Genomic DNA, 47838 nt, shown 5'->3' with positions numbered 1-47838 from the left:
ACCCCCAACCCCCCCCCCCCCGCCGCCCCCCCCCCCCGCCCCCCGCGGGGTGGGTAGGACACGCGGGTTCACCAGGTGGTTCGGCCGGAGCCGTAGGGGTAGAGGGGGTTGCCGTAGGTGGTGGGTACGGGGGCGCCCGAGTCGATCCGGGCGCGGATGTCGGCTCGTTCGGCGGCGGTGGCGCCCAGGTCGTACGGGACGTCCCAGTGCTCGGTGGCGTCGGCCGGGATGTCGGTGCCGCCGGGGCGCAGGACGTCGGTCAGGGCACGCGGCAGCTGCCACGGCAGCTTGCCGGTCGGGGTGTAGTCGCCGAACAGCAGCGACGCCAAGGCGGGGCCCATCTCCTCGCCGCCGCGGTACGTCACGACGATCGCGCTCGCCAGGTCGTGCCACTCGGTGATCACGTACGGGCGGGGCAGGACCAGGGCGACCACGACGGGGATGCCCTGGCGGTGGAAGTCCTGGATCACCGCGAGCTGGTCCGGGGGCAGGTAGGGCTGCTCCTTCGGCCAACTCGTCGCGTGGGTGTACGAGGTCTCGCCCACCGCGACGATCGCCAGCTTCGGCGACGGCCCGGTGTCCTTGTGGACGTTCACCCCCGCCTGCGCGGCACGCGTGCGGATCGCCTGCAACATCGTCTGCGACCCGTACTCCTGGTGGAAGTAGCTGGTCCAGATGCAGCACGCGGCCGTGTCGTCGGCACGCGGACCGGCCACCACGATGTTGTCACCGCGGTTGAGCCGCACCGGCAGCACGCCGTTGGTGTTCTTCAACAACGTCATCGCCTCGCGCGAGGCCTGGTTCGCCAGCGCCGCGTACTCCGGCTTGTGGAACCGGTACGGCCCGTTCACCGGGTCGCCGTACGGGTTCTCGAAGATCCCGAGCTTGAACTTCAACCGCAGCACCCGCCGCACCGCGTCGTCGATCCGCGCCGCCGGCACCGCCGAGGTGAACCCGCCGATGGTGAACCCGGGCGCACCGGGGTCCGCGCCGCCCATCACGTCCGACCCCGCGTTCGCCGCGCCGACCCACGACCCCGACGGCAACCAGTCGGTCGTGATCAGCCCGGTGTACCCGAGGTTCTGCCGCAGGTACGCGAGGATCTTCGCGCTGTCACCCGCGCCCGGACCACCGGGGTCCAGCAGCGAGCTGCCCGCGTACCCCGGCATGATGTTCACCGCGCCGGCCTCCATCGCCGCCCGGAACGGCGCGGTGTGGTACTTGATCGTCACGTTGTCGTACACGATCAACGCCTCACCGCCCGCGCCCTCGCCCGGCCAGTGCTTCACCGTCGCCAGCACCGAACCCGGGCTCAGCTCCGGCCCGCCCTGCAACCCGGCCACCAGTGCCCGGACCTGCGCCGACGCCACCTCGGAACTCTCGCCGTTGCCCTCCTGGATGCGCGGGTACAGCACCTTCGTGCCCACCTCGGCCAACGGCCCCAGCACACCGCGCGCGCCGACCTCCAGCTGCTCGCGCCGCTGCATGTCGCCGAGCTTGTACTGCAACGGGTAGTTCCGCGCCGCGGCCAACGCGCTCTGCAACGGGTACGTCGTCTTGTACCCGGCGATGGTGTCGCCCGCCGACACGAACGGGATGCCGAGCCGCGTGCCGCTCGACCCGAGCAGCGCGGTGTGCAGGTCCTGCGCCTCCGCCGGCCCGAAGTGCCAGCCCGAGCGCGGGAACACCTGGGCGTTGTAGAACATCTGGTAGGCCTTCTCCTCGATCGTCATCCGACCGAGCAGGTCGTTCACCCGCGCCTCCACGGGCTGCCGCCAGTCCTCGTACGGCTCGATCGCGCCGTTCTTGTTCAGGTCACGGCTGCCGCTCACCACCCGCACGCCGTCGTCCACCGAGGTCAGCGTCGGCACGTACACGCTGAACGTGCGGATGTTCGACGCGCTGGTGCCGCCGGAGCCGTCCACCGCGACCACGAACCACTTGTACGTCCACCGGTCGGTGATGTCCCACGACGGCGTGTAGCCGGTGCCGGTGGGCTCGGCGACCTTGGTGTAGAGGTCGATCAGGTTGCCCGATGCGGTGAAGTCGTAGTCCGTGCGGCTGACGTTGAGCCAGACCTGGTAGCGCACCGCGCCCGGCACCGCTGCCCACGAGAAGGCCGGCCGCCGGGTGGACGTGATCATCGCCTGGTCGGCCGGCGCGGACAGCGCGAACCGGCCCGTCACCGCGGGCGCCTTGGTCGGCGGCGACAGCAACGGCGGGGTGGCCGCGGAGGTGTCCACGGTGCCGAAGACCTGGAACTCCCAGAGCGAGACGCCGTAGCCGGTGGCCCGCGCGGTGGCGAACAACCGCAGGTAACGGCCCGTGCCGCCGACGGTGAGCCGTTCCACGCCGCCCGTGCCGGTGGTGGTCGCGTAGACCTGCGTCCAGTTCACCGCGTCGTTCGACAGCTCCAGCCGGTACCCCTTCGCGTACGCGCCCTCCCAGTTCAGCACGACCTGGTTGACCGAGGCGACGCCGCCGAAGTCGACCCGCAGCCACTGGTTGTCGGCGAACTGGCTGGACCAGCGGGTGTTCGGCCGGCCGTCCAGCGCCGCGGCGGGCGCGTTGCCGCCCTCCCACGTCGAGGCCGCGACCTGCTTGTACTCGGAGATCGGCGTGCCGGCGGCGGGCCCACCGGTCGTGCCGTAGACCTGGAACTCCCACAGCGAGTAGCCGTAGCCCGTGGCGCGGGCGGTGCCGAACAGCCGCACGTGCCGACCCGTGCCGGTCACCGGGATCGACTGCGTCCCGCCCGTGGCGTCGGCCGCGGTGTGGACCGTGGTCCACGTGGCGCCGTCGGCCGAGGTCTGGAGCTGGAACGCGGTCGCGTAGGCGGCCTCCCAGGTCAGCACCACGCGGTCCAGCGTCGCGGTGGCGCCGAGGTCGACGCTCAACCACTGCGGGTCGGCGAACGCGCTGGACCAGCGGGTGCCCGCGTTGCCGTCGGTGGCGGCGGACGCGGCGGTGCCCGCGTTCTCGGTGGACGAGGCGGTGGTCGGTTTGCCTTGGGAGAGCAGGACCCCGGCGGCTCTCGCTTCCCGTGACGCGGTGAGCTGCCCGGCGATCAGGGCGGCGAGGACGACGAGCAGGGGCAGGACCCGGCGGCGGTGCCGGGCGGGCGCTTCGGGCATGGCGACTCCAGGCAGGGGTGACCCGCGGCCGGTGTGCCGCCGGCCGCGGATCGTCGACAAACGCTCGGAGAGCGCTCTCCCACAGCGAACTTCACCCGCCGTGCCGCCGTCAAGAGACCGGCGGACCGGTTCTCCCGCGCCCGGTGGCCCGGTTCCGGTCGGGTCCGGGAGCGGCGCATAGGATCGCCCGGTGACGATCGCGATTCCCGGCTTCGGCGAACTGACCCCGGTGGACCACGCTCCCGAAGGCGTGGCGTGCTGGAACACGACCGCCGCCGGGACGTCGGTGAGCGTGCTGGTGGAGGAACCGGCCACCACCGACGACCTCGACCTGCCGTTCATCGGCTCGGTCCTGCGCGACCGCCAACGGCTGCTCGCCACCGCCCACGAGGCCGTGGCCGACCACCTGCGCGACCACCCGGGCTACGGGCCGGACGCCGTGGCCGACCCGGAGTTCACCTTCCACCCCGGTCGGGACTGGCTGGTCCGGTTCGCCGAGTGCCGCGTGCCCGGTTTCACCGAGCTTGGCCTGGTGGTGGTGTTCAACGGCGGTGACGTGGTCGGCGTGGACGACCTCGCCGACGTCGACCTCGCGGACGAGACCGAGGGCTGACCGGCGGCGGTCGCCGCGTGCGGCCGGCCGGTTCCGGGACTTCGGCGCGCGGTGAGCGCGGGTACGTGCGGCGCGTTGCCAGGCGTGCGGTGGCTGTGCTGTGATCGGGGCGCCGCCGTGTGGAAAGCGTTTTCCGCGAGAGGGAGAACCCCGATGCGAGCACTGCTCCTGGCGACCCTGCTGCTCCTTGGCGCCGGTACCGCCCAAGCCGCCCCTGCCCTGGCCGCACCTGCACTGGCCGAGCCCGCCCAAGCCGCGCCCGCGGCGATGGACTACTGGCAGTACATGGCCACCTTCGCGACCGAGGAGGAGTGCGAAGCGGAGGGCGCGAAGATCCCCGAGGGCGTCGACTACTACGTCTGCTGGCCGAACGGGGACGTCTGGGACTTCTACTGGGTCTTCCTGACCTGACCTCGCCTGATCGCCGCCGTCGAGCCCGGTGGCGCGGGGTGAGCCGGTCACCGCGCCGCCGCGGACGTCCCTCGGTCGTGCACGAACCGGTCGGGGCGCAGCACGACGACGTCGGTGCGGTGGCGGGCGAACCAGGCGGTGAGCGCGCCGGTGACGTCCACCAGGTCGTCCTCGGCGCAGGGCTGGCCGTCGGCCACCACCCGCAGGAACCGCGCGGGCGGACCGGACCAGTCCCGCGCCGTGCCCGCGTCCACGCCCGGCCCGATGACCGCGAAGTCGGGGCCGAGGACGTCGTCGAGCAGCAGCCTCGCCCCGCCGACGACCACCTCGGGCTGGGGGAACATGACGCGCCCGTCCGGCAGCGCGGGCAGCGGCTTGAACTCGAAGTGGCGCACCAGGCGGCGCACCCGCGGCACGGCCTGCGCCGCGCGCAGCACCACGTCCCGCAGTAAGGCCGCGAACCTGTTGCGCACCAGGAAGACCCGGCCGAGACGCACGCTGGTGAGGGCCATCGCCTCGGTGTGCGGGCGACGTTCGGCCTCGTAGCTGTCCAGCAGCGACTCGGCGTCGTCCGATCCGAGTGCCAGGGCGAGCTTCCAGGTGAGGTTGGCCGCGTCGCGCAGCCCGCTGCACAGGCCCTGGCCGAGGAACGGCGGCATCTGGTGCGCGGCGTCGCCGAGCAGGAACACCCGGCGGTCGCGCCAGCGCTCGGCGACGAGGTGGTGGAACGTGTAGACGATCGCGCGCGTGACGGTGAAGCGGTCCGGGTCGACGTAGGGCGCGACGAGCCGGGCGACCGTCGCGGCATCCGTCATGTCCGCGGGGTCCTCGTCCGGGCGCAGCATGAACTCCAACCGGTAGGTGTCGAACGCGCCGGGGGAGACGAACGCGGGCCGCCGCCAGTCGCACACGAACGTCGTGTGCGGCACCCGCACCGCGCCCGGCGCGACGTCACCGGAGACCGCCAGCCACGGTTCGGCGTAGGACGTGCCGGTGAGCGCGATGCCGGCCGCGACCCGGGTGGTGCTGCGCGCGCCGTCGCACCCGAGCACGTACTTCGCGCGCACCTCGGTCTCCGCGCCGGTGCCGAGGTCGCGCAGGACGACGGTGGCGGCCTCGTCGTCCTGGGTGAGCCGCATCAGCTCGACACCGGTGCGCAGGGTGACGTGCGGGAACCGGTCGAGCCCGGCGCGCAGGGCCGCTTCCAGGCGCGGCTGGTCGAAGAAGTGCAGGGGACGGCCGCCCAGGCCGAAGTCGACCTCGTCCAGGGCGATGGTGGCGAACACCCGGCCCTTGGCGTTGACGTACTCGGCCCGTCCCGGCGGGTGCATGTCGGCGGCCACCTCGGTCCGCAGGCCCGCCTGCTGGTAGATCCGCAACGCCTCGTCGTCGCAGGAGAACGCGCGCGGCTGCCGGTGCGGCGCGGTGTCCCGTTCGACGACCAGGGTGCGCACGCCCCGGCCGCCGAGCAGGTTGGCGGTGAGCGCGCCGACCGGCCCGCACCCGACCACTACGACGTCGAACTCCATGCGTCCTCCCTCTGGTGTCGGGTGACATGTCAGCGGAGGGCTGTTGGAGTTCTGTTGGATCAGCGTGGGAAGCGCGCTCGCACCAGGTCCGCGCCCTGTGCCTCGGCCAGTCGCGCGCCGGTGACCAGGTCGGCCCGGTCGTCGGTGGCCAGGCCGCGGACGCGGTGCAGCTCGGCGGCGAGGACCCGTTCGCCGGTCCGCTCGGCGAGGGCGAGGCCTTCGTCGGCCAACGCCGCCGCGGTGGCGTGGTGCCCGGTCGCCAGGTGCGCGTCCGCCATCGCGGCGAGGGTGATCGTGCGGGTCGAGCGCAGGCCGAGCCGGTGGATGCCGTCCCGGGCCGCCCGCATCGCGTCGCGGCGGCTGTCGTCCCCGCCGCGCACCGCGGCCCACTCGGTGAAGAAGTCGGCGGTCGTGACGAAGTGCGGCATGTGCTGACGTGCGCCGATCTCGCGGCACCGGCGGGCGGCGACGACGGCGGCGGTGACGTCGTGCTCCTGCATCGCGGTCCACGCGGCGAACAGCGCGGCGTTGGCCCGGCCGTACGGGTCGTCGGCGCGTTCGGCGAGGGCGTGCGCGGCGGCGAGGTCGGCGCGGGCCGCGTCCGCGTCACCGCGCAGGGAGCGCACCAGGGCGCGGAAGTCGTGGGTCGCGAGCGTGGGCGTGCGACCGGCCCGTCCGACCAGCTCCCGCGGGTCCAGCTCGTGCAGCCGGTCGATGGCGGCGGTGAGGTGGCGGTCGGCCTCGGCCAGGCGGCCGGTGAAGTAGCCGACCACGCCCAGCAGGTAGTGGCCCGCGGCGCCGATCACGCCGTCGTCCGCGGCGAGGCGGCCCGCGAGGTCGGCGGCGATGGCGAACTCGGCGCGGTTGCAGGCCAGTTCGCCCAGCGTCCACAGGGCGGTGCGCACGTCGGTTCCGGTGTCGACGCGCGCGAGCAGTTCGCGGGCGCGGGCGGCGGCCAGGTCGACGGCGTCGCTGCCGATGCCGACCGTGATCTGGAGCAACGACGTGCGGTGCAGCTGCACGGCCAGCTCCCGTTCCGGCGAGGTGAGCAGGGTGGCGGCCCGGTCGAGGTGCGCCAGGGCGTCCTCGTAGGCGAGGCGGCGGGTGGCGTCGTCGGCGGCTTCGAGGGTCCAGCGCAGGTGGTCGCCCTCCCGGCCGCGGGCCCGGCCGTAGTGGTGGGCCAGCTCGGCCGGGGTGAGGGCGTGCGCGCCGGCGTCGGCGAGCCGGGCGTGCAGGTCGGCACGGCGGGTCGGGGTGAGGTCGGCGTAGGCGGCCTCGGCGAACAGCGGGTGCCGGAAGCGCACCACGCCGGCGTCGGGCTCGGTGACCAGGTGGGTGACGTGCGGGGTGAGCCGGACCTCGGCGGCCGTGGCGGCTTCGAGCAGGTCGACGTCCAGGTCCCGGCCGGCGACGCTCAGCACGTCGAGCCAGTCGCGGGTGCGGTCGTCCAGGGCGTGCAGCCGGCGGCGGACGGTGTCGCGCACGCTCGGCGGCGGCGTGCCGGTCGGATCGGCTGAGGTGAGCAGTTCGGTGAGGAAGAACGGGTTGCCGCCGGTGCGGGTGAGGAGGTCGAGCACCAGGTCGGCCGGTGCGGGCGCGCCGGTGTGCGCGCGGACCAGGCCGGCGACCGCGTCCGCGTCGAGGCCGGCCGGTCTGAGCTGTCGGCAGCCGGGGCTGCGGGCCAGGTCGGCGAGGGTGGCGACCAGGGCGGGGGCGTGCTCGTAGGGGCGCAGGGTCGCGACGACCAGCGCGCGGGACGTGTGCACGGTGGTGGCCAGGTAGCGCAGCAGGAGCAGGGAGTCGGCGTCGGCGGCGTGCAGGTCGTCCAGCACGAGGACGAGGCCGGTGGCGCGGGCGGCGGCGTGCACGAGCGCCGAGACCGCGTCGTAGGTGCGGAAGCGGGCGGTGGGGTCGATGTCGGTGTCGGCGGTGGGGCCCGCGCGGAAGCCCGCCAGTGCCGGGTCGGCGCCCGCGTCGCCGGCCAGGGGCACGAGGGCGCGCACGACCTGGGTCCAGAGCCAGAACGGCGGCGCTTGACCGAGGTCCGGGCAGCGGCCCCACGCGACCGGGACGCCGGCGGCGGAGGCGCGGCGGGCGATGGCGTCGGCCAGGGTGGTCTTGCCGATGCCCGCCTCGCCGACGATCGCCGCGAACCGGCCACCGGTCCGGCCCGATGCCGCGAGGAGGTCGGCGAGGAGGGCGAGCTCGGCCGTCCGACCGACAAGTCGGTCCGGCGGCGGGAAACCGGTGGTGTCGGCGGGTGAGGTGTCGAGGCGGTCGGTCGGGCTGGTGGGCGCGGTGGCGTGGGGGAGATCAGGCGGGCTGGTGGGTGGTGCGGCGTGGTTGAGGTCGGGTGCGGCGTTGGGTGCCGTGGTGCGGCGGTGGTCGGGCGTGGCGGTGGGAGTCAGCGGGGAGGTGCCCGTACCGACCGGTGGCACGGAGTGGGCCAGGACCTGGCGGTGGAGGTCGCGCAGGGCCTCGCCCGGTTCGACGCCGTGCTCGTCGGCCAGCAGCCGGCGGCCCTCGTCGTACACCGCCAGCGCCTCGGTCTGCCGACCCGCCCGGTAGAGCGCGAGCATCAGCTGCGCCCGGGCGTTCTCCCGGTTCGGGTTGGCGGCCACGAACTGGCGCAGGTCCGGCAGCACGGCCTGGTGCCGACCGGCGGCGACGGCGGCGGTGAAGAGGCCTTCGCCGGCCGCGGTCCGCGCCTCCGTGAGGCGTGCCGCGTCCGGTCGCACGGCGGCGAGGTCGGCGGCGGCCACCTCGCCCCGCCAGAGGGCGAGCGCGTCGGTGTAGTGGCGTCCGGCCGCCTCCCACTCGCCGTCGGCGAGCGCCCGCGCGCCCTGCCCGGCCAGCGCGGTGAAGCGCACGGCGTCCACGGCGTCCGGTGGCACGCGCAGCTCGTAGCCACCGGTGTGGCCGCGCAACAGCTCCGCGGGCGCACGCCGTCCGCGCTCCGGTTCGAGCGCCCGGCGCAGCACCGCCACGTACGACCGCAAGGTGACCTGAGCGCCGGCCGGCGGCCGCCCGTCCCACAGCGCGTCGACCAGCCAGTCGGCGCTGACGAACCGGTTGGCGCGCAACACCAGCAGCGTCAACAGGTCACGCTGCCTCGGCCCGCCGAGCGCCGGCCGCCCGCCGTCGCGCTCCACCGTCAACGGCCCCAGGACCCCGAACCGCACCGCGCCGGACACCCGCAGAGGGTAACCGCGATGGGACGGCCGTCCGGGCGGGAACGACAATGTGGACATGACGACTCCTCAGGTCGCGAGGCCCTCGATCCTCACCGTGGACGACGACCCCGGCGTGTCCCGGTCCGTGGCGCGCGACCTGCGCCGCAAGTACGGCGAGCACTACCGGGTCGTGCGGGCGGAGTCCGGTGAGCAGGCGCTCGACGCGGTGCGCGAGATCAAGCTGCGCGGCGAGGAGGTGGCGGTGCTGCTGGCCGACTACCGGATGCCCGGCATGAGCGGCATCGAGTTCCTGGAGGCCGCGATGGACCTCTTCCCGGCCGCACGGCGGGTGCTGCTGACCGCGTACGCCGACACCGACGCGGCGATCCGCGCCATCAACGTCGTCGACCTCGACCACTACCTGCTCAAGCCGTGGGACCCGCCGGAGGAGAAGCTGTACCCCGTGCTGGACGAGCTGCTGCGCGCCTGGTCCGCGGCCGATCGCGGGCCCGCCCGGCAGGTCCGGGTCGTCGGGCACCGCTGGTCGTCGCGGTCCTACGAGGTGCGCGACTTCCTGGCCCGCAACTCCGTCCCGTTCCGCTGGCACGCCGTGGACGACGGCGACCCGGAGACCGGGCGGCTGCTCACCGCGTGCGGCGAGGACGGCGCGCGGCTGCCCGTGGTCGTCACCGCGGACGGCGAGGCGCTGGTGGAGCCGTCGGACGCGGAGCTGGCCGCCCGGGTCGGCCTGACCACCCGGCCGTCCACCGACTTCTACGACCTGATCGTGGTGGGCGGCGGTCCCGCCGGGCTGGGCGCGGCGGTCTACGGCGGCTCGGAGGGACTGCGCACGGTGCTGGTCGAGCGGCGTGCCACCGGCGGTCAGGCGGGCACCAGCAGCCGGATCGAGAACTACCTCGGCTTCCCCGACGGCGTGTCCGGCGAGCAGCTCACCGACCGCGCCCGCCGGCAGGCGCTGAAGTTCGACGTCGAGGTGCTGACCGCGTGCGACGTGGTCGGCCTGGAGGCCCGCGGCGCGGCACGCGTGGTGCGGCTGGGCGACGGCACGGAGCTGGCCGCGCACACCGTCATCCTCGCCACCGGCGTGTCCTACCGGATGCTGGACGCGCCCGGCCTCGGCGCGCTGACCGGCCGGGGCGTGTTCTACGGCGCGGCCACCACCGAGGGGCCGAGCTGCGCGGGCCAGGACGTCTACCTCGTCGGCGGCGCCAACTCGGCGGGCCAGGCGGCGCTCTACTTCGCCGCGCACGCCCGCCGCGTGGTGCTGGTCGTGCGCGGCGACTCGCTGGCCCGGTCCATGTCGCACTACCTCGTCGAGCAGCTCGCCCGGGTCGACAACGTCGAGGTGCGCACGTGCACCGAGGTCGTCGGCGGCACGGGGGAGGAGCACCTGGAGACGCTGACGTTGCGGCACAACAAGACCGGCGAGACGACGACCGTGCCCGCGTCCTGGCTCTTCGCGTTCATCGGCGCCGCACCTCACACCGACTGGCTCACCGGCACGCTGGCCCGTGACGAGCGCGGGTTCGTGCTCGCCGGACCGGACCTGGTCACCGACGGCCGCCTGCCCGAGGGCTGGGGCCTCGACCGGCCGCCCTACCACCTGGAGACCAGCCTGCCGGGCGTGTTCGTCGCCGGCGACGTGCGCGCGGAGTCGGTGAAGCGGGTCGCGTCGGCGGTCGGCGACGGCGCGATGGCCGTGTCGCTGGTCCACCGCTACCTGGAGAGGTCGTGATGGAGAACCTGACGGTCGACGACCTGCGCGGGCTGTTCCTGTTCGAGCACCTGTCGGAGGAGCAGCTGGCGTGGCTCGTCGCGCACGGCCAGGTGGAGACGCACGCGGCGGGCTCCCAGGTGCTGCGCGAAGGACAACCGGCGACGTGCTTCTTCGTGCTGCTGGACGGCACGGTGGCGCTCAGCCGCGTCATCGGCGGTCAGCGCGTGGAGACCAACCGCACCGACCACCGCGGCGCGTACTTCGGGGCCACCCAGGCCTACCTCGGCTCCGACGTGGAGGCCAGGACGGTCTACCAGATGACCGCCGACGCGGTGACCGACGTGCGGCTCTACCAGCTGCCCGCGCACGACTTCGGCGCGATGTTCCGGTCGTGGTTCCCGATGGCCATGCACCTGCTGGAGGGCCTGTTCTTCGGCATGCGCAACACCGAGCGGATCGTCAGCCAGCGGGAACGGCTGCTCGCGCTGGGTTCGCTGTCGGCCGGGCTGACGCACGAGCTGAACAACCCGGCCGCCGCGGCGGTGCGGGCCACCGGGGCGTTGCGCGAACGGGTCGCCGGGATGCGGCACAAGCTCGCGCTGCTGGCGAGCGGCTCGCTCGACCCGGCCACCCTGCCGGTGCTGGTGGAGCTGCAGGAGAGCGCGGTCGAGCAGGTGGCGAAGGCGCCGAAGCTCGGTCCGATGCAGACCGCCGACCTGGAGGACGAGGTCGCCGACTGGCTGGACGCGCACGGCGTGTCCGGCGGCTGGGACCTGGCGCCGGTGCTGGTCGCGGGCGGGCTGGACGTCGAGTGGCTCGACCGCGCGGCGGCGTTGTGCCCGCAGACCGCCACCGAGGCCGCCGTGCGCTGGCTGGCCTACACGGTCGAGACCGAGACGTTGATGAACGAGATCGAGGACGCCACCACCAGGGTGTCCGCGCTGGTCGGCGCGGCCAAGCAGTACTCGCAGGTCGACCGGGCGCCGTTCCAGGTCGTCGACGTGCACGAACTGCTCGACTCCACGCTCGTGATGCTCGGCGGCAAGCTCCGCGACGGGGTGCGCGTGGTCAAGGACTACGACCGCTCCCTGCCCCCGCTGCCCGCGTACCCGGCCGAGCTCAACCAGGTGTGGACGAACCTGGTCGACAACGCGGTGGCCGCCATGGCCGGCGGCGGCACGCTGACCGTGCGTACGTACCGCGCCGGCGAGGACGCGGTGGTGGAGGTCGGCGACACCGGCGTGGGCATCCCGGACGAGGTGAAGAGGCGCATCTTCGAGCCGTTCTTCACCACCAAGCCCGTGGGCGAGGGCACCGGGCTGGGTCTGGACATCTCGTGGCGGATCGTGGTCGACCGCCACCGCGGCGACATCCGGGTGGAGTCCGAGCCCGGCGACACCCGCTTCCGGGTCCACCTGCCGTTGACCGCGCCGTCGGCGGGCGATGCGGAGGACGTGGCCCGGCCGGGTGACTGAGCCGGGTTTCCGGTAAAAGGCGAAGGCGAGGAGATCGCGCCCTTCCGCCACTGTCAACTTATAGCTCATCGGGGGTCTTGCGGCAAGGCCCCCGTGGTGCCGCAGAATGTCCCGCCGAAGCCCTCAACCTGCGGAAATGAGTGTCGGTAAACGCTGTGACAACACATGGACGAGTTCAACGGCCGGCGGTGCGGACGAGGAGCGAGCAAGCTTTGACGGGGCGGACGGAAGGTGAACGGGTGGGCGACTACGTGCTCGATCTGCGGGAGGTCGACCGGACGCAGGTCGCCGTGGTCGGGGGCAAGGGCGCGCACCTGGGAGAGCTCGCGCGGATCGACGGCATCCGCGTGCCGGCCGGTTTCTGCGTCACGACGGACGCCTACCACCGGATCGTGCGGGAGGCGCCGTCGCTCGGCGACCTGCTGGACGGGCTGTCGCGCCTGAACCCGGACGACCGGGAGGCGATCCGCACGCGCAGCGCGGAGATCCGGCAGACCCTCGAAGGGATCGTCGTCCCGGACGACGTGGCGGCGGCGATCACCGGCGCGCTCGCCCGGCTCGGCGAGCGGGACGCCTACGCCGTGCGGTCGAGCGCGACGGCGGAGGACCTGCCGGGCGCGTCCTTCGCGGGCCAGCAGGACACCTACCTGAACGTCGTGGGGCCGGCGGAGGTCGTCCGGCACGTCAGCCGGTGCTGGGCCTCGCTGTTCACCGAACGGGCCGTCACCTACCGCCTGCGCAACGGCTTCGACCACCGCAAGGTCCACATGGCCGTGGTCGTGCAGCGGATGGTCTTCCCGCACGCGTCCGGCGTCCTGTTCACGGCCGATCCCGTCACGTCCAACCGGAAGGTCGCCACCGTGGAGGCCGTGTTCGGCCTCGGCGAGGCCCTGGTCTCCGGCCTGGTGAACGCGGACGCCTACCAGGTGCGCGACGACGAGGTCCTCGCCAAGTCGGTCGCCGCCAAGGAGCTCGCCGTCCTCGCCTCGCCCGACGGCGGGACGCGGGAGCAGGTCGTCGAGCCCGAGCGGAGCGAGCAGCCGGCGCTGACGGACGCCCAGGTCGTGCGGCTGGTGCGGCTCGGCCGGCGGCTCGAAGCGCACTTCGGCCATCCCCAGGACGTCGAGTGGTGCCTGGTCGACGACGACTTCCAGGTCGTGCAGAGCCGGCCGATCACCACGCTGTTCCCCATCCCGGAGACCGACGACGGGGAGAACCACGTCTACGTCTCCGTCGGTCATCAGCAGATGATGACCGACGCCATGAAGCCCTTGGGGTTGTCCGTGTGGCAGTTGACGACTCAGCGGCCCATGGCCGAGGCGGGCGGGAGGTTGTTCGCCGAGGCCACCCGGCTGCTCGCGTCGCCCGCGAGCCGCCCCGGCTTCCTCGAGGTGGTGGGGAAGTCCGATCCGCTGATCGAGGACGCGCTGCGGACCGTCGTCGAGCGCGACGGCTTCCTCCCGTCGGTCCCGCAGGACGGTCCCGTCCAGCCGATCCCCGGCGCCGAGCCGATCACGATCGAGGCCGACCCGGCCCTCGTGACGGAGCTGATCGGGCAGGGCGAGGCGTCCGTCGCCGCGCTGGAGCGCGAGATCAGGACGAAGTCCGGCTCCGAGCTGCTCGACTTCATCCTGGCGGACTTCCAGGAGCTGAGGCGGGTCCTGTTCGACCCGCGCGGCCTCAAGCCGATCATGGCGGCGATGCGGGCGACGTGGTGGCTCAACGAGCACCTGCACGAGTGGCTGGGCGAGAAGGACGCGGCCGACGCGCTCTCGCAGTCCGTGCCCCACAACGTCACGTCGGAGATGGGACTGGCGCTCCTCGACGTCGCGGACGTGATCCGCCCGCACCCCGAGGTCGTCGCCTTCCTGCGCGACGCGGCGGACGAGGACTTCCTCGACGAGCTGGCCGGGCTCGACGGCGGGCGGGAAGCGCGTGACGCCATCGTGGCCTACCTCGACCGGTACGGCATGCGGTGCGTCGGCGAGATCGACATCACCAGGCCGCGGTGGACCGAGCGGCCCACCACCCTGCTGCCCCTGCTCCTGTCCAACGTCAAGAACCTCGAGCCGGGCGCCGGCGCGCGACGCTTCGAGCAGGGGCGGCGGGAGGCGTGGCAGAAGGAGCAGGAGGTGCTGGAGCGCCTGCGGGCGCTGCCGGACGGGGAGCGCAAGGCCGAGGAGACCAAGCGGAACATCGATCTCGTCCGGACGTTCGCCGGGTACCGCGAGTACCCGAAGTACGGGATGATCCGCCGCTACTTCGTCTACAAGCAGGCCTTGCTGGCCGAGGCCGGGCGCCTGGTGAGCGCCGGCGTGCTCCGCGAGGAGGAGGACGTCTTCTTCCTGAGGTTCCAGGAACTCCAGGAAGTCGTGCGCACGCGCCAGGTCGACGACGAACTCGTCAGCCGGCGCAAGGACGAGTTCAGGTCGTACGAGGCGCTCACGCCACCGCGCGTGCTCACCTCGGACGGCGAGACCCTCAACGGGGCGTACCGGCGTGACGACCTGCCCGCGGGCGCGCTGGTCGGCCTGGCGGTGTCCGCCGGGACCGTGGAAGGGCGGGCCCGGGTCATCCTGGACCTGGCCGACGCCGACGTCGAACCGGGCGACATCCTGGTCACGGCGCACACGGACCCCAGTTGGTCGCCCCTGTTCGTCGCGATCGCGGGCCTGGTGACGGAGGTCGGCGGCCTGATGACCCACGGCGCGGTGATCGCGCGGGAGTACGGCCTGCCGGCCGTCGTCGGGGTGGCACGCGCCACCCACGTGATCAGGGACGGGCAGCGGATCCGGGTGAACGGGACCGACGGGCACGTCGAGGTCCTCACCGAGCCGTGACGAACCCGGGCCGGGCGCGGCCGGCTGGTCGGCGTTTCCCCCGGCCGGGGTGAAATGTGGCGAAGGGAATGCGGTCCGCGGCGGTTGTCGCGCTGTTCCATTCAGATCCGTGAATCGGCCGGACGTTCGCCGGGAAGTCGCGTCGTGCCCGCGTGGGCACGGCGCGTCCGGCGGTTCATGATCGTGAATTTTGTTGCCTGTCGCACGAGGTTGCGCAATGCTCGCCGGGAGCTTTCCGCAGGCTTGAGTTGCCACCGCTGATTTCGTCCGCCGCCGCGATCGGTGCTGCCGCCGCCGAGTGGGACCACGTCGTCCACCCTTCGAAGACGCAGGAGACGAAATGAAACGATCAGTCGCATGGCGGATCCCCGCGGTCGTGGCCGCGTTGGCCGTCGCGACCTCGACCAGCGTGGTGCTGGCGATGTCACCGGCGTCGGCGGCGGCCGGCGCCGCGACCGGCTACGCGTCCCAGAACGGCGGGACCACCGGCGGCCAGGGCGGGGCGACCGTGCGGGCCACCACCGGAACCCAGATCCACCAGGCGTTGTGCGGTCGGGCCAGCAGCTCCACGCCGATCGTCATCGAGGTCTCCGGGACGATCAACCACGGCAACACCGCCAAGGTCTCGGGCAGCAGCTGTGAGACCGCCGCGGGCGTGATCGAGCTCAAGCGGATCAGCAACGTGACGATCATCGGCGTCGGCAGTGGCGCGGTGTTCGACCAGTTGGGCATCCACATCCGCGAGTCCCGCAACATCATCATCCGCAACGTGACCGTGCGGAACGTCAAGAAGTCGGGCTCGCCCACGTCCAACGGCGGTGACGCCATCGGGATGGAGAGCAACGTCCGCAACGTCTGGGTCGACCACGTCAACCTGCTGGCGTCGGGTGGTGAGTCGGAGGGCTACGACGGCCTGTTCGACATGAAGAACAACACGCAGTACGTGACGTTGTCCTACAGCACCCTGCGCAACTCCGGTCGCGGCGGGCTGGTCGGGTCGAGCGAGAGCGACGTCTCGAACGGGTTCATCACCTACCACCACAACCTGTACGAGAACATCGACTCCCGGGCGCCTTTGCTGCGGGGCGGCGTCGCCCACATGTACAACAACCACTACGTGAGCCTGAACGAGTCGGGCATCAATTCCCGGGTCGGCGCCAAGGCCAAGGTGGACAACAACTACTTCAAGAACTCCCGTGACGTCCTCGGCACCTTCTACACCACCGAGGCCGGCTACTGGCAGGTCAGCGGCAACGTCTTCGACAACGTGACCTGGTCGGCGCCCAGCAGCGACCACAGGCCCGCCGGTCCCGACGTCAAGTCCACGACGACGGTCAACGTGCCCTACAGCTTCCGGCTCGACCAGGCCACCTGCGTGCCGAACGTCGTGAGCCGCACGGCGGGCGCCAACACCGGCCTGAAGGAGTCGGACGGCAGCTGCTAGCAGCGCGGTCGGACGGGCGCGTCCCCGGCGCCGAGCACGAGCTCGGCGCCGGGGCGCGAGGGCCGGGCCGCGGTCAGGCGGCCGTCCGGGACCACTGCTGGTTGGTGCCGGTGTTGCACGTGTACTGCTTGAGGATCACGCCGTCCGCGGTCGAGGCGCCCGGGACGTCCACGCACTTGCCGCTGTGCCGCGCGCGGAGCTGGAAGTAGTTGCCGTTGGCGACCATCTGGAACTGCTGGTTGGTGCCGCTGCCGCAGGTGTACTGGACGAGGTCGGCGCCGTCGGCGGTGGAGGCGCTCACCACGTCCAGGCACTTCCCGCTGTGGCGGCTGACGATGCGCCAGTAGCCGCTGCCGGCGTCCTGGAACTGCCACTGCTGCCACGCGTTGCCGCTGTAGGTGTACTGGCCGACGCGCGCGCCGTTGTCGGTGTTGGGCTGCTGGACGTCCATGGACTTGCCGCTGTGGCGTGCGGTGATCAGGTAGGACGTGGGCGGCGGAGTGGTGGTGTTGTCGCCCCAGCCGTAGCGGATCCGGTCGGCGCCGGAGGTGTTGCGGATGGTCAGGTTGAGGTCGGTGCCGCTGCCGCTCAGGGCGTACATCGAGTACCAGTCGTAACCGAGGTTGTCCTTGTACTTGCCACCGAGCGCGGGCCAGTAGGTGCCGCCCATCTGGTTGTCCCGCATGACCTGGGCCATGGCGCGGATGTGGCGCACGAAGTTGTCGCTGCTGTTCGCGTCGCCGTAGTTCAAGCCGGTGGACATCGGCGCGCCGAACTCGGTCGCGACCGCGCGGGAGGCGCAGTTGCCCAGCCGCGTCTGGATGTGGCTGCGGAAGGCGTCGTAGGTCATCGGGCTGTAGAAGAAGGCGTAGTGGTGGAAGGACAGCAGCGTCGAGTTGAAGCGGCTGTCGTTGCAGATGTCCCGCAGGTCCTGGCTGAAGCCGGTGCCGCCGATGAGCACCCGGCTCGGCGGTGCCGAGTAGTGGTAGCTGAGCCAGTTCGCCGCGACGTTGCGCCAGTCCGCCGACGAGTAGCCGTGCGGCTCGTTCATCGGCTCGAAGTAGACGTTGTTGTTCGAGCCGTAGGTGTTGGTCACGCTGGACCACATCGCGTTCCACGCGGCCAGGTTCGTGATCCTGCCGCCGGACGCGGCGCCGTCCTCCCAGTAGGCGAGGATGACCTTGAACCCGCGTTCGGTGGCGGCGTCGATGGCGCCGCGGTAGGCGTTCCACCAGGTCGTGTTGGCCACCGTGTGGGTGTTGATCGGCAGCCGGACGGTGTTGACGCCCATGGTCGCGGACATGTCGTCGTACAGGGCGTTGGCCTTGGCCCGCACGGTCGCGTTGCTGTCGGACTGGCTCAGGCCCTGCACGACGAGCGTGCCGGTGCTGAAGTTGTCACCCATCACCGCCCAGTTCATGCCGCGGAACTGGCTCGTGGCCGCACTGGCCGCCGGTGTGGTGACGACCAGGCCCGTCGCCGCGGTCAGCGTGGTCACCGCCAAGGCGACCAGCGACCGCCGCAACGACCGGGTGCTCCGGGATGGTCCTGACGAGTGGCCGTCAGACGCCATGGTCAATCTCATGAGATGTCCAATCACTAGAGCTGCTGCACGGCGGTCCGACAGGTGCGATGCCCATGCCGCGGGCGTCCCACCTGGGTCACTGGGGTTGCTGCGAGCCGCCGGGCGGGAACCACGCCCGGCGTTCGCGGTGTCGAGCGCCTTGCCGGTCCGGCTCAGACCTGGGTGCGGCTCCACTGCTGGTTGGCGCCGCTGCCACAGGTGAACTGCTGGATGTCGGCGCCGTCGCCGGTGCCGGAGGAGACGACGTCGAGGCACTTGCCGCTGTGCCGCGCGACGAGCCGGAAGTGGCTACCGGTGGCCTGCCACTGCCACTGCTGGTTGGCGCCGCTGCCGCAGGTGTACTGGATGATGTTCGCCCCGTCGGCGGTGGAGGCGCTCGGCACGTCCAGGCACTTGCCGCTGTTCTGGTTGACGATCCGGAAGTAGCCGCTGCCCGCGTCCTGGAACTGCCACTTCTGGTTCCCGCCGCCGTTCCAGGTCCACTGCTTGACCTCGGCGTTGTTCGCGGTGGACGCGGAGACGACGTCCATCACCTTGCCGCTGTTGAGGTTGGTCACGCGGTAGACCGGCGCCGCGCCGGGCACGTCGGCCACCGGCAGGATCGTGCCGTGGCGGCAACCGGGGCAGGTGATCTGGCTCAGGCCCGACCAGGAGTCCAGGTTCGAGCTGGTGGCCGTCCAGATGCCGCCGTTGGTGTACTTGTCGATCCAGATGCGCCAGGAGCCGTCGCTCATCCGCAACACGGCCGGACCCTCGTAGCCCGAGCTCCACAACTGGCCCCGGTTGCCCCACCCGGCGGTGAGGCTCGTGCTGGTCCAGTGCTCGATGTACTTGGAGGTCTCGTTCTTGGTGAAGGCGTGGTAGGTGCTGCCCGACTTCACCACGTAGGTGTCGATGTAGTTGTAGCCGAGGCCGCCCATCTGCACCGGCCCGCTCCACGAGGTGAGCGCGCTGTTCTGGGCGGTGAAGACGTACGGGCGGAAGCAGTTGGAGCACGTGGTCTGGGCGATGCTCACGATGATCCGCACGGTGCCGCCCTCGACGTAGAACTCGGGGGCCCACGTGAACCGCGTGTTGGCGACTCCGGAGTTGACGCTGGTCACGTGCGTCCAGTTGACCAGGTCCGGGCTGGAGGCGATGTTGAAGTGTGTTGAGTTCGTGGTCCACGACTGGACGGTGTGCGCGACGTAGTAGAGCCCGTTGTGCTGGATGATGCTCGGGTCGCGCAGCACGCCGGACGGGCCGCGGTAGTCGGTGTCGGCCAGCACGCTGAAGTTCGTGCCGTTGGCCGAGGAGTACACCCAGAGCTCCTGGTCGGCGGCGGCGTCACCCTTGAACGTCGTGTAGACGTAGCCGGGTGCTGCCTGTGCGGGCGCCGCGACGGCCACCGCCGTGGCGGCGACGGTGAGCGCCACGACGCTGAGTCGGGCCAGCAGGCGCCTGGCCCTCGGCTGTCTGGTCACGGATGATCTCCTCGCAGGTGGGGTGCGGGCGAACGTCGGCCTGGTGCGGGGCGACCGCCGGGCAGGGCGCTGTGGCTGCCGGTCGGGCTGTCGTGCGGCCGCGGTCAGCGGCGGGAGTCGCGCCGCCGCGCGGTGACCGGGCGACCTCGGGAACCCGAGGCCCGTGGCGGGTGCGCGCGGCACTGGGCGGTCGACATCGGCGTCTCCACTCGTGTGTCCGCCGACGTCGTCGGCGCAGGCGGCGGCTCGGCCCGGGATGCGGTGCGGTGGGCCTGTCGCGGAGGGCCCTGGTTGGCGGTGTGACGGGCGCCACCGTTCCGTGTGAACGCTAACAGGACCCTGCCTAGTCGCTCAAGAGTGAACTGTGGGTTACAGGAATCAACACGCCCAGGTGGTCGGGTGCCCGCCCGGGAGGCGTCGACGACCACGTGCGCCCGAACCCGCCGAGCGCGGTGACCCGGCCGTCGTGTCCACTGTGGATGGTGGGACGCGGAAACGGGTGGCGGGGCATCGGGGACGCGTGGTGGGCTGTGGGGGTGGTGGGGATCGGGTGGGAACGACCGCTGCACCAGGCCGGCTCTGGTGTCGACGTCGCCGTGGGCTCCGGCACGCTGGTCGTCCACGAGCGGAACACGAGGCTGGTCGGCCTCGACCCGGAGGACGGGTCCGTGCGGTGGGACGTCGCGACCGGCAGGTGGCTGCGGGCGATGTCCGTTGCCGGGCAACGTCTGCTGGTGCTGCCGCAGAGCACCGACGAGTTGGCGTGCCTGGACCTCGCCACCGGGCGGGACGTCTGGAGGGTCGGTCTGCGCCGGTGGACCGGGCACCTTGTGGTGGATGGCGACCTGGTGCTCGTGGGTGGCTGGCGCGGGTACACCCCGTTGCGGGCGGTGGACGTCGCCACGGGCCGGACCCTGTGGGAGGCGGAGCACGACGTGCGCACGGTGCGGCCGGCCGCGGGAGGCGGCGGGTTCCTGGTCGGTGAGCCCGGCGGTGCGCGGGTCCGGTTGATCGATCGACGCGACGGGCGGGAACTGCGCGCCTGGTCGTTGCCGCACCCGCTCGCAGACCACGACCATGAAGCGGCGTTCACGGCGGTCGGGGGTGATCGCTTCCTCGTCCGGTGCGGTGAGGACGCCGTGGTGCGGATCGAGCCGTCGACGGGGGCCGTGAGCGGACTGGTCCTGGCCGGGACCCCGCTGGTGGCCTCGGCGCCGCGGCACGTCGGTGGTCTGCTCTGGCTGGGGGAACGCGGGACCGGTTTCACCGTGGCAGATCCCCACGACGGTCGCGTGCTGTGGCGGATCGCGGTGCGGCCGGCCCCGTTCGGACAGGTCGTCGCCGACGACCGGGGACGTGGCGACGGGTTCGTGCTCGCCGACGCCGGCGGCTTCCTGGTGTTCGTCGACCCTCGCGGTCAGGTCGTCGAGCGGGTCGGGATCACCCGACGCATCCGTGCGTTGCGGCGCCTCGGTCCGGGTCGGGTGCTGGTGATCACGAAGGGGACGCTGCTCGCCGCCGCGCTCGGCGACGGCGCACGCCACGACGACCGGAGCTGATCACCTCCCGATCGGTCGCGGCTCGGCCGACTGCGGGTCTCCGTATAGGCCTTTCGGTTGAACGACCGCGTGATCCCGCGTGCGTGGGCTGCACCTTCGCCCGACCCGTCGTGGCCCGCTCCCCGGAAGGCCGGTGGAGAACGCCGTCGCCGACCTCTCATGATCGCTACCCTGGCCGAGCGGATCGACTGACGTGGATCTCCGCGCAGCGCTTCGCACCAGACTTCCGTTCCAGAGAGGACCGTTCTCCATGGCTGTCGCCGATGACCTCGACCGCGCCACCGACTCGCCAACGGACCTGATCGCCGAGCAGACGCGCAAGTACCTGGCCTCGGACGGCGCCGAGGGGCACGAGATGAACGGCGTCTACGTCCTCGTGCTCGCCACCACCGGTCGCAAGTCCGGCATCCCGCGTCGCACGTGCCTCATCTACGGCACGGTGGGCGAGGAGTTCGTCGTCGTCGCCTCCGACGGCGGTTCCGACCGGGACCCGTCGTGGTTCAGGAACCTCCAGGCGGACCCGAGCGTCGGGGTGCAGGTCGGCAGCCGTCGGTTCACCGCGCACGCCCGGGTCGCGTCCCCGACCGAGCGCGAGGCCCTCTGGGCCCGGATGACGAGCATGTTATCGCTGTACGAGGAGTACTCCCAGAAGACCGACCGGGAGTTCCCCGTCGTCGTGCTCACTCCTCAGGACTGACCCGCCGGCGCCCGCCCGGCTCCGGTCGGAGCGGTGGCGGGCGCGCAGGTGTCGTGCGGCCGGCCGGAGCGGGTCCGGTCGCACGATGGCACGGGCACGGGTCGTCCGCCATCGCGTCGGTCCGATCGGCCTACACGTTCGGGTGGACGTCGAGAGCCGGTCACGCACCGCCGGTGGTTCGGGCGACCCTCCACCTTGGACTTCCGGTGCGATCGGGTGCGCGTCGTGTCACCGGTTCGGTGGACACGGGGTGGCGTGACGACTGGTCACCCCACCCCGGCGGGCTTGCGACGTCTGCGGATCAGGTCGGCATCCCGTACGTTGCGGACGACTCGACTTCCAGCCGGAGGAGTTGCCCGTGGTCGTCGTTCGCGGTGGTCCGGGAACCCGCGGTGCGGGTGAGCGGCACCCCGGACCGGGCGCGGACCGGCTGGGCTGGCTGGCGTGCGCCGCGGCGGTCGCCGGGTTCCTGCTGTGCCTGCTCGGCGGGTTGGCCGGCGGTGGCGCGGTCTCGGTGCCCTGGGCGTCCAGCCTGGACCTGCGGCTGAGCTTCGCGCTCGACGGCCTCGCCGTGCTCTACGGCTTGCTGGCCACCGGTGTCGGCGCCCTCGTCTTCGCCTACGGCACCCGTTACCTGACCCTGCACCTGGAGCACCAGCGCCGCTCGGCGGTGGAGCGGTGGCGGTTCTGGCCGTGGATGGCGCTGTTCGCGGCGGCGATGGTGGGGCTGGCCACCGCGCAGGACCTCGTGCTGGTGTTCGTCTTCTTCGACCTGACCGCGGTGTGCTCGTACTTCCTCATCGGCTTCGACCGGTCCGAGCGGGCGGCGCGGACCGCGGCGTTGATGGCGTTGCTGGTCACGGTGGTCGCCGCGGTGGCGATGCTGGTCGCCGCGGTGCTGCTCTACTCGGTGCACGGGACGTTCTCGATCCCCGAGCTGCTGGCCCGCGCCGACTCCTCGGCGACCACGACGTCGGCGGCCGCGTTGCTGGCGGTGGCCGCGCTGGCCAAGAGCGCGCAGGTCCCGCTGCACTTCTGGCTGCCGCGGGCGATGGCGGCGCCGACGCCCGTGTCGGCCTACCTGCACTCGGCCGCGATGGTCGCGGCGGGCGTGCTGGTGATCGGGCGCGTGCACCCGCTGCTGGCCCGCAGCGAGCCGGTGCTGACCGGGCTCGTGGTCGTGGGCGCGGTGTCGGTGGTGGTGGGCGGGGTGTTGGCGCTGCGGCAGGACGTGCTCAAGCAGCTCCTCGCCTACTCCACCATCTCGCAGTACGGCTACCTGGTCATGTTGTACGGGATGGGCGGAGCCGAGGGCAACGGCGCGGCGGCGTTCTACGTGCTGGCGCACGCGGTGGCCAAGAGCGCCCTGTTCATGACCGCCGGGACGGTGACGATGACGACCGGCGAGGACCGGCTGTCCCGGCTGGGCGGGCTCGGGCGCCGGGCGCCGGTGCTGGCGGTGGCGGCCGGGGTGGCGGCGGCGACGCTGGCCGCGCTGCCGCTGACGATCGGGTTCTTCAAGGACGAGCTGCTCTACACCGCCGCGTTGCGGCACGGTCCGGTGACCGCGGTGGTGGCCGTCGTCGCGGCGACCCTGACGTTCGCCTACATCGGGCGGTTCTGGCTGGGGCTGTTCCTGGGGCCGCCGCGCGGGCAGGTCGGTCCGGCCTCCGGGCTGCTCGTCGCACCGGTCGTGATCCTGGCGGCGGTCGCGGTGTTCGGCGGCTTGGTCGTGGAGCCGTTCGCGCGGCTGGCCTCCGACGCGGCCGGCGTCTCGACCGGCGGACCGGTCACGATCGCACCCGGCTACCACTTCGACCTCCGGCCGGAGAACGTGATGGCGGTCGCCGCCTGGGTGCTGGGCGGGCTGCTGCTGGCCCTGCCGCGGGTGGTGGACCCGGTGGTGCGGGCGGTGGCCGCGGCGGGGGAGCGGTGGGGTCCCCGGCGGGCCTACGAGGCGACGTTGCACGCGTTGGACCGCGTGTCGGCCGCAGTGCACGACCGGGAGGTGAAGGACCTGCGCACCAGCATCGCCGCGGTGCTGGTGCCGGCCGGCCTCGTGGTCGGCCTCGCGTTCGCCGCCACTCCGACGACCGGCGCGTACGCGGTCGGCGTGGTGGCGGGCGCCGACTGGCTGATCCTCCCGTTGTTGGCGCTGGTCGTCATCGCGACCTTGGTGGTCGCCAGGGTCCGCTCGCGGCTGACCGTCGCGCTCGCCCTCGCCGTGGTCGGCTTCGCGCTGGCGGCGGTGTACGCGCTGGTCGGCGCCCCGGACGTGGCGCTGGTGGCCGTCGTGGTCGAGACCATGCTCACCCTGGTCTTCGTCGCGGCGCTGGCCCGGATGCCCGACGAGGGCCCGGTGCGGGACGCGGTCGTGCGGGTCCGCCCCCGGCGGCGCCGGCGGGACGGGCCGGCCGGTGTCGTCGCCGGGCTCGCCGTCTTCGCCTCGGTGTGGGGGTTCCTGTCCCAGCCCGCGCCGGACAGCGTCTCCGCCGAGCACGTCCGGCTCACCCCCGCCGCCCACGGCGGTGACGTCGTCACGGTGATCGTCGCCGACTTCCGCGGCCTGGACACGCTGGTCGAGATCACGGTGCTGCTGGTCGCGGTGGTCGGAGTGGCCACCCTGATGCGGCGCGGGAGGCTGTGGTGAGCGCGGACGGCGTGGACGCGCCGCCGGACTCGGTGGTCCGGGTCGTCGCCCGGCTGCTGCCCGGCCCCGGCCTGATGGTCGCCGCCGCCCTGATCGTCAAGGGGTACGCCGAGGTCGGCGACGGGTTCGCGGCCGGGGTGGTCGTCGCGCTGGCGATCGCGCTGATCTACGTGGCGTTCGGGGCCGAGGGCGCCGAGTCGGCCCTGCCGGCGCTGCGCCACGCGCCGAAGCTCGCGGTCGGCGGCCTGCTCCTGGCGCTCGCGAGCGGGTTCTTCCCCCTCGCGCTCGGCGAGCCGCCGGTGACCCACCGCCCCGGCCCGGGCGAGCACGTCACCAAGATCGGCGCGCTGGAGCTGTTCACCCCCCTGCTGCTCGACCTCGGGGTGTTCATGCTGGTCGTCGGCGTGCTGACGACGTTGGTGCACCAGCTCGCACGGCCGCTGGGGGAGGGGAAGCGGTGATCCTCGCCGTCGCCGTCGCCGCGGCCGTCCTGTTCGGCTCCGGCGCCTACCTGCTGCTCAAGCGCGACCTGATCCGCATGGTCGCGGGCATCATGCTGATCTCGCAGAGCGCCGTCGTCACGATCATCGCCGCCGGCTTGAGCCGCGGTCGGGCGGCGATCGCGGTGGTCCCCGGCGACGACGTCAGCGACCCGTTGCCGCAGGCGCTGGCGTTGACCGCGCTGGTCATCGGGCTCGCCACGGTGGCGCTGCTGCTCGCCCTGGTGCACCGGGCCATCGTGGTCTTCCGGACCGCCGAGCAGGACGAGCTGGCCGCGACCGAGGCCCGGCACGCGGCGGGCCTGGAGCGAGAGCGGCAGGCCGACCGCGAGGAGACCGAGGCCCTCCTGGCCGACGAGCTGCGGGCCGAGCGCGGGCGGGCCCGCTGATGCTGCTGTCGACCGTCCTCCTCGTGCCCTGGGTGTCGGGCGCCGTGCTCGTGGCGCTGGACGGGCGGCGGCGGGCGGTCGCCTGGCTCGCGGTCGCGTCGCTCGCGGTCACCCTCGCCGTGCTGGGCGTGCTCGCGGCGGACGTGTTCGCCGGGGGTGATCGGCAGGTCGTGACGGGCGGCTGGCCCGCGGGCGTGGGCATCGTGCTGCGCGCGGACGCCCTGGGTGTCGCCTTCGCGTTGCTGTCGGTGCTCGTCCTGGTGGCCGCGGCCGGGCACGAGGCGGCGGGCGGGGTGCGGTCGCGGACGTTCCCCGGCCTGGTCGTGCTGCTGGGCGCCGGGTTGACCGGACTGTTCGTCACGGCCGACGTGTTCTCCTTCTACGTCTTCTTCGAGCTCGCGATGACCGCCTCGTACGCGCTCAGCGCCTACGGTGGCAAGCGGCGCCAGCTGCGGGCGGCGCTGGTGTTCACCGCGGTCAACCTGCTGGGCTCGTTCACCTTCCTGCTGTCCGTGGCGGGCGCCTACCGGGTGACCGGCGCGCTGGCGATGGACCAGGTGGCCGCCCGGATGCTCGCGGTCAACCCCAACGCGGCGGTCCTGATCGCGACCGGGTTCTTCATCGCGTTCAGCGTGAAGCTCGGCCTGTTCCCCTTCCACTTCTGGCTGCCCACCGTCTACGCCGGCGCCCGCCCCGCGGTCGCTGCCGTCCTCAGCGGCGCCGTGGCGAACATCGGCGCCTACGGCCTGCTGCGCTTCGGCGCCGACCTGTTCCCCGAGCAGTTGCGGCTCGCCGGCGTCGCGCTCGTCGTCCTGGGCGCCGCCTCGATCGTCTACGGCGGGGTGCTGGCGGTCGCCCGCGGCGACGCCGCCGAGACGCTGGCCTACTCCGCGATCGGGCAGGTCGGGTACGTGCTGGTCGCCCTCGGCGTCGGCGGGCCCGTCGGGCTGATGGCCGCCGTGCTCTACAGCGTGATCAACTCGCTGAACAAGGCGCTGTTGTTCCTGGCCTCGGGGGTGCGGGGCGCGGTGGTCGCGGCGGCGTTCGCGGTCGGAGCGCTCAGCGTGGCGGGCGTGCCGCCGGCGGCGGGGTTCATCGGCAAGCTGGAGCTGTTCCGCACCGGGATCGCGGCCGGCAGCGTCGCCCTCGTCGTGCTGCTCCTGGTGGGCAGCGCCCTCTCCCTCGTCTACATGTTCCAGGTGTACCAGCGCCGGTTCTGGCGTCCCGACCCGCGGGCGACGGGTGCGGCGAGCCCACTGCCCCAGCGGCTGTTCACGGCGGCCTTGGCGTTGCTGGTGCTCGCCGCCGGGCTGTGGCCCGAGCCGCTGCTCCTGCTCAGCGGCCAGGCGGTCGACGCCCTGCTGGCCGGGGACACCGAATGACCACGGAGGTCGCCATGATCAGCCTGCTGCTGCGCGTCGTCGCGCTCACCTCGGTCTACCTGCTGGCGTTGACGAGCCTGCGGCCCGGGGACGTCCTCATCGGACTCCTCCTGTCCACCTCGCTCGTCGTCGTGGCCGGGCGGGTCCGCCCGAACGGGCCGCCGCGGACCCCGCTCGCGGAGCTGGGCCGCCGGCTCGCGGGGGTGCCGGCGTTGATCGGCGGGACGCTGGTCGACCTGGTGGTCGGCACCTGGCAGACCGCCGTCACCCTCGTCCGCCGGGGTTCGACCGCCCCCGGGCTCGTCGAGGTACCCATACCCCGCACCGGGCCCGTGCCGGCCGCGGCCTGGGCGGTGCGGGTCGGCTTCGTGCCGGACACCGTGGTGGTCGAGGTCGACGAGGAGCGGGGGCGGATGCTGCTGCACGTGCTCGACGCACGGGACCCCGAGGCCGTGGTCGCCGCCCAGCTCGACTCCTACCGGCGGCGCCAGCGCCGCGTCTTCCCCTGACCGCCGTGCCCGCCGTCATCGTCGTCCCCGCCCTCTTCTGGGTGACGCTGCTGCTGGTCGCCGGCGGACTGTCGCTGGTCCGCGCCCGGGACGTGCTCCAGCGCGTCGTGGCGCTCGACCTCCTCGCGACGATCGTCATCGCGCTCCTGGCCCTGCTGTCCTACCTGCGCGGGCAGGCCTACTACCTGGACGCGGCGGTGGCCCTGGCCCTGCTGTCCTTCATCGCCACCGTGGCGGCGGCCCGCTACCTCGACTCGGGAGGTCCGTTCGGATGATCTCGGTCCTGCTCGACGTGCTCGGGGGCGCACTGCTCCTGCTGGGCCTGGTGCTGCTCACGGTCAGCCTCGCCGGCGTCCTCCGGCTGCCCGACACCTTCGTCCAGCTGCACGCCCAGGGACTGGCCACCGGACCCGGGGTGATCGCGATCCTGGCGTCCTCGATCGCGACCGAGGACGCGACGATCATCACCTTCGCCGTGCTCGCGATCGCGTTCGTCGTGCTCACCTCGCCGGTGGCCGGCCACGCGCTGGCCCGTGCCGCCCACCGCCTCGGCGGCCGGGACGCGCGCGGGACCGACGGCGGAACGGACCGCGAGGGTGACCGCCCACCGGGCTAGGTCCTGGCGTGCGCCTCGTGTGCGCGCTTGAGCAGGGTCATCAGCTTCTCCTCTTCCCGGATCCGGGCGCGGTACTTCTCCGGGAGCTGCTTGAGCGTCGCTTCCTCGGCGAGCAGCGCGTCGAAGACCTCTCTGCGGCGGGCGGGGTCCGTCTCGATGTCCAGGTACTCGACGGCGTGCCGGCGGGCCGAGGCGATCACGTTCTGCGCCCGGCCCCACGGGCTGGTCATGGAGGCGACGACGGTGACGAACAGGACGCCGATGATCACGCTCAGGGACAGCCCGGTGCTGATCTCCACCACGTGGACCGGCTGCCCGTTGTTGATGAACGGCACGTTGTTCTCGTGCAGGGCGTGCAGGATGAGCTTCACGCCGATGAACGCCAGGATCACCGCCAGCCCGTAGGCGAGGTAGACCAGCCGGTTCAGCAGCCCGTCGATGAGGAAGTACAACTGGCGCAGCCCCAGCAGCGAGAACGCGGTGGCGGTGAACACGAGGTAGACGTTCTGCGTCAGCCCGAAGATGGCCGGGACGGAGTCCAGCGCGAACAGGATGTCCGTGCCGCCGATGGCGACCATCACCAGCAGCATCGGCGTCATGGCCCGCCGACCGTCCACTGTGGTGAACAGCCGGTCGCCGTCGTAGGTGTCGGTGGTGTGGAACAGCTTCCGGGCGACCCGGATGACGATGTTGTCCGCCGAGTGGCTGTCCTCGCCCTCCGGCTTGAGCAGGTTGCCGGCGGTGATCAGCAGGATCAGGCCGAAGAGGTAGAAGACCCAGGCGAACAGGTTGATGAGCGCGGCGCCCAGCAGGATGAAGCCGGTGCGGGCGATCAGCGAGAAGACGATCCCGAACAGCAGGACCTTCTGCTGGTCGGCGCGGGGCACCTTGAAGCTGGACATGATGATCAGGAAGACGAAGAGGTTGTCGACCGACAGGGCCTTCTCCGTCACGTACCCGGCGAAGTACTCCGTGCCCATCTTGGGGCCGCCGAAGACGAACACCCCGACTTCGAAGAGGATCGCGATCCCCACGTAGAGGGCCGACCACAGCGCCGCCTCGCGCAGGCTCGGCGCGTGCGCCTTGCGCACGTGCGCCACGAAGTCGAACAGGAGCAGGCCGGCGATCGCGGCGATCGTCAGCCACCAGACGACCTGAGGCACATCATCCACCGGCTTCGTCCACTCTCTGCGCGCCGAACTCGCCGCCCAGAGGACCACAGACCGTTGCCACCCGCAACCGCAGCGTGACCGGTCGCCGGGACCGCGTCGGCAGGGTCGTCGTCGATCGCGGTCACATCGTCCGCGTCCCATTCGTCAGGGCGGTGACAGAGCGAGCGAGGACGATGGAAGAGGAGAGCGAACGACGTGGAACCACGCATGAACCACCCCGCCGCGACGGTGCCCGGCACGATGAAGGCGCTGCTCGCGCTGGGGGAGACCGCCACGCGGGTCGGGCTGCCGGAGTCGCTGCTGGAGCTGGTCAACCTGCGCGCGTCGCAGATCAACGGGTGCGGCGTGTGCGTCGACATGCACGGGAAGGCCCTGCGGAAGCAGGGTGAGTCCGACGAGCGGATCTTCGCGGTCGGCGCCTGGCGGGACACGCCGTACTACACGGAGGCGGAGCGGGCGGCGCTGGCGCTGGCCGAGGCCGTGACCCGGCTGTCCGACCGGCCCGAACCCGTGTCGGACGAGGTCTGGCAGGAGGCCGCGAAGCACTACGACGAGCGGGAGCTCTCGGCCCTGCTGGTCGCCATCGCCACGGTGAACGTGTGGAACCGCCTCAACGCGGCCACCAAGCAGGTGGCGGGCGCCTGGGGCTGAGCCCGGGGCGGCGCGGCGCACCCTCGCCGCGCTGCCGGGTTCGGCCCGGGACGTGCCCCCGGCTCGGGCCTCGGCGTGGGACGCTGTGCTCGTCCACCTGGTGCTCGCGCCGACGATCCGGTTCCACCGGCCGGGGGATGAGCCGGATCGGCCGCTGCTCGGTCGAGAGGGGCTGCTCATGGTCGCCGTCCGCGCGTGGGTCCGGTGGCGGAGGAGGGTGTTCGGCGCTCCTCACCTGGTCGCGCACGACGGGCCCCGGTTCACCCGGTTGCTCGACCTGGCCGGCACCGCTCCGGCCGAGGTGGCGCGGATGGTGACGACGGGCGTCCGAGCCGGTGACCCGGTGGCCGCGTGGTCGATCGCCGTGCTCGCCGCCGGGGGGAAGGCACCCGAGGGCTCGGTGGCGCTGCTGCGTGACGCGGCGTCGGGTGCGGCAGGACCTCTCCTGGTCCGCGTCGCCCAAGCGCTGCGCGTGCTGACCGGTGACGAGTCGTGGGCCGACCCGATCGTCTCGGTCCTGGCCTCGGACCTGGGCGAGCGCGTGCGGTTCGCCGCGGCGACCGCCCTCGCCGACTTCGCCCCGACCCCACGGCTGGTCGAGGCCCTCAGCCAGGCGGCCCGCGATCCGGAGTACCTGGTCCGCTACCACGCCGCGGACACCCTGCGCCGCTACGCCGGGCACGACACCGGGATCGCGGACCTGCCCGAGGTGCTGGACGAGATCGCCCGGACGGCCGACGACGAGACCACGCCGGACCGGCGGGCCGACTGGGACGAGGTCGCGGACCGACTCGTGGCGGATGCCTTGCGCCGCTGCGATTGAGACCTTGCCCGGCGACGAGGCCGCGTTCCCCTGAGAGTGGGCGCGTGTCGGACGGCGGCCGATCGTCAGCCTCTCGATGCCTTGTCCAGCATTGCCGAGTTCTGGTGGCGTGGCTGTTCCGCGTGAGCTTCAGGTGCTGGTGGTGTCGCGATCGTCCTCGATCCCCGCGGTGGTCTCGCGGCTGCCGGCCTTCGTCATCTCCTGCTCGCGTGCGCGGAGCTCGGCCTCCCGGATCGCCAGGTAGCGGGCGCGCATCCGGAGGTCTCCGACGTGCTCGACGGCGGTGATCGCGGCGTCCAGCACGCGGTCCATCCACAGCCGGGAGACGCCGTGCATCTGCCGGTCGCCTTCCGCCAGGACCGTCCGGGCGGTGGCGCGGTCGGGCGCCATCGGGACGAGCTGGAAGTGCGCCCTGACGAAGTGCCGCCAGAGCCCCGCTTCCTTCGAGGACCGGTCGGAAGGCATGGCGCCGGCGCATTCGCGCAGCGTTTCCCACGCGTGGGTGAAGTCGCCGGATCTCCGCTGTAGTTCGACGAGGGTGAGCAACCCGACGGCCCTCGTCCAGCCCGGTCCTGCCACGGCGACGGCTTCTTTCTGCACCTCGATCGCCTCGTCGAGGAACCCGAGCTGGGCGAGGTGGAACTGGAGGGTGTTGAGGGTGTGCTCGGTGCGGGGCTGGTGGTCGGCCCACGCGAGCAGGAAGCGGCGGGACGCGTCGTGCTCGCCGAGGCGGGTCGCGTGGTTGGCCCAGGTCCGCAGGCTCTCGGCGGCGGGATCCGACGGGAAGCGCGCCCGTTGGGCCTCCAGCCACTCTTCGACGACGGCGTCGGTGTAGTGGGGTGTGCCGTCCGGATTCCGCGGACTGGCGATCTCGTGCAGGATGCGTTCCCGATCCGGGTGGGAGCTGGACCGCACGGCCTCCACCGTCGCGTCGACACCTGCCGTCAACAGGTGGTGGGCGCGGTAGCCGAGCGCGGTGTCGAAGCTGATGTTCTTGGCTTGCCAGTGCAGCCACACGTCGTCGAGTCGGCGGTGCTCGGCCACCAGGAAACCCGCCAGCTGCAAGTCCGGGGCCAGACCCGACGGCACGGTCTGCCGGTAGCGGCTGATCTCCTGCTGGAGCAGGAACCTCAGCAGCGGCAGGTCCTGCGGCCTCCGGTCGTACTGCAGTGCCCACAGCACGCCGAACCTCGCCTCTCTGTTGAGGTCGTAGGCGTGCCCTTGGTCGTTGCGCGCCGGGGCGAACGCCAGTTCCGCCCAGGTCGAGCGGTCCCGTCGAGCGCGGTCGAGACGCAGGCGTGGCGCTTCCAACAGGCGCTCTTGATCATCCTGTGGGGTCAACGGTTTCCTTTCTCGGGCGGCCCCGACTGCCCGGTGCTGCCCGAGAGCGCGGGCGACGGTCTCGAAGGTGACCGGGCGGCCTTGGAACACCACCGGTCGAGAGAACTAGAGGGGGTCGTACTCCTCGCCTTCCTCGTTGAGCAGCCGGAAGTCGGGCGACAGCTCGGTCAGGGCGGCGCGCAGCCGGATCAGCAACTCGTCGACGGGGACGCGGTCGAGGCCGAGTTCCGCCGAGACCTCGGCCTGGTGCCGGTCGAGGTCCGGCTCGTGCTCGAGGAACTCGGCGAGGGTCGACGCGAAGGCGGCGCGCATGGCGTCGAGGTCCGGTGCCCGCGTCACCACGTCGTGCCACGTCGGCACGCCGACGACCAGCTGGATCGCGGCGGTCGGGTCGGCGGCGAGGACGCCCGCCTCACCTTCGGAGCTCGCGTACAGCACGGGCCCGCCGCACGCGTAGAACGTGCCGCCCGCCGCGTCACCGGCGACGGGGCGGAACTCGCCGTCCCACGACGGCCACACGGGTTCCCCGTGCTCGGCCCGGTCGAGGTCGAAGTCGAAGACGGTCGCCAGCAGTTCCGCGGCACGGGCGTTGCCCTTGATGCGATCGAACACCGCGCAACGATACGTGGACGCCCGTGACGGACCGCGCACCGGTGACGACCGCTCGTGTTCTGGTGAGGTGGGACGGCACCGCGCGCCGCGGCGGCGCGTTCAAGTGGGTGTGAACGGGGGGAACGAGATCGAAGAGCAGCCGCAGCCGCCGCGTTGGGCGGTGTGGGTGGCACGTGCCGTCGCCGTGGTGATCGTGGTGCCGGTGCGGGTGGCGTGGGAGTGGTTGAAGGTCGTCGGCCGGGCCGTGCTGCGTCCGTTGGCGGCGGTGGCCAGGTGGGTCTGGGCCGTCGTTCGCGCGATGGGTCGGTGGGTGCGGCGGTGGGTCCTCGTGCCGCTCGGGGCCGGGGTGCGGTGGGTGGTGGGCGCGCTCGGCTCCGCGCTGCGGTGGGTCGGCAGGACGCTGGTGCGGTTCGTGTTCAGGCCGCTCGGGGTGGTGCTGCGGGCCGTCTTCCGTGCGGTGGACCGGGTGCTCGCGGTGGTGGGCGCCGGGGTGCGGTGGGTGTTCCGGGCCTTGGCGCGATTCGTGCTGCGACCCGCCGGTCGCGGGCTGGGCCGGGTGTTCGCGCCGGTCGGCCGGTGGTTGCGGACGGCGGACGTGGCCGTCGAGGACTTCGTGCGCCGGGTCGTCGGCGCGGTCGGGTGGGTGCTGCGGGTGGTGGTGCGCCGGCCGCTGGCGTGGTGCTGGCGGACGCTCGTCGTGGGGCCCGCGCGGTGGTTGTGGCGCGAAGTGGTCGTGCGCGTCGCGCGGGGTCTCTGGTGGCTGGTGCGGCTCTTCGCGAGGGCGCTGGGCTGGGCGTTCCGCCTGGTGGGGCGGGGGTTGGCGATGGTCGCGCGGGTGGCCGGGGACGCCCTGGTCTGGGCTTGGCGGCTGCTGGGGCGGGTGTTCCGCGCGGTGGTCGTGCCGCCGGTCCGGTGGGTCTACCGGGTGGTGCTGGCGCCCGTCGGCCGCGCGATCAGGCACGTGTGGCGCGCCGTCGTGGTCGCTCCGGTGCGGTGGGTGCGCGAGTCGGTGGTCGAGCCGGTGCGGTTGGCCGGTCGGCGGGTGCGCGCCGCGTTCGGCGGACGTGAGCGCTAGCGGGCGGCGAGCACGGCGGTGGCGATCGCCTCGTGGCCGGCGGGCGTGGGGTGCACGTCGGTGTGCTCGCAGAAGTACGTCAGCTCGCACACCTTCGCCACCGGGGTCGGTATCGCGCCGTAGACCGGGTCCTGGGTGGTCTCCGTCAACGGGCCGTAGCCGCCGGTCGTCGCGGTGACGTCGACGAACCGCGCCCCGACCTTCTCGTACTCGGACTTGAGGGCGGCGTTGAAGAAGTCGCGGAACAGCGACACCGACAGGCGCGCGAGGTCCTGGCCGTTCGGGAACGCGGGGGAGACCCACGCGCCGAGGAACACGTCCGGGTAGGTCAGGCCCACGATCGGGGTGTCGCCGGCGGCCTCGCGCAGGGCGGGCAGGGTGGCGGCCAGGTTGGTCCGGACGGCGGCCACCGCCTGGGACGCGCACGTCAACGCGTCCCGCGCCTGCGCGCACGGCGCCAGGTCGTTGCCACCGATCACCACGGTCACCAGGCCGATGCGCCCCCGGTGCTCGCGCAGCGCCTGCACGGCCGCGTCGAGCTGGGTGCGGCCGGCGGGGTCCGGCGCGCCGGGGCCCCGGTTGCCGGGCGCGCAGCCGGGCTCGGCGCGCAGCTGCGCGGACGTGGCGCCGCTGCACGCTAGGTTGATCAACCGCAGGTCCGACCGCTCGGCGACGAGGTAGGCGAAGCCGTCGCCGCCGGCGGGCGCGTTCGGCGGCCGGTAGCCCGTGGCGTAGGAGTCGCCCAACGACACGTACACGCGCTCGCCGGCCGGCGTGCCGGTGGAACGCTCCGTCGTCGGGGGAGTCGTGGTGGGCGCCTCGGTGCACGCTCCGAGGGACGCCAGCAGCACCCCGATCAGCGCGATCCGCCGAAGTCCCGGCACGGCAACCCCTTCCTGCCCGTCGTGTCCCGATCACCCAGGCTACCTCCCGGCGGAACGGTCCACCGGCCGTCCACTGTGGACCTACCGGATGGTCGCGGCCCACGCCCGGACGTCGTCCAGGTGCTCGGGTCCCAGCCCGCGGCGGGGGTCGACGTGGCACAGGTTGGTCGGCACGCCCGCCCGGTGCCGGACGAACCACGCCCGAGCGTCGTCGTACCCGACGTCGTGCTCGTCGTCGAACCACGCCAGCGGCCGCCCGTCCGCGTAACCCGCGACGGCCCGCCACTTCCAGTCCCCGTCGGGGCGCCACCCGTCGTCGAAGTCCGGGAACTCGATCACCGGCAACGCGGGCAGACCGATGGCGGGCGCGACGAGCGCGTTCGCCAGGTGCATCCACGTCGTGGCCCACACCAGCTCCAGGCCGGTGTCCTCGGCCAACGCCCGGAGCAGGGCGCCGTGCTCGGGGTTCAGCCACACCCGCAACCCCTTGTACCGGCGCGCGTCACGGCCGGAGTGCCAGGTCCCGCGCCGGGTGTGCCGGAACGTCCGGTAGCCGGCGGGGCGGCGGTGCGGGTTCGCGGCGTACGGGTTCAGCGGTCCGTCCACGTCCAGCAGCAGCAAGCCGCGCGCCGTCATGCCGACCGGCTCTCGGAGGCGTCGCCAACCGGGCGGGCCATCCCGGCGTGCCACCGCGTGCTCGAAGTCGCCGAGCTCGGCCCGCCGGGCACAGGCGCCACGTGCGGGTGGTGCTGCCCGTCGATGTCGGCGGCGTACGCGACGGTTGCGCCGTCCGGCGACTGGGCGACGTCGGAGCGGAACCTCTGTCTCGCCGCGTAGCCGCGGTACTCAGTCATGCTCTTCCCCCGGAAGTGGTGGCCGCAGCGGCCTCATCGACACCGCGACGCGGACAGGCTCGCGACACCGGCCCGAACTGCCTTTTGACCGGCCGGTGTCGCGTGGTCCGGGCAGGGCCTACTTGTACTGGGCGATCTGGATCAGGTTGCCGCAGGTGTCGTCCAGCACCGCGGTGACGACGGGGCCCATCTCCAAGGGCTCCTGGGTGAACCGGACGCCGAGCCCGCGCAGCCGGTCGTACTCGGCGCGCACGTCGTCCACGGCGAAGGCGGTGGCCGGGATGCCGTCCGCGACCAGCGCGTCCTTGTACGGCTTCACCGCGGGGTGGCCGCTGGGCTCCAGCAGCAGTTCGGTGCCGTCGGGATCGTCGGGCGAGACCACGGTCAGCCAGCGGTCCTCGCCCACCGGGACGTCGTTCTTCTTCACGAAGCCCAGCACGTCGGTGTAGAAGCTCAGGGCCTTGGCCTGGTCGTCGACGAAGACGCTGGACAGGTGGATCCTCATGGGGTGTTCTCCGGTGCTTCGGGCCTGAGCCACCGTGTCACGATGAGCTCGAGCGGTTCGGTGTTCAACTCGTGGAACTTGTAGCGGCCCTCGCGCCGCGACCGGACCAGGCCCGCCGCCTCCAGCACGGCCAGGTGCTGGCTGACCGCCTGCCTGGTCAGCCCGAGGTCGTACTTGGTCAGCAGCCGCGCGCAGATCTCGAACAGGGTCTGGCCGTCGCGTTCGACCAGCTCGTCGAGGATGCGTCGACGGGTGCGGTCGGCCAGCGCCTTGAAGAGTTCCTCCGCCACGACCCCACCATAGGCAAGTGACGGCTTGCCTGCAAGTGAGGGCTTGCCTGTCGTGCCTAGTCCAGGACGACGTCGTCCCCCGGCCGGCCGAGGTGCCGGACCCGGTAGGTGATCGTGGACAGCGGCACGTTGCGCACGAAGAACACCCTCGACGGCGTCCCGGTCGACGGCGTGATGCCGCTGCCGTCGAAGCAGAGGTCGTCGATGCCGAGCACGTCGTACAGGAAGTGGTCGGCGCCGTGCGGGGTGTACCGGCGTTCCCCTGTCGTGCAGCTGCCGTACCACCGGGACTGGTCGGGGGAGTAGTAGTCGCGCGGCGGGCGGCCGAGGGCGGCGAGCTCCTCCTCGGTCGCGGTGAAGCGGGCCGCGCGCCTCGGGTCGGACAGGATGCGGAACGCGGCCTTCCAGGTGCCCGGCATCAGGTCGAGCTTGCGCCGGTTCAGGTCGCCGACCTCGAACGTGAGGGCCGTCCACGGCACGTCGGAGTTCTCGACCCGGTCGAAGGCGTCGCCGATCAGCAGGTTGGACAGCACCTGCCGCAGCGTGCGGTGGCGTTGTTCGTCGTGGTCGCCGATGACCACGTACGCGCGAGCGGGCAGCCCGAGCCGGCCGTCCCGGTCGAAGCTCGCGGTCGGCACGAGGCGGACGGCCCGCCGGACCGCCGCACGGGCGACGTGCCGCCGCCGGATCTCCGCCGCCGACATGGCCAGCCGGGACCGCAGCGCGCTCGTCAGGCGATCGGCGACACCGGTGAGCCCGCCCGACTCGGCGACCGAGATGCCGTGCTTGAGGCGCAGGCCGTACGGCAGGTCGACGGTGAGGCCCGGCTCGTCCAGCAGGATCGGCACGACGCGGTGCGCGCCGTGCCCGCGGTCGTCCTCGTGGCCGTCCTCGCGGCGGGCGAGGTCGAGCGCCCTGGCGATCTCCTCGCGCTGGTAGTAGGCGGCGTCCGTGCGCGGGGAGATCAGCACGAGCGTGACGGCGGCCCGGCCCTGCGCGGCGGAGAGCCGGGCGCCCCAATCGTCGCCCGGCAGCAGGCTCCGGTGGTCGAGGAACACCCGGAACAGGGGGCTGAGCAGGTCGTGCAGGGTCGCCGCGGCCTCCCGGTCGGGGCCGGCGTAAGCGATGAAGAAGTCCCACCGGTCCTCGGCCACGCGCCCAAGCTACCGCCGCCGTGCCCGCACGCCACGCGGTTCGGAATTTGACCGGTCAGGGTGTGCGGCAGGGCTGGACGACCGGGGGAGTGGTGCGCGAGAGTCGAGGCCGGTGACCCGGGCACGCGGGTCGCCTGACAACGTTGTCACCCAGAGAGGTCACCCTGCCGATGCCGCTCAGACGAGGCAACACGCTCCTGCTCGCCGCCGCGCTGGCCCTCATGGGCGCACCGGTGGTCGCGGCGCCCGCCGCTGCCGCCGACGTGGACCCGACCACCTTGGTGAACCCGTTCGTCGGCACGCAGAACTTCGGCAACACCTTCCCCGGCGCGAGCCTGCCGTTCGGCATGGTGCAGGTCAGCCCGGACACCGGTGGCCAGGGCGGTTACGACTACGAGCAGCAGGAGATCCACGGCTTCAGCCAGACGCACCTGTCCGGCGTCGGCTGCGGCGTCGCGGGCGAGCTGCCGGTCATGCCGACGACCGGCCCGGTGGACAACGTTGACACCGCCGGTTACCGGTCGAAGTACTCGCACGCCGACGAGGAGGCGCGTCCGGGCTACTACCGGGTCGGGCTGTCCCGCTACGGCGTGAACGCCGAGCTGACCGCCACGCCGCGCACCGGCTGGCAGCGCCACACGTTCCCGGCGGGCACGCAGGCGAACGTCCTGTTCAACACCGGCAAGGCCAACCAGCAGGTGCTGGACTCCGAGGTGCACGTCGTCGGCGACCGGACCGTCGAGGGCCGGATCAAGGCCGGGCGGTTCTGCGCCGGGCACGACGAGCACACCGTGTACTTCACCGCCACGTTCGACCGGCCGTTCGCGAGCTTCGGCACGTGGCGCGGCACGACCCGCGCGCCGGGCGTGCCGGACGCGGCGGGCCAGGGCGGCAACGGCGCCTGGGTGACCTTCGACGCCACGGCCGACCGGGACGTGGTGCTCAAGGTCGGCCTGTCCTACACCGGGATGGACGGCGCGCGGAAGAACCTCGCCGCCGAGACCGGCGACTCCTACGACTTCGACGCGACGAAGGACCGGGCGCACCAGACCTGGGTGCGGCGGCTGGACTCCATCAAGATCGACGGTGGCGCGCCGGAGCGGCGGACCGCGTTCTACACCGCGCTGTACCACTCGTTGCTGCACCCGAACCTGGCCGGTGACGTGGACGGCCGGTACCTGGGCTTCGACGGGCGAGCGCACGTCGCGGACGGCTTCACGCCCTACCAGAACCTGTCGTTGTGGGACACCTACCGGCCGCAGAACCAGCTGTTGGAGCTGCTGGAACCCGAGGTCGCCCGGGACGTGGCCCTGTCGGTGGTGGCGAGCGGCCGCGACGGCGGGTGGTTGCCGCGCTGGGCGCTGGCCAACAGCGAGACCAACATCATGACCGGTGACCCGGTGACGCCGTTCCTGGTCGAGGCGTGGTCGAAGGGCCTGCTCGCCGGGCACGAGGAAGAGGCGTACGAGCTGCTCAAGCGCAACGCCACCAGCGTCCCGCCGGCCGACTCGCCGTACAACGGGCGGTCCGGTGTGGACTTCTACCTCGACCGCGGCTACATCCCGTCCGGCCTGAAGCTCGGCGTCGACTGCGCGCACAAGGGCGGCGACAACGACTGCGTGCACCCGGCGTCGGCGACGCTGGAGTACGCGGCGTCCGACGCGTCGCTCGCCATCATGGCGCGCGGCCTGGGCAAGCACGACGACGCGCGTGTGCTCGCCGAGCGCGGGCAGTGGTACCGCAACCTGTGGGACGCCTCGACCGGCCACTTCCGGCCCCGCACGGCCGAGGGCACGTGGGTGACGCCGTACAACCCGGTCGACGCCGGTCACCAGTTCCACGAGGGCGGCGCGTTCCAGTACCAGTGGCTGGTGCCGCAGGACCCGAACGGCCTGGTGCAGCTGATGGGCGGCCGGCGGGCGACCGAGCAGCGGCTGGACGCGTTCTTCGCCTACGACGAGCTGCTCGCCGACCCTGCCGGGACCGTGCGCGAGGACTGGATCACGCAGCCGTACGACTACTACGGCAAGCCGACGTACAACCCGAACAACGAACCCGACCTGCTCGCGCCGTACTTCTACCTGTCCACCGGCACGCCGTCGAAGACGGCGACCGTGGTGCGCGCGGCGATGACGTTGTTCACCACCGGTCCGGACGGCATGACCGGCAACGACGACCTGGGCACGATGTCGGCCTGGTACGTGTTCTCGTCGCTCGGCCTGTACCCGACGATGAGCGGCGGCGACTTCCTCGCGCTGTCCAGCCCGCAGTTCCCGGGCGCGACCGTCCGAACGGGGCAGAAGACGCTGACCATCACCGCGCCGGGGGCCAGTGACGCCAACCGGTACGTCCAGCAGGTGTCGTTCAACGGCCAGGACGTGCGCAAGACGTGGCTGGACTGGGACACCGTGGCGGGCGGCGGCACGTTGGCGCACCGGCTCGGCACCGCGCCGTCCTCCTGGGGCACCGGTCCCGGCGCCGAGCCGCCGTCGGTCAACCGCGCGCAGGCCGACGGGCGGCGGCACGTGGACGCGTCGCTGCGCCAGGCGTCGGCGGTCGTGCCGACGGCGGACGCGCCGCAGACCGTCGAGCTGACCCTGGACGTGCTCGTCCAGGCGCCCGGCACGGTGCCGGTCGGCATCACGGCGACCGCGCCGGACGGCTGGTCGGTGACGACCACCGGGCAGCTGGTGATCAAGTCGGGCCGGTTGCCGACCCAGCGGTCGGTGGGGGTGGTGGTGACGGTGCCGGCCGGCACGCCGATCGGCCGCTACCCGGTGCGGGTCACCGTCGCGGGGCCGAACACCGTGGTGCGCGAGGCGGTGGTGGACGTCCGGAAGGCGGCGACGTGCGCGGTGGCGGGCGCGCAGTGCGCGGTCGACCTGGCCGGTGAGCTCAACCACGACGGCACGGCCACCGTCGCCGCGTCCGACCAGGGCAACTTCGACGGCTCGGGCTGGAGTTACGACGCCGCGCTGCTGCCCGCACCCGGCCCGGTGGTGCTGGGCGGCGTGACCTACCAGGCGCCGGACGCGTCCGGCACGGCGGCGAACTTCGTCGAGGCACGTGGGCAGGCGATGCTGCTGCCCGGCGGCCGGCACTCGGCGCTGCGACTCGTGGCGGCGTCGCACAACGGCCCGGTGACCACGGCGGTGACCGTCCGGTACGCCGACGGCAGCACGGCGGAGGCGGCCATGACGGTCGGCGACTGGGCAGGCTCCGGCAGCACGGTGGTGCTGGAGATGCCCCACCGCATCAAGGCGGGTCAGGGCGTGGACGGCCCGCCGGTGCGCCTGTTCGGCCTCTCCCTGCCGCTCGACCCGGCCAAGGCGGTGCACTCCGTGACCCTGCCCGACGACCCGCGGGTGGAGGTGTACGCGATCACGCTGGCGTAGCCGACGCGGTCCACCGTTCGCCGGCAGCCAGGGCCGCGTGGCCCTGGCTGCCGGCCGTCCGTTCGACTCAGTTGTCGTCCGGCGACGCGAACGGCAGGTCGTCGACTCCGAGGTCCTCGGTCGCCGGCGCCTCGGCCGACCCGAGCGCGAGCACGTCGGCGTGCGGCGCGGCCCGCAGCGCGGACGGGTCGAGGCCTTCCGCGCGCTTCCACTCCTCGAAGCCCCGGTCGCGCCGGCGGCGTTCCTCCTTGATCCACTCGCGGCCCTCGACCGCCACGGCTTCCAGGATGCGCAGCGCCGACGTGATCCCGGAGGCGGCGAAGGCCAGTTCCTCCAGCTGCTCCGGGTTCTCCTCCTTGTCGCTGAGCTCCTCGAAGTTCTCCACGACCAGGCTGATGTCGCGGCTGTTCTGCAACGACAGGTGCAGTGCCCGGCTCAACACCGTGCCCTGGCGCGATTCCAGCAGGGTGGTGTCGTCGTTGTCCCAGACGAGGACGATCGTGCGCTTCTCGCCGGCGAACTGCACACCCACCTCCTTGACCTCCACGAGCACCAGCGAGCCGTAGCTGAAGGACGCGCGCTGTTCGTTGCTCACGGCGGCGATCTCGAACTGCAGGTCGAACCGGAACTCGCGCACGCCGTTCTCCGTCAGGAGGAACACCAGCACGAGGTAGTTGGAGTAGCGGGGCGGTCCGTAGATCACCCGGGCGCGCTTGGCCCGCGGCAGCCCTTCGGTGAGGACGACGTGCGCGATGACGTCCCGGTTGGCCAGCCCGGCCCGTTTCATGGCCACGGCCTTGAGGTGCGCCTTGTCGAAGTCGAACCACCGCGCCATCTCGGCGTCCGTGGGGCGGTCGGCGAGCTGTTCGAGGCAGCGCTCCCGTTCCGCCCGTTCCTCCTCCAACAACGCCTGGCACTCGGCGCGCTCGTGCGACAGGGCCAGCTTCCGGCCGACCAGGTCCGCCCCGCCCGTGCCGCCCACCACGACGCCTGCCACCGTCGCGCCCCAGATCGAGGTCACCGCGGACCACTCGCCCAGGGCCGCGTGGGCACCGGCGACACCGATGATCGCGACCAGCGCGCCCAGCAGCGCGGCCACGCCCTGGGCCACCTCGGCGTGCGAGACCTTGCGGAAGGCGAAGAACCGGCCGTCGGACCACCGGTCCGCCCAACGGGCGACGTGCATCCTGACGAGCCAGTGCAGCGTCCACGCGCTGATCTCGCGCTTGACGGCACGGCGGTAGGCGTCGCGGTGCTCCGGGTCGGGGATCACCGAGCCGTAGGTGCGCACCAGCCGCAGGTAGAGCATCTGCCCGCTGCGCTTGGCGTCGTCCTTCCACCGCCGTCCCTCGACGTGCTTGTCCGGGTGCTTCCGGTCGATCTCCCGCTCGATGAGCCCGAGTACGTCGGCGCGGAACCGCTTGCTGCCCAGCCGGCGCAGGTTCTCCACCGCTTCCGGGACGCGGCGCCCACCGTGCTCCACCTCCAGCCGCCGCCGGCGCCGGCGGGACGCCACGACCCGCCCGCCCAGCCACACGGTCGCCCCTTGCGCGAGGACGGCCAAGGCGGTCCACGCCGCGACCGCGTCCGCCACGCCCGGCGCCGCGGCGCTCAGCGGCACGAGGAGCCCGCCGATCAGCACGACGCCGCCGAGCACGGTGAGGGCCCACGTGCGCAGCGGCACCCGGCCGTCCTCGTACGGTGTGACGAGGCGGGGTTCGGCGGGCGTCGCCTCGAAGAACTTCCAGGCCCGCTCGGAGCGGTTGCCGGAGACGCGGGCCTCGGCGACCGCCTCGGAGTTGTCGCGGTCCAGCCGGTCCTGCATCGCGCCGCCGATGATCATGCCGAGGTGTCGCGTGATCTCCTCGCGGCGTTGCTTGGACAGGACGTTGAACCGGGCGAGCACCTCGTCGAGCGCCTCGCGGTCGGGTTCCCGCTCGTGCTCCTGCGCGGTCACGCACGCCATCAGGTCGCGGATGACGTCGAGGGCGGCACGCCACGAGTCGTGGGCGTACCGGTCGGCGATGCCCGACGCCGTCTTGATCTGCTCGAACTGCGCCGACCCGAGCTGGTTGATCGAGCGCTCGCTCAGGGTGGCCAGGGCGTAGTGGTAGGCGACCTCGGTGCTCGACAGGCCTGCCCGGACCACCTCGGTCAGCAGTCCCTCGGCGATCCTGGGCGAGCCGCCGGCGAGGTGGTTGCGCGCCACCTCGTACTTGCGCTGGGGCGGGTCGTCCTTGGTGAACTGGTACACCGTCGAATCGCCGTGGAACACCGCGCCACCGTTGACCACGCCCACCTGCGTGACGCGGTTGTGGTCGCCCTCGACGGTGTTCCTGACCTCGGGCTCGCCGTCCTGCCGGCTCACGGCGCGCCACCGAAGACCCGGGCGAGCAGGGCGAGCAGTTCGGGATCACCGGCGAAGTGGTCCGCGAGGCCGGCGCGCAGGGCCCGCAGGCGGGTGGTGTCGGTGGGCGCGGTGCTCGCCTGGTGGCGGAGGTCCACCAAGCCGAGCATCGCGCCGGTGAACGCCTCCACCGTCAGCCGGTCGGTCCGGCGGGCCTCCGCGACGGCGGTGGTGAGCCGTTCCAGGGCGAGGAGGTCCGGCCCGGGGGAGTCGCCGAACCAGACCCCTCCGTTGATCACCCCGGCCTGGATGGCGAAGTTGGCCGTGCCGGACACGCTGTTGTGGACCGACGTGCCGTTGCCGCTGCCGTTGCGCGGGTCCGGCTGGTCCGGCGTCGACGACAGCTCGGCGATCAGCACGCGCATGAACAGCGCCGCGTTGCGCGCCGCCAGCTCCTGCGAACCCCCGCGGTCGGCCGCGTCCTTCGCGCCGTCGGCGAAGTCGCTGATCCCCCGGATCGTGATGGTCGGTGTCGAGCCGTGCAGGTGGCCGCACTGCGCGACGCCCGCGCTCTCCGTCTCCACGGCGACCGCGTCGTTGAAGTGGTGGCTCAGGTGCCGCGCGGTCGCCGACGTCCTCGTGTTGAGCACGACCTCGCCCGACGCGATCGGCTCGAAGTGGACCTGGGGAGGCTCCTGGCCGGCGGGCAGTCCGGAGCGCCACGCCGGCGTGCGCGCCAGCACCCGGGCGGTCTGCTCGAGGGTGTGCGCCGTCTCGTACGCGCGGGGTCGGGCGTGGTCGCCGTCGTCCTCGCTGCGCATCGCGTGGTAGCCGTACACGCGGGTGGCGACGACCACGTCGCCGAGGCGGAGCCAGTCCCGCAGACCGCCCGCGACACCCACGAACAGCACGGCGGACGGCTGGAACTCGGTGAGGGCGCGTTCGGTCATGACGGCCGCGGCCCCGTTGCCGGCGCCGGTCAGGGCGACCACGACGTGGTGGTCGGGGTGGCCGGCGAGCACACCGCGCTCGAAGATCGTCCCGGTGGGATGTCGGTGCGGCCGCACGTCGACGAGGTGCTGGACGACGGCAGCGCGCTCGACCTCCAGCGCCGTGAGGACCACGATCATCTGCTCTGCTCCGTTCACTGGCCGGGCGCGCATGTGATGACAGCGGAAACGGCGCGGTCGGCGGGGCGGGGCCGGTCGACGGTAGGCGCCGGCGGTACAGGGGTCCGAACCTTGACGTCAGTCTGACGATAAGACCGACCCATGGTTTTCGTCAACCTGACGGTTACCGGCGCGGTCCGTGCCCGTCGGCGTCCGCACGTCGTTGGCCGAGGGGTGTTCCGCCGCCGTCGGTCCATTTGTCGTCACAACGACGAGAAGTTAAGGTGATGCGATGGGCGCCTCATGGACGATCCCGACGGTGGCGATAGCCGTCGACCTCGCGGTGCTCACCGTGCGCGCGGAACGCCTGCACGTGCTGCTGGTCAACCGGGGCGTCGAGCCGTACCGCGGCCGCCTCGCGCTGCCGGGCGGGTTCCTGTCCACTGAGGACGAGGACATCGACGTCGCGGCGGCTCGGGAGCTCGCCGAGGAGACCGGGCTCGACGCGGCCGGGCTGCACCTGGAGCAGTTGCGCACCTACGGCGCACCGGGCCGTGACCCGCGCATGAGGGTGGTCACCGTCTGCTACCTGGCCATCGTGCCGAACCTGCCGCTGCCCAGCGCGGGCGGTGACGCCGAACGGGCGCGGTGGGTGCCGGTGGACCGGGTGCTCGGCCGCCGCCGGCGGCTCGCGTTCGACCACGGCCAGATCATCGCCGACGCGGTCGACCGGGCCCGCTCGAAGCTGGAGTACACGACGCTCGCCACCGCCTTCTGCAACCCCGAGTTCACGATCTCGGAGCTGCGGCGCGTCTACGAGATCGTGTGGTCCGAGGAGTTGGACGCGCGCAACTTCCACCGCAAGGTCACCGGGGTCGACGGCTTCCTGGTGGCCACCGGCAAGCGCACCAGCGGCAACGGCGGACGTCCCGCCGTCATCTACCGCCGCGGCCCGGCCACGGTCCTGCACCCGCCGATCCTGCGCACCTGAACCCGCCGGTGGGACTCGAAGACGACCCGTTCGACTGGCGGGTGCCGAGGACGGCCAGGTGTTGGTGTCGCGCGTTGTCGGCGCGGGTGACCGGCAACTACAAGCGCGGCAACGAGAGGTGAGCGCGGTCGGCTTGCGTTGACGTCGACGTCAACGCCTAGCGTCGGGGTCCATGAGGACTGTCCGATGAAGTTCGCCGTCAGCTACAGCACGCCGTACTTCGGCGTCGACCCCGACCGGCTCGTCGCCTACGCCCGGCACGCCGAGGAGTGCGGCTTCGAGGCGTTGTACCTGCCGGAGCACGTCGCGGTGTACCCCGGCGCCGCGGTCGGCGCGCACGAGATCCCGCCGGCGCTGCCCTACGCCGACCCGGTCGACTGCCTCGCGTTCGTCGCGGCGGCGACGAGCCGGATCCTGCTCGGCACGGGGGTGTTGCTGCTGCCGTACCACCACCCGGTGGTCCTGGCCAAGCGCCTGGCGACGGTCGACGTGCTGTCGAAGGGCCGGATGCGGTTGCTGACCGTGGGCCTGGGCACGTTGCCCGGCGAGGCCCGGGCGGTCGGGGTGGACTTCGGCACGCGCGGCCGTCGTGCCGACGAGGCGATCGACGTGCTGCGGCTGCTGTGGGAGGGCGGCGAGGAGGGCGTGAGCTTCGCGGGGGAGTTCTTCGCCTTCGAGGACCTGTGCAGCTTCCCGAAACCGCTCGGCGTCCGGCACCTGCCCGTCCACGTCGGCGGTTCGAGCCGGGCCGCCGCGCGCCGGGCCGGGCGCCGTGGTGACGGGTACTTCCCCGGCGGCATGCTCATGCCCGACGAACGCGCGCTCCAGTGGGACCTCGCGCGCTCGACCGCGATCGAGGCCGGTCGTGACCCGGACGCGTTGGACTACACCCGGTGGGGCTCCATCGAGATGTCCACGGACACGGCGGAGGCGTTCGCCGAGCAGGGCGTGACCCGCGTCGTCGTGAGCGCGACCAGCGCGGACCCCGGTGAGCAGCGGGAGCAGTTGGCGGCGTTCGCGGAGAGGTTCGGCCTCGACGGCCGGACGTGACGCCGGGGCGGCGCGCGACGACCATTCGCGCCACGCGCGGCCGGCCGTTCGAACCAGGCGTGCCCTGCGGATGACGACGAGCGCGGACGCCCTTCGGCAGCGCGTGGTTGCGACCGCGTGCCGCCGCCCTTCGGGCTGCCGCACCGGCCTGCCCCGCACCCGTGACCCGCGTGTCACGCTCGGTGGTCGGATCTCAACCCTGCGGAGGTTTCGATGAAGCGCAAGGTCTTCGTGAACGGGGTGGTGGGCGCGGTGGCGCTCACCACCGGTCTCCTGGTCGGCGCGCCACCGGCGGGCGCGGCGGAGGGCGACATCCGGCTCGCCGCCGCCGGCACGGCCGTGCCGGGGCACTACGTGGTGGTGTTGAAGGACGAGGTGGCGGCCCAGGCGGCCGACCTCACCGCCGAGCACGGTGGCACGGTCACGGCCACGTGGCGGCACGCGTTACGCGGCTTCGCCGTCGCCGCGAGCGAACGGGAAGCGAGAAGACTGGCCGCCGACCCGGCGGTGCGGTCGGTCAGCGAGGACGGCCGGGTCCAGGCCGTCGACACGCAGCCGAACCCGCCCTCGTGGGGGCTCGACCGCATCGACCAGCGCGACCTGCCGCTGAACTCCTCCTACAGCTACGACACGGCCGCGGCCAACGTGCGCGCGTACATCCTCGACACCGGCATCCGGACCACCCACTCGACGTTCGGCGGCCGGGCGTCGTGGGGCTACGACGCCGTGGACGGCTCCAACACCGACTGCAACGGCCACGGCACGCACGTGGCGGGCACGGTCGGCGGCAGCCACTACGGCGTCGCCAAGGGCGTGCAGCTGGTCGCCGTGCGCGTGCTCAACTGCGCGGGCTCCGGCACGTTCGCCCAGGTGATCAGCGGCGTCGAGTGGGTGACCGCGAACGCCGTCAAGCCCGCGGTCGCGAACATGAGCCTCGGCGCCACCGCCTCCGCGGCCACCGCGCCCCTGGAGACGGCCGTGCGCAACTCGATCGCCTCCGGCGTCACGTACGCCCTCGCGTCGGGCAACTCCAACGCCGACGCGTGCGGCTTCAGCCCGGCGCTGGTGCGCGAGGCGGTCACCGTCAACGCCTCGACGAACACCGACGCGCGGGCGTCGTTCTCCAACTACGGCACGTGCACCGACGTGTTCGCGCCCGGTCAGAACATCACCTCGTCCTGGCACACCGGCGACACCGCCACCAACACCATCAGCGGCACCTCGATGGCCGCACCGCACGTCGCGGGCGCCGCGGCGCTGTACCTGGCCACGCACCCCGGTGACGCGCCGGCGACCGTGCACGCCGCGCTCGTCGACGCCTCGACCCCGAACAAGATCACCAACCCGGGCGCGGGCTCGCCGAACCGCCTGCTCTTCACCGGCCCGACGACCGGTGGCCCGTCGACCGTCACGGCGGTCCGCTACTACGGCGGTCGCGACCACCTCACGTCGGTCACCGGCGCCCCGTCGGGCTACGTGGCCGAGGCGTCCCTGGGCCGCCTCCTGACCAGCCAGGCCCCGGGCACGCACGCGCTGTACCGCTGCGCGGTCGGCTGGGACAACTTCACCTCCTACGACGTGAACTGCGAGGGCCAGACCCGCGTCGGCCTGCTCGGCTACGCCCACGACGGCGCGGTCGCCGGCAGCCACCCGATCTACCGCTGCGTGGTGCGGGGCAGCGGTGACCACATGGAGTCCTACGACCCGAACTGCGAAGGCCAGATCACCGAGGGCAACATGGGCTACTTCCTCGACTGATCGCCGACCGCGGGCCTCGGCAGTGGCCGGACGTGGCCCCAGCCCCCGCCCCCCCCCCCCCCGCCCCCCCCGACGCACAGCCCAACACAAGAAAACACAAAAAGACACCAACCGAACGGA

The 47838-nt window shown here is 72.6% G+C and carries 39 protein-coding genes; 22 read left to right on the top strand and 17 right to left on the bottom strand.

The genetic code is table 11. The annotated features are described in order from the left end of the window. Nucleotides 1–68: 68 nt before the first annotated feature. Nucleotides 69–3134 (bottom strand): discoidin domain-containing protein, encoded by a 3066-nt coding sequence (locus AB0I91_RS38885; RefSeq protein WP_499617665.1) that lies wholly within the window; start codon nt 3132–3134, stop codon nt 69–71. 190 nt (nt 3135–3324) lie between these two features. On the opposite strand from AB0I91_RS38885, the gene AB0I91_RS38880 reads away from it, so the two are divergent. Both AB0I91_RS38880 and AB0I91_RS38875 read left to right on the top strand, forming a co-directional pair. After that, nucleotides 3325–3747, top strand: coding sequence for a hypothetical protein (locus AB0I91_RS38880; protein ID WP_498781002.1), 423 nt, complete (start codon nt 3325–3327; stop codon nt 3745–3747). 153 nt (nt 3748–3900) lie between these two features. Further along, complete coding sequence (locus AB0I91_RS38875) at nt 3901–4158, top strand: hypothetical protein (RefSeq protein ID WP_498781004.1); 258 nt, start codon at nt 3901–3903, stop codon at nt 4156–4158. 47 nt (nt 4159–4205) lie between these two features. Here AB0I91_RS38875 and AB0I91_RS38870 read toward each other — a convergent pair whose 3' ends face one another. Continuing rightward, nucleotides 4206–5687 (bottom strand): bifunctional 3-(3-hydroxy-phenyl)propionate/3-hydroxycinnamic acid hydroxylase, encoded by a 1482-nt coding sequence (locus tag AB0I91_RS38870; RefSeq protein ID WP_499641321.1) that lies wholly within the window; start codon nt 5685–5687, stop codon nt 4206–4208. Nucleotides 5688–5746: 59 nt separating this feature from the next. After that, complete coding sequence (locus AB0I91_RS38865) at nt 5747–8881, bottom strand: ATP-binding protein (protein WP_499641319.1); 3135 nt, start codon at nt 8879–8881, stop codon at nt 5747–5749. A gap of 55 nt (nt 8882–8936) precedes the next feature. Here AB0I91_RS38865 and AB0I91_RS38860 point away from each other — a divergent pair, with 55 nt between their 5' ends. The 3 genes from AB0I91_RS38860 to rph all read left to right on the top strand — a co-directional run bounded on the left by AB0I91_RS38860 (nt 8937) and on the right by rph (nt 14913). Further along, complete coding sequence (locus tag AB0I91_RS38860) at nt 8937–10616, top strand: NAD(P)/FAD-dependent oxidoreductase (protein WP_499641317.1); 1680 nt, start codon at nt 8937–8939, stop codon at nt 10614–10616. Next, the gene (locus AB0I91_RS38855; protein ID WP_499617687.1) at nt 10616–12073 is read left to right on the top strand and encodes an ATP-binding protein; all 1458 of its coding nucleotides are present in this window, start codon (nt 10616–10618) and stop codon (nt 12071–12073) included. The genes AB0I91_RS38860 and AB0I91_RS38855 overlap by 1 nt, the downstream gene beginning before the upstream one ends. Before the next feature lie 239 nt (nt 12074–12312). Further along, nucleotides 12313–14913: a rifamycin-inactivating phosphotransferase gene (gene rph / locus AB0I91_RS38850; RefSeq protein WP_499641315.1), complete on the top strand. Its 2601-nt coding sequence runs from the start codon at nt 12313–12315 to the stop codon at nt 14911–14913. 101 nt (nt 14914–15014) lie between these two features. On the opposite strand, the gene AB0I91_RS38845 is transcribed toward rph, so the two are convergent. Beyond that, nucleotides 15015–15272, bottom strand: coding sequence for a hypothetical protein (locus AB0I91_RS38845; RefSeq protein ID WP_498781014.1), 258 nt, complete (start codon nt 15270–15272; stop codon nt 15015–15017). Between AB0I91_RS38845 and AB0I91_RS38840 the strand changes: the two genes are divergently transcribed. Then, nucleotides 15254–16357, top strand: a complete 1104-nt coding sequence (locus tag AB0I91_RS38840; protein ID WP_498781015.1) for a pectate lyase family protein — start codon at nt 15254–15256, stop codon at nt 16355–16357. The two genes, AB0I91_RS38845 and AB0I91_RS38840, sit on opposite strands and share 19 nt — an antisense overlap. Nucleotides 16358–16430: 73 nt before the next feature. On the opposite strand, the gene AB0I91_RS38835 is transcribed toward AB0I91_RS38840, so the two are convergent. Continuing rightward, entirely contained in the window at nt 16431–17882 is a 1452-nt protein-coding gene (locus tag AB0I91_RS38835) for an RICIN domain-containing protein (protein ID WP_499641313.1), read from the bottom strand. A gap of 212 nt (nt 17883–18094) precedes the next feature. Continuing rightward, nucleotides 18095–19405 (bottom strand): RICIN domain-containing protein, encoded by a 1311-nt coding sequence (locus tag AB0I91_RS38830; protein ID WP_499617671.1) that lies wholly within the window; start codon nt 19403–19405, stop codon nt 18095–18097. A 530-nt stretch (nt 19406–19935) separates the two neighbouring features. Here AB0I91_RS38830 and AB0I91_RS38825 point away from each other — a divergent pair. From AB0I91_RS38825 to AB0I91_RS38785, 9 genes are all read left to right on the top strand, one after another. Further along, nucleotides 19936–20964 (top strand): outer membrane protein assembly factor BamB family protein, encoded by a 1029-nt coding sequence (locus AB0I91_RS38825; protein ID WP_498781020.1) that lies wholly within the window; start codon nt 19936–19938, stop codon nt 20962–20964. 250 nt (nt 20965–21214) lie between these two features. After that, nucleotides 21215–21661: a nitroreductase family deazaflavin-dependent oxidoreductase gene (locus tag AB0I91_RS38820; RefSeq protein WP_499641311.1), complete on the top strand. Its 447-nt coding sequence runs from the start codon at nt 21215–21217 to the stop codon at nt 21659–21661. Between the two features lie 358 nt (nt 21662–22019). Then, a complete protein-coding gene (mbhE, locus tag AB0I91_RS38815; protein ID WP_499641309.1) occupies nt 22020–24311 on the top strand; it encodes a hydrogen gas-evolving membrane-bound hydrogenase subunit E in 2292 nt (763 codons plus the stop codon). After that, nucleotides 24308–24772: an MnhB domain-containing protein gene (locus AB0I91_RS38810; protein WP_499617675.1), complete on the top strand. Its 465-nt coding sequence runs from the start codon at nt 24308–24310 to the stop codon at nt 24770–24772. The genes mbhE and AB0I91_RS38810 overlap by 4 nt, the downstream gene beginning before the upstream one ends. Then, nucleotides 24769–25200: a sodium:proton antiporter gene (locus AB0I91_RS38805; protein WP_498781026.1), complete on the top strand. Its 432-nt coding sequence runs from the start codon at nt 24769–24771 to the stop codon at nt 25198–25200. Before AB0I91_RS38810 ends, AB0I91_RS38805 begins: the two co-directional genes overlap by 4 nt. Next, nucleotides 25200–26582: a complex I subunit 5 family protein gene (locus tag AB0I91_RS38800; protein ID WP_499641307.1), complete on the top strand. Its 1383-nt coding sequence runs from the start codon at nt 25200–25202 to the stop codon at nt 26580–26582. Before AB0I91_RS38805 ends, AB0I91_RS38800 begins: the two co-directional genes overlap by 1 nt. After that, the gene (locus tag AB0I91_RS38795; RefSeq protein ID WP_498781028.1) at nt 26579–27091 is read left to right on the top strand and encodes a Na+/H+ antiporter subunit E; all 513 of its coding nucleotides are present in this window, start codon (nt 26579–26581) and stop codon (nt 27089–27091) included. The genes AB0I91_RS38800 and AB0I91_RS38795 overlap by 4 nt, the downstream gene beginning before the upstream one ends. A gap of 5 nt (nt 27092–27096) precedes the next feature. Then, the gene (locus tag AB0I91_RS38790) at nt 27097–27366 is read left to right on the top strand and encodes an MrpF/PhaF family protein (RefSeq protein ID WP_498781030.1); all 270 of its coding nucleotides are present in this window, start codon (nt 27097–27099) and stop codon (nt 27364–27366) included. Further along, nucleotides 27363–27707 carry a cation:proton antiporter gene (locus tag AB0I91_RS38785; protein ID WP_498781031.1) on the top strand — a complete coding sequence of 115 codons (345 nt, stop codon included), beginning with the start codon at nt 27363–27365 and terminating at the stop codon, nt 27705–27707. Before AB0I91_RS38790 ends, AB0I91_RS38785 begins: the two co-directional genes overlap by 4 nt. Here AB0I91_RS38785 and AB0I91_RS38780 read toward each other — a convergent pair. Beyond that, nucleotides 27704–28879, bottom strand: a complete 1176-nt coding sequence (locus AB0I91_RS38780; RefSeq protein ID WP_499641304.1) for a TerC family protein — start codon at nt 28877–28879, stop codon at nt 27704–27706. The genes AB0I91_RS38785 and AB0I91_RS38780 overlap by 4 nt on opposite strands. A 195-nt stretch (nt 28880–29074) precedes the next feature. Between AB0I91_RS38780 and AB0I91_RS38775 the strand changes: the two genes are divergently transcribed. Continuing rightward, nucleotides 29075–29530 (top strand): carboxymuconolactone decarboxylase family protein, encoded by a 456-nt coding sequence (locus AB0I91_RS38775; RefSeq protein WP_499617678.1) that lies wholly within the window; start codon nt 29075–29077, stop codon nt 29528–29530. An 85-nt stretch (nt 29531–29615) separates the two neighbouring features. Then, nucleotides 29616–30353: a HEAT repeat domain-containing protein gene (locus AB0I91_RS38770; protein ID WP_499641302.1), complete on the top strand. Its 738-nt coding sequence runs from the start codon at nt 29616–29618 to the stop codon at nt 30351–30353. Between the two features lie 129 nt (nt 30354–30482). On the opposite strand, the gene AB0I91_RS38765 is transcribed toward AB0I91_RS38770, so the two are convergent. Beyond that, a complete protein-coding gene (locus AB0I91_RS38765; protein WP_499641299.1) occupies nt 30483–31664 on the bottom strand; it encodes a hypothetical protein in 1182 nt (393 codons plus the stop codon). 135 nt (nt 31665–31799) lie between these two features. Beyond that, complete coding sequence (locus AB0I91_RS38760; protein WP_499617681.1) at nt 31800–32306, bottom strand: hypothetical protein; 507 nt, start codon at nt 32304–32306, stop codon at nt 31800–31802. A 109-nt stretch (nt 32307–32415) separates the two neighbouring features. Between AB0I91_RS38760 and AB0I91_RS38755 the strand changes: the two genes are divergently transcribed. Continuing rightward, the gene (locus AB0I91_RS38755) at nt 32416–33381 is read left to right on the top strand and encodes a hypothetical protein (protein ID WP_499641297.1); all 966 of its coding nucleotides are present in this window, start codon (nt 32416–32418) and stop codon (nt 33379–33381) included. Here the strand turns inward: AB0I91_RS38755 and AB0I91_RS38750 are convergent. The 6 genes from AB0I91_RS38750 to AB0I91_RS38725 form a co-directional block, all read right to left on the bottom strand. After that, nucleotides 33378–34265 carry a GDSL-type esterase/lipase family protein gene (locus AB0I91_RS38750; protein WP_498781043.1) on the bottom strand — a complete coding sequence of 296 codons (888 nt, stop codon included), beginning with the start codon at nt 34263–34265 and terminating at the stop codon, nt 33378–33380. The two genes, AB0I91_RS38755 and AB0I91_RS38750, sit on opposite strands and share 4 nt — an antisense overlap. A gap of 81 nt (nt 34266–34346) precedes the next feature. Then, nucleotides 34347–34901 (bottom strand): HAD domain-containing protein, encoded by a 555-nt coding sequence (locus tag AB0I91_RS38745; protein ID WP_498781045.1) that lies wholly within the window; start codon nt 34899–34901, stop codon nt 34347–34349. Continuing rightward, on the bottom strand, nt 34898–35119 hold the full coding sequence (locus tag AB0I91_RS38740; RefSeq protein WP_498781047.1) for a hypothetical protein: 222 nt from the start codon (nt 35117–35119) through the stop codon (nt 34898–34900). The genes AB0I91_RS38745 and AB0I91_RS38740 overlap by 4 nt, the downstream gene beginning before the upstream one ends. A 118-nt stretch (nt 35120–35237) precedes the next feature. Next, nucleotides 35238–35624 carry a VOC family protein gene (locus tag AB0I91_RS38735; protein ID WP_498781059.1) on the bottom strand — a complete coding sequence of 129 codons (387 nt, stop codon included), beginning with the start codon at nt 35622–35624 and terminating at the stop codon, nt 35238–35240. Further along, the gene (locus AB0I91_RS38730; protein ID WP_230565331.1) at nt 35621–35914 is read right to left on the bottom strand and encodes an ArsR/SmtB family transcription factor; all 294 of its coding nucleotides are present in this window, start codon (nt 35912–35914) and stop codon (nt 35621–35623) included. Before AB0I91_RS38730 ends, AB0I91_RS38735 begins: the two co-directional genes overlap by 4 nt. Nucleotides 35915–35970: 56 nt before the next feature. Next, the gene (locus AB0I91_RS38725; protein ID WP_499641295.1) at nt 35971–37068 is read right to left on the bottom strand and encodes a toll/interleukin-1 receptor domain-containing protein; all 1098 of its coding nucleotides are present in this window, start codon (nt 37066–37068) and stop codon (nt 35971–35973) included. A gap of 170 nt (nt 37069–37238) precedes the next feature. On the opposite strand from AB0I91_RS38725, the gene AB0I91_RS38720 reads away from it, so the two are divergent. Continuing rightward, entirely contained in the window at nt 37239–40463 is a 3225-nt protein-coding gene (locus AB0I91_RS38720; protein ID WP_499641293.1) for a GH92 family glycosyl hydrolase, read from the top strand. Nucleotides 40464–40530: 67 nt separating this feature from the next. On the opposite strand, the gene AB0I91_RS38715 is transcribed toward AB0I91_RS38720, so the two are convergent. Both AB0I91_RS38715 and AB0I91_RS38710 read right to left on the bottom strand, forming a co-directional pair. After that, nucleotides 40531–42831, bottom strand: coding sequence for a hypothetical protein (locus AB0I91_RS38715; protein WP_499641291.1), 2301 nt, complete (start codon nt 42829–42831; stop codon nt 40531–40533). Further along, entirely contained in the window at nt 42828–43940 is a 1113-nt protein-coding gene (locus AB0I91_RS38710) for a 5'-methylthioadenosine/S-adenosylhomocysteine nucleosidase family protein (RefSeq protein ID WP_498781053.1), read from the bottom strand. The genes AB0I91_RS38715 and AB0I91_RS38710 overlap by 4 nt, the downstream gene beginning before the upstream one ends. A gap of 271 nt (nt 43941–44211) precedes the next feature. Between AB0I91_RS38710 and AB0I91_RS38705 the strand changes: the two genes are divergently transcribed. From AB0I91_RS38705 to AB0I91_RS38695, 3 genes are all read left to right on the top strand, one after another. Beyond that, complete coding sequence (locus AB0I91_RS38705; protein WP_498781055.1) at nt 44212–44910, top strand: NUDIX hydrolase; 699 nt, start codon at nt 44212–44214, stop codon at nt 44908–44910. 186 nt (nt 44911–45096) lie between these two features. Continuing rightward, complete coding sequence (locus AB0I91_RS38700; protein WP_499619133.1) at nt 45097–45960, top strand: TIGR03619 family F420-dependent LLM class oxidoreductase; 864 nt, start codon at nt 45097–45099, stop codon at nt 45958–45960. A 213-nt stretch (nt 45961–46173) separates the two neighbouring features. Next, entirely contained in the window at nt 46174–47718 is a 1545-nt protein-coding gene (locus tag AB0I91_RS38695) for a S8 family peptidase (protein ID WP_499641289.1), read from the top strand. Nucleotides 47719–47838: the final 120 nt, after the last annotated feature.

Source organism: Actinosynnema sp. NPDC049800 (assembly GCF_040656635.1).
Lineage (GTDB): Bacteria > Actinomycetota > Actinomycetes > Mycobacteriales > Pseudonocardiaceae > Actinosynnema.
Note: the sequence above shows the minus strand (reverse complement) of the source record. Positions and strands in the feature narration are given on the sequence as shown.

Bases quoted from the DNA above. Each gene is read 5' to 3' on its own strand.
- AB0I91_RS38800 (WP_499641307.1), top strand. From the start codon at position 25,200: ATGCTGCTGTCGACCGTCCTCCTCGTGCCCTGGGTGTCGGGCGCCGTG.
- AB0I91_RS38745 (WP_498781045.1), bottom strand. From the start codon at position 34,901: ATGACGGCGCGCGGCTTGCTGCTGCTGGACGTGGACGGACCGCTGAAC.
- AB0I91_RS38785 (WP_498781031.1), top strand. From the start codon at position 27,363: ATGATCTCGGTCCTGCTCGACGTGCTCGGGGGCGCACTGCTCCTGCTG.
- AB0I91_RS38740 (WP_498781047.1), bottom strand. From the start codon at position 35,119: ATGACTGAGTACCGCGGCTACGCGGCGAGACAGAGGTTCCGCTCCGAC.
- AB0I91_RS38720 (WP_499641293.1), top strand. From the start codon at position 37,239: ATGCCGCTCAGACGAGGCAACACGCTCCTGCTCGCCGCCGCGCTGGCC.
- AB0I91_RS38875 (WP_498781004.1), top strand. From the start codon at position 3,901: ATGCGAGCACTGCTCCTGGCGACCCTGCTGCTCCTTGGCGCCGGTACC.
- AB0I91_RS38860 (WP_499641317.1), top strand. From the start codon at position 8,937: ATGACGACTCCTCAGGTCGCGAGGCCCTCGATCCTCACCGTGGACGAC.
- AB0I91_RS38855 (WP_499617687.1), top strand. From the start codon at position 10,616: ATGGAGAACCTGACGGTCGACGACCTGCGCGGGCTGTTCCTGTTCGAG.
- AB0I91_RS38885 (WP_499617665.1), bottom strand. From the start codon at position 3,134: ATGCCCGAAGCGCCCGCCCGGCACCGCCGCCGGGTCCTGCCCCTGCTC.
- AB0I91_RS38870 (WP_499641321.1), bottom strand. From the start codon at position 5,687: ATGGAGTTCGACGTCGTAGTGGTCGGGTGCGGGCCGGTCGGCGCGCTC.
- AB0I91_RS38700 (WP_499619133.1), top strand. From the start codon at position 45,097: ATGAAGTTCGCCGTCAGCTACAGCACGCCGTACTTCGGCGTCGACCCC.
- AB0I91_RS38845 (WP_498781014.1), bottom strand. From the start codon at position 15,272: ATGCGACTGATCGTTTCATTTCGTCTCCTGCGTCTTCGAAGGGTGGAC.
- AB0I91_RS38710 (WP_498781053.1), bottom strand. From the start codon at position 43,940: ATGATCGTGGTCCTCACGGCGCTGGAGGTCGAGCGCGCTGCCGTCGTC.
- AB0I91_RS38840 (WP_498781015.1), top strand. From the start codon at position 15,254: ATGAAACGATCAGTCGCATGGCGGATCCCCGCGGTCGTGGCCGCGTTG.
- AB0I91_RS38695 (WP_499641289.1), top strand. From the start codon at position 46,174: ATGAAGCGCAAGGTCTTCGTGAACGGGGTGGTGGGCGCGGTGGCGCTC.
- AB0I91_RS38820 (WP_499641311.1), top strand. From the start codon at position 21,215: ATGGCTGTCGCCGATGACCTCGACCGCGCCACCGACTCGCCAACGGAC.
- AB0I91_RS38705 (WP_498781055.1), top strand. From the start codon at position 44,212: ATGGGCGCCTCATGGACGATCCCGACGGTGGCGATAGCCGTCGACCTC.
- AB0I91_RS38795 (WP_498781028.1), top strand. From the start codon at position 26,579: ATGACCACGGAGGTCGCCATGATCAGCCTGCTGCTGCGCGTCGTCGCG.
- AB0I91_RS38735 (WP_498781059.1), bottom strand. From the start codon at position 35,624: ATGAGGATCCACCTGTCCAGCGTCTTCGTCGACGACCAGGCCAAGGCC.